We start from the raw sequence: 54973 nt of genomic DNA on the forward strand, positions 1-54973 counted from the left end.
ATCGCTTCCGCGCGGCGTGGCAGGAGGCCGGACACCCCGGCACACCGCGCGTGTCGGTAAGCCGCTCGGTGTTCCCCATCACGACGGCCGAAGACGAGCTGTATTTCGGACACAGTCAGGAGGGCGACGGCATCGGCTACATCGACGGCTTCCGCTCGACGTTCGGAAAGACCTACGCGGCATCCCCCGACGTCCTCGTCGAGCAGCTGCAGCAGGATGCCGCGGTCATGAGCGCCGACACCCTCATGCTCACGATCCCGTCGCAGTTGGGTGTTGCGTTCAACCTCCACATCGTCGAGGAGTTCGCAACGCACGTCGCGCCGGCCCTCGGCTGGAAGCCGAACACCGAGAAGTAGACTCCCGATCGTGCTCGGCGCGCGAGACCCCCTTCCCACACGCCCGCGGCGGATTCTCGTCGCGGGCGTGTCGGGCGCGGGCAAGACGACGTTCTGCTGGCGGCCCGCGCCGATCTGCTGGTGTGGCTCGATCTGCCCTTCGCGCGGGTGACGCTGCCGCAGGTCGTGCGGCGCACGGTGCGCCGCCGGTGGCGACGCGAGGAACTGTGGAACGGCAACGTCGAGGGGCCCCTCGCGACGTTCTTCACCGACCCCGAGCACATCGTCCGGTGGGCGTGGTCGACGCGTCACACGTACCGCGAGCGCGTGCCACAGGTCGAGGCCGACCACGAGAACCTCGTCGTGGTGCGCCTCCGCTCACACCGTGAGGTCGAAACCTGGCTCAGCCTGCAGGAGCCGCCAACCCGAGCACGGGGAAGAGCACGGTGAACCCCTCGGCGAGCCCGTCCTTCAGCGCATCTCCCGTGTGGCCGGCTCCCGGAACGTCGTAGCGCGTGACGGTCATGCCGGCCGCCCGCGCCGCCGCGGCGACCGAATCTGCCGCGGCCACATACGACGGATCGGCTGATCCCGCTGTGAACACCGCGGTCATGCCGCTGTAGGTCCCGGGCGCAGCGGCCGCCAGGATGTTGACGGGCTTGGATGCCTCGAACGCCGCCGCGTCACCGCCGTAGACCACCTTCGTGATGGTCGCGGCCTGCTCCGAACCGGGGAAAGGCTCACCGGACACATCGAGGATGTTCTTCCACAGCTGCGGCTCCTGCGCGCCGAAGGCGATGGCGCAGCCACCCCCGTTCGAGTAGCCGGCGATCGTCCAGTAGGCGGGATCGTCGATGATGTGGAGATTCTTCTTCGCCCAGTTCACGACGTCGACCGTGACGTAGGTACGGGCGTTGCCGTAGGTCGTCGAGTCCGCGCAGGCGGTGTCGTTCACCTCGGCGCCCAGCTGATCGGCGATGACGACGATCGGCGCAAGCCCGCCGTGCTTCGCGGCGAAGGTGTCGAGCACGTCGCTGATGACCGTCCCGTCGGGGCTGCCCGGGTGGCCCATCATCATCACGACGAGGGGCAACGCGGGCGCGTCCTTGACGAGCGCTGCCGGCGGCAGATAGATCCCCGCTGGGCGCGCATCGAAACCGGAGACTGTCGCCGGAATGGTTTGCGCGCCGCGGCTGCCGATCGCCGGCATCCCGGCCGGAGCGGTCCACGACTGGTAGAGCGGGACCGACGGGGCGCCGGTGGGGTCGTTGCCGGAGTCGGGCAGAACGATCGTCGAGGTGATGCCGAAAAGGCTCCCGAGGGTCGGGTTGAGTCCGAAGCGCATATTGATGCCGAGGATGCCCGCGAGGAGGAACACCACGACGGCGAAGACAGAGACCACCTTGCGCCATGCTCGTGCGCCGACGAGGCCGCCGAGGGCGAAGCCGGAGGCCGCGAAGGCCGCGGCGGTCCAGTGCCACACGAACGTCGGAGCCGCGTCGCCGAAGACGTCGGTGAGGTTCACGACCTTGTACACCGCGTAGCCGAGCACAGCGCCGCACAGAGCGGCCGCGCCCGCCCACAGAAGCGCCCGGCGCGTCCAGCGACGCACGGCGAGCACGAGGAACAGGAGAGCGGCGAGCGCGAAGACGGTCACGGGCACAGCGCCGTCCGCGATCGGCAGCCGCGTCAGATCCATGCGCCGACTCTACGGCCCGACCGCCCAGATTCCGCTGAGTCACACAGCGCGATGCATTCCTCGGCCATCACCGCGAAACGTGATCAGACCACTAGCGCGAAATGCCGAAGCCGTGAATAATAGTGGTATGACCACAGGTCGCCCGGCGGGCTACAGCGCCATTTCCAGCTACTCACGCGTCGAGATCCTGCACCTCGTGCAGCATCAGCCGCAGCGGACCGTCTCCGAGCTCGTCTCGGCTACGAAGCTCCACCCCAACACGGTGCGCGAGCACCTTCAGCGCCTCATTGACGACGGGTACGTCGTCTCCGAGACCGAACACCGCACGACGCGCGGACGCCCGCGGGTGCTCTACTCGGCAAGCGACGGCGTCACAGCGTGCAGCCCCGTTCAACGGCGCAAAGCACGGGCCGCCGCCGAGCGGGGCGATCTCATGCGCCGCGTCCTCCCGGGGTCGATCCCCGAGCTCGACACGGCCGCACTCCACCAGATCGATGCGCTCGTCGAGGACCTCGAGGGGGCGGGTTTCGATCCGCTCATCGACGAGAACGAGCTGACCGTCGAGCTCACGCCGTGCGCGCACGCGTCGTCGCAGGCATCCCATCGCGCCACGCTCTGCAGCGTGCATCTGAGCATCATGCAGAGCGTGCTGAGCTCGGCCGACGGCCCGCTTTCGGTCGACGGCATGCGCTCCTCGTGCGATCCGCGCGAGTGCATCGTGCAGCTCCTGCACGCCTCGCAGAAGGCCTGATCGACGGCGTCGAGAGGCGCCCCGGGTTATTCACGGCGCACCCGCTCCTGCGCTGGGAAGGACCTGTGTACCTTCAGTCACAAGGAAGACCCACCTCCGGGGAAGGACCGCGATGGACTTCTTGGACCCGCTCCTGCTCGCACGCTGGCAGTTCGGCCTCACCACCCTGTATCACTTCATCTTCGTGCCGCTCACGCTCGGGATGTCGTTGTTCGTCGCGATCTTCCAGACGATCTGGCACCGCACGGGCGACGTGAAGTGGCTGCACCTGACCCGGTTCTTCGGCAAGATCTTCCTCATCAACTTCGCGATGGGGATCGTCACCGGCATCGTGCAGGAGTTCCAGTTCGGCATGAACTGGTCGAGCTACAGCCGCTTCGTCGGCGACGTGTTCGGCGCTCCACTCGCGTTCGAGGGCCTCATGGCGTTCTTCTTCGAGGCGACGTTCATCGGCCTGTGGATCTTCGGCTGGAACAAGCTGCCGCGCCGCGTCCACCTCGCGACCATCTGGATCACTGTCGTGGGAACGTGGCTGTCGGCCTACTTCATCCTCGCCGCGAACGCGTTCATGCAGAACCCCAAGGGTTACCAGATGTCGACCGAGGGCCACCGCGCCGAGATGGCCGACTTCTGGCAGGTGCTGACGAACCCTGTCGCCCTCACCCAGTTCCCGCACACGATCTCCGCCGCGCTCATGTTCTCCGCGGGCGTCATGATCGCCGCGGCCGCCTGGCACCTCTCCCGAAAGCAGCACGACGAGACGATGCGACCGGCGCTGAAGTTCGGTCTGTGGGGCATGATCATCGGCTTCGTCTGCGTCTTCCTCTCCGGCGACCAGCTCGGCCTCGTCATGGTGCAGACCCAGCCCATGAAGATGGCCGCCGCCGAAGCGATGTTCAACTCCGCTTGCGGGGCGGATGCCTCCTTCTCGATCTTCTCGATCGGCACCCCGGACGGCACGGGTGAGATCTGGTCGCTGCGTGTGCCCTACGTGCTGGCCTTCCTCTCGACTCACGACTTCAACGGCTGCGTCGAGGGCATCAACGACCTCAACGCGCTCTACACCAACGAGATGTTCCCGCAGTTCGCCGACCAGGTCGGCGGCAACTTCGCGCCGATCCTGTGGGTCACTTACTGGTCGTTCCGGTGGATGATGGGCTTCGGCCTGCTCGCCACGGCGGTCGCGGTGGTGGGCCTCTGGGTCACCCGCAAGGGCGCCACGCGTCCCGTCGCCGGATGGATGTGGAAGATCGCGATCTGGCAAGCGCCGCTCGCTCTCCTCGGCATCCTCGTCGGCTGGATCTTCACCGAGATGGGCCGCCAGCCGTGGATCGTCTTCGGGCTGATGCTCACCGAAGACGGCGTCTCCCCCAACGTGCCGGGGTGGACGGTGCTCATCTCGCTCATCGCCTTCACCCTCATCTACCTCGCGCTCGCGATCGTGGAGTTCGGTCTCATCTTCAAGACGGTGCGCGAAGGCCCCGCGCCGCTGCCCGGTCCCGATGACCCCGATCCCTCCGACCTCGCGGTCGAAGAGACGCCCTCGACGGTCTACTAGGAGCTGACATGGATCTCGCAACTCTCTGGTTCTTCATCGTCGGTGTGCTCTTCGTCGGATACTTCGTCCTCGACGGGTTCGACTTCGGCGTCGGGATGTCGCTTCCCTTCCTCGGCAAGGATGAGGTCTCGCGCCGCCAGGTGATCAACACGATCGGCCCGGTGTGGGACCTCAACGAGACCTGGGTCATCGTCGCGGGCGCGTGCCTGTTCGCGGCCTTCCCGGAGTGGTACGCGACTCTCTTCAGCGGTTTCTATCTGCCGCTGCTGCTGATCCTCCTCGCCCTCATCGTCCGCGGCGTCTCCTTCGAGTACCGCCACCAGCGCGACGACATCCGCTGGAAGCGCCGCTTCGACTGGATGATCACGATCGGTTCCGCCGTTCCCGCTCTTCTCTGGGGCGTCGCGGTCGGCAACATCGTGCAGGGCGTCCCCATCGATGCCGACAAGAACTTCACCGGGACGCTGTTCACCCTGCTGAACCCGTACGGGCTGTGGGTGGGCGTCACGACGCTGCTGCTGTTCTTCCTCCACGGCGTGTACTTCGTCGGTCTCAAGACCGACGGGCAGGTGCACCACGACGCGCAGGCGCTCGGCAAGAAGCTTGCGATCCCGACCGTCGTCTTCGCCGCCGGCACCGTCGTGTGGACCATCGCGATCGCCGCCGGCCGCGAGGCGCCGCTGCTGTGGGCCGTCATCGCGTGCGGCGTGATCGCCGCCGTCGCCCTCCTGGCCTCGGTCGTCTTCAACTGGGTCGACCGCGACGGCCGCGCGTTCGCGGCGGGCGCCGTGACGATCGTGTTCGCCGTGCTGACGCTGTGGCTCGCGCTGTACCCGTACGTCATGCCCGCCTCCAACGACCCGGCGAACAGCCTGACGATCGAGAACGCCTCCTCGACGCAGATGACGCTCGAGATCATGAGCTGGGCGGCGCTCGTCTTCCTCCCGCTCGTGCTGGCCTACCAGGCGTGGACCTACTGGATCTTCCGCAAGCGGATCACCCGCGCCGTCATCGAGGAGGCGGAGGTCGCCGAGGTGCACTGACCCTGGCGCGGGCGCGGTGCCGGAGCGCGAGCTCCGCGCGGCGCCCTATCCGCCGATGGCGTTCATGCCGCGGGCGGGCTGCAGGAACGACGGATCGTCGATCGCGTGGCCGGGCAGCTTGCCCGCGACACATGCCCGAAGCACGGCATCCACGGCCGCGTCCGTCCGTGCATCCGCCGCGATCCCGGCGTCAACCTCGGCTCCGGCATCCGCCGCGGCCCCGGCGTCCGTCCCGCGCAGCACGGGCAGCAGGTCGTACTCCCCCGTCGAGAACAGGCAGTTGCGCAGCTGGCCGTCGGCCGTGAGGCGCAGCCGGTCGCACTGCCCGCAGAACGGGGCGGTCACCGACGCGATGACCCCGACCGTCGCGGGGCCGCCGTCGAGCGCCCACCTCTCGGCGGGCGCGCCGCCGCGTCCGGGCACGGGGGTCAGCGTCCAGCGGGCGCCGAGCGCGTCGAGGATCTCGCTGCGGGTGACCATCGAAGCCCGGTCCCAGGTGTGACCGGCATCCAGCGGCATCTGCTCGATGAACCGCAGCTGCGCGTCGTGTGCGAGCGCGAACTCGACGAGCTCGACGAGATGGTCGTCGTTGACGCCGCGCATCGCGACGGCGTTGAGTTTGAGGGGGCGCAGGTCGGATGCCGCGGCGGCGGCGATCCCGTCGAGCACATCGTGCAGGCGGTCACGGCGCGTGAGCGCACGGAACCGGTCGCGGTCGAGCGTGTCGATCGAGATGTTGAGGCGCCGCAGCCCCGCCGCCTGCAGCGGGCCGAGGAGCTCGGCGAGGCGGATGCCGTTGGTCGTCATCGCGAGGTCGATCCGCGCACCGCCGGGCGTGCGGATCGCGGCCAGACGCCGCACGACTTCGACGATGTCGGGGCGCAGCAGGGGCTCGCCGCCGGTCAGGCGGAACGTCGTCACGCCGGAGGCCGCGGCGACGCGTGCGACGCGCTCGATCTCGTCGAGGGTGAGGATGCTGGTGCGCGCAAGCCACTCGTTGCCCTGCTCGGGCATGCAGTACGTGCACCGCAGCGAGCAGCGGTCGGTGAGCGAGATGCGCAGGTCGCGGTGCACGCGGCCGAATCTGTCGACGAGCGGATCGCCCGGCCGCCCCGTCTCGTCCGGCGCACTCGCGCGCGGGCTCGGCCGGCGGGGCCGGGTGAGCACGACGGGAACGGCGACCATGACCCCGAGGCTACCCGCCGGGGTCCGCGCCGCCCACCCGGCAGACCGTGGGTATTCACGGCCCTCGCGGCCCCCGCGACCACCCGCGGGATCTGCGAGGATCGAAGGATGCCGGATGCCGACCCCACGCCCACGCGCACGCGCATGCGCCCGGTCGACCCGAGGTTGCTGCGCTATGCGACGGCGTCGCGAGGGTTCTTCGTCGCGATCGCGGCGATCGGCGTCGCGCAGACCCTCGTCATCGTGGCGTTCGCGTGGCTCGTCACGCGCGCGATCACCGGCGTGATCGACGGCACCCCGGCCGCCGAGCTCACCGGCATCCTCACCGCACTGGCCGGCGTGATCGTGCTCCGCGCGGCGCTGCTGTGGGCGCGCGAGATCGTCTGCGCCCGAGCATCCGCCCGCGTAGAGGCGCAGCTGCGGGCGCAGCTGGTCACGGCGATCGCCGCCCTCGGGCCGGAGTGGCTCGCCCAGCGCAACACGGCACGGCTCGCGGTCATCGCCGGGCGCGGTCTCGAGGTGCTCGACGCGTACTTCGCGCGCTACCTGCCGCAGCTCGTGCTGACGGTCATCGCGACGCCGATTCTCGTCGCCGTGATGTGGTGGCAGGACTGGATCTCGGGCCTCACGGTCATCCTCACGATCCCGCTCATCCCCCTGTTCATGGTGCTCATCGGCCTCGCCACGCGCGCCGTGCAGAACGCGCAGTGGCAGACCCTCGGCCGGCTGGCGGCGCGCTTCGCCGACACCGTGCGGGGGCTGTCGACGCTGAAGCTGTTCAGCCGGCAGTACCGCGCCGTGTCGTCGATCGAGAAGGTCACCGCGTCGTATCGACGCGAGACCATGCGGGTGCTGCGGGTCTCCTTCCTCTCCGGCTTCGCGCTCGAGCTGCTCGCCTCGATCTCCGTCGCGATCGTCGCCGTCTCGATCGGGTTCCGGCTCATCGACGGGTCGCTCACGCTCGCCGTCGGCCTGTTCGTCCTGCTGCTGGCGCCGGAGGCCTACCTGCCGCTGCGCCAGGTCGGCGTGCAGTTCCACGCCGCCGCGGAGGGCGTCGCCGCGACCGACGACGTCTTCGCGGTCCTCGACGCGGCAGCCGAAGCGGTGCCGAAGACGGATGCCGCGGAGGGCACGGCGGGATCGGTGACGGATGCCGCGGAGGGCACGGCGGGATCGGTGACGGATGCCGCGGATACGCCGACCGTCGTCGTGCACGGGCTGCGCGTCCGCCGCGACGAGCGACTGCTGCCGGCGGTGTCGTTCACGGCCGAGCCGGGGACCGTCACCCTCATCGAGGGGCCGAGCGGCAGCGGCAAGACCAGCGTGCTCGCCGCCCTGCGCGGCGCCGCCGGGTTCGAGGGCACCGCGACCGTCGCCGGACGGGACGTCCGCGCGCTCGCGCCGTCCGCGTGGCTCGCGTGGGCGGGACAGCAGCCCGGTCTCATCGCGGGCACCATCGAGGACAACGTGCGCCTCGGCGACCCCGCGACCGGACCGGTCGGCGGCGACGGGGCCGATGCGGACGTCGCGGGCCCCCGAGCGCTCGCGCGCCGCGCCCTGCACCTCTCCCAGGCGGCGGGGCTCGACCCGGCGACCGAACTCGGCGTGCAGGGGGCCGGGCTCTCCGGCGGACAGGCGCAGCGGGTCGCCGTCGCCCGCGCGATCTACCGGCACCTGAGCGGTCACGCGCCCGTCATCGCGCTCGACGAGCCGAGCGCCGCGCTGGATGCCGCGACCGAGCAGGGCCTGTGGCGCGCCGTCCGCACCCTCGCCGACGACGGCGCGACCGTCCTGCTCGTCTCGCACCGCCCCACCGCCCGCGCGATCGCCGACACGATCGTCTCGCTGCAGCCCGCGGAGGTGACCGCGTGAGCGCATCCGCCGACACGTCGGGGTCGCCCACCGCGATCCTCCGCCGGGCGATGCCGCCCTGGCGCCGGTTCTGGCCGGGAGCCGCGAGCGGCTTCCTGTCCGAGGCGTCCGCCGTCGCCCTCCTCGCCTGCAGCGCCTGGCTCATCGTGTTCGCGAGCGAGCAGCCGCCGGTCCTGTTCCTCGGCACCGCCGTCGTCGGCGTCCGCGCGTTCGCCCTCAGCCGCGCGGCCTTCCGCTACGCCGAGCGCCTCGCGAGCCACGACGCGGCCCTGCGGCAACTCGCCACGACGCGCACCGACCTCGTCCGCCGGCTCATTCCGCTCGCCCCCGACGGGCTCACCCGCACGCGCCGCGGCTCGGTGCTCGGCGCCCTCGTCGACGACGTGGACGAGCTGCAGAACCTGCCGCTGCGGGTTGTGCTGCCGCTCGTGTCGTCCGCGAGCGTCGCGCTCGGTGCCGTCGTGCTGATCGCGTTCGTGTGGTGGCCGGCCGCGCTCACGCTGCTCGCGTGCCTCGTCGTCGCGGGCGTCATCGCGACCGGCTGGGGCTGGGCCGCGGGCTCGCGCGCCGAACGGTCGATCGCCCCGCTGCGCGCGCGGCTGGCCGACGCCGTGCTCGACCATCTCGGCAGCCTCGACGTCCTCGTGGCCTACGGCGCCGAGCCGACGGCGCGCGAGCGGATCCGCAGCGCCGACGCGGCGCTCCGCCGCGCTGTGGTCCGACGCGCCGCAGCGCAGGCCGGCACCACCGCACTCGTCTCGCTGCTGGCCGGTGTCGCCTCGGTGCTCGCGGTCCTCGCCGCCGCACCCGCCGTCGGCGACGGGACCCTCACCGCACCCGCGTTCGCGGTCGCGGTGCTCGTGCCGATGGCCGTCTTCGAGGTGTTCACCGCCGTGCCGCTGGCCGCGTCGTCGTGGCGCCAGGTGCGTGCCGCGGCCGAGCGCATCGCGGCATCCGTCCCCGACGAGATCCCCGCCGAGCTTCCGGCGGAGGCGACCGAGCCCTCCGCCGTCGCCGCGCCCCTGACCTCCGCCGACGGCGCCGGTCTGCGGCTGCGCGGCGTCTCCGCGCGCTGGCCCGGTGCCGCGGCACCGGCGCTCCACGGCATCGACCTCGACGTGCGCCCCGGCGAGCGCCTGCTCGTCGTCGGATCCAGCGGCGCGGGAAAGACGACACTCGCCCACGTGCTCGTCCGCTTCCTGGAGCCCGCGACGGGGACATATTCCCTCGGCGGCACGGACGTCCGTGAGCTGTCTGCCGACGCCGTCCGGCGCACCGTCGGCCTCTGCGAGCAGCAGCCGATGCTGTTCGACGAGGACATCCGGCAGAACCTCCTGTTCGCGCGCGACACGGCGACGGATGCCGAGCTCGAAGCCGTCCTGGCGCGGGTGGGCCTGGGCGCCTGGCTGCGCGAGCGCGGGGGCCTCGATGCCCGCGTCGGCGAGCGCGGGGCGCTCGTCTCGGGCGGTCAGGCGCAGCGGATCGCGCTGGCCCGCGGCATCCTGCGCGCCTTCCCGGTGCTCGTTCTCGACGAGCCGACCGCGGGCGTGGATCCTGCGGCCTCCGACGCCCTGCTCACCGACCTGCTCGGCGCCGTCGGACCCGATCAGGCGGTCGTGCTCATTTCGCATGTGACGGTGCCGGCGGGTCTCGTCGACCGGACCGTGCGGCTGGAAGACGGCTCGGCCGCGTCGTGAGCGCTCGCGGGCCGGGCGGCGCGGTTCGCGTGCCGTCTCACTCCGCGACGATCCGCACGGCGGCGAGGTCCACCCGCATCCGGATCTCACCACCCGCCGCGATGCTCCGCTCGGCAACCGTCGCGACCGGCACATCCACGGCGACCTCGGGGCCGGTCGTCACCACCCGGACGCCCGCGACCGTCGGCTCCAGCCGCGCGACGCGCGCGCGCCACGCACCGGCGACGGATGCCGCTTCCCGCGGGTCGGCGAGGCGCACAGCGCCGGGCGGCAGGTAGGCGACGGCGCTCCCCTCGGCCACACCTCCCGCCGGCACGGCGAGCGCACCCGCCTGCCACACGCCGCCCGCGACGGTGCCGGTGACCCGGCCGACGCCCGCGATCATCGCGCCGAACGCCGTGGCGGGGGTCGTCAGCACATCGCGGATCGGCCCGTCCTGCGACACCCGCCCGCCCTCCAGCACGACGAGCCGCGACGCGAGCGCTACGGCGTCGACGGCACTGTGGGTCACCATGACGACGGTCGTCGTGCCCGCGGCCGGCAGCTGTGTCGCGAGCAGGGCGCGGATGCCGGCGCCGGTCTCGACATCGAGGGCCGTGAGCGGCTCGTCGAGCAGCAGCACCTCGGGCCGCGTCGCGAGCGCGCGCGCCAGCGCGACGCGCTGCTGCTGACCGCCGGACAGCTCCCGAGGCGCGTGGCCGGCGTGGTCGGCGAGGCCGGTCCGGGCCAGCCACTCCTCGGCCTCTGCGCGCGCCTGCCCGCGGCGGACCCCGCGGCGCCGCAATCCGAAGGCGACATTGTCGCGCGCGGTGAGGTGCGGGAACAGGTGCGGCTCCTGCCCGAGCAGCACGACACCCCGGCGTTGCGGCGCGACCTGCCGTTCGGGCGTGGACACGTCGCGGCCGCCCACTCGCACGTGTCCCTCGCGGGAGCGCAGCAGCCCCGAGACCACCGCCAGGAGGGTGGACTTGCCGGCGCCGCTCGGACCCATGACGGCGATGACCTCGCCGCCGGCGACGGTGACCGCGGCATCCAGGACGAACCCGCGCCGCCGCACGACGACGTGCGCGTCGAGCGCCGCGCCGGTCACCGTCCGACCGCCGCGCTCGATGGTCCCGGTCGCCAGGCGCGCACGAGCAGCAGCACCGCGACGGCGGTGATCAGCAGGAGGAGCGACAGCGCCACCGCCGTCCCCTGCGAGACGCCCGCGCCGTTGAAGGCGGTGTAGATCGCGAGGGGCATCGTCTGGGTGAGGCCGGGGGCGTTGCCGGCGAACAGGGCCGTCGCGCCGAACTCACCGACCGCGCGCGCGAAGCACAGCACGATGCCGGCCAGCAGTCCCGGCGCCGCGAGCGGCAGCGTCACCCGCCAGAGGATCCGCCACCGTCCCGCGCCGAGCGCCGCGGCGGCCTGTTCGTAGCCGACGCCGGTGGCCCGCAGCGACCCCTCGAGCGCGAGCACGAGGAACGGCAGCGCGACGAAGGCCTGCGCGATGACGACGGCCGCTGTTGTGAACGGCACCTGGATGCCGACCTCGCCGAGCAGCCGGCCGAGCCACCCGTTGCGGCCGAGCAGGAACAGCAGCGCGACGCCGCCGACCATCGGCGGCAGGACGAGCGGCACCGTCACGACGGCACGCAGCAGTGCCGCGACGCGCGCGCCGGACCGGGCGATGAGCAGGGCCAGCGGCACGCCGAGCACGGCGCACACCACGGTGGCGATCGCGGCGGTCACCACCGACAGTCCGAGCGCCGACAGCGCCGCCGGCGAGGTCACGTCGGCCCAGAGTGTCGACCAGTCCACACGGCCGACGAGAGCGGTGAGCGGCACGACGAGCAGGGCGAGACCCAGCACGGCAGGCACCACCAGCACCTGCGGCACGAACCCCCGCCGCTCGCTCATCGGCTCGCCATGCCGCCGACGGTCCGGCCGGCGGTCACGGCGCCCCGAATCCGAGCGCGCTCAGCACCTGCTGGCCCCGGTCCGACAGCACGAACGCGACGAACGCGCTCGCCGCCTCGGGGTTCGCAGCACCGTTCAGCGCGACCAGGGGGTAAGTGTTCACGACCGCGTCGGCGGCGGGAGTGTCGACCCTCTCGACGTCGGTCGTCGTGGCCGCATCGGTCACGTACACGAGCCCCGCGTCGGCCTCGCCGCTCGCCACTTTCGTCAGCACCGCCGTCACATTCTGCTCATAGCTGTCGACGGATGCCGTCACGCCGGCGTTCTGCAGGAGTGTCGCCGACGCCGCGCCGCAGGGCACCTCGGCGGCGCACAGGACGACGTTGAGGTCGGGCTTCGCGAGATCGGCGAGACCCGTCACGCCACCGGGATTCCCCGTCGGGACGACGAGCGTGAGCACGTTCGTGGCGAACGGCTCGGGGTCGCTCGCGAGACCGGCATCCACGACCTTCTGCATGTTCTTCTCGTCGGCCGAGGCGAACACGTCGACGCGGGCGCCCTCGATGATCTGCGTCGCGAGCGTCGACGACCCGTCGTAGCTGATCGGCAGGACATCGACCTCGGGGTGGGCGGCCTCGAACTCGGCCGCGAGCTCGTCGAAGGCGGCGGCGAGGGAGGCCGCGGCCGAGATCGTCAGGCTGCCCGACGGCGTCGCGGCGGCGTCCGTCTCCGATGGCGTCGCCGCCGGAGCGGTGTCTGCGGACGCGCAGCCGGTGAGGGCGAGGACGGCGGCGGCCACAGCGGCCAGGGCGGTGAGCGATGTGCGGCGCATGATCAGTCCCTCGGGGTCTCGACGATGACGGTGGTGGCCTTGACGACGGCGACGGCGAGCGAGCCGGGCTCGAGGTTCAGCTCCCGGACAGCCTCGGCCGACATGAGGGAGACGACGCGGTGCGGCCCGGACTGGATGTCGACCTGCGCCATGACCCCGTCGACCTGGACGCGCGTGACGAGGCCCGTGAAGCGGTTGCGGGCGCTGGAGAGCACGTCGGTGGGGTCGCCGGGCACGCGAGCGAGCTCGACGGCCTTGGCCGCGAGGTCGGCGCCGGGGATCTCGACGGGGGTCCTGCCGGTCGTCGACAGGACGCCCTGGTCGACCCACCGGCGCACGGTGTCGTCGCTGACGCCCAGCAGACGGGCGGCGTCGGAGATGCGGTATGCGTTCATGCAGCCAAACTATCCCGCACACGCGGATCTCTCACCGGTTTTATTCCGCAACCGCGGTTTCCACGGTCGACGCGCGCCCGCCACCGCACACCCGGAGGGTTACCCTGATCCCATGCCGCTGCCCCCGCTCGTCGCGCCCGTCGCCGCGCTCCCCGCGGACGAGCGCGAGCGCACGCAGCGGCACGCCGTGCTGCGCGGTTTCGGCGAGGAATCCCAGCGCCGCCTGGCGGCGGCGCACGTCGCGATCGTGGGCGCCGGGGGCCTCGGGTCACCGGCCGTGCTCGCCCTCGCGGCCGCCGGTGTCGGCATCCTGACCGTCATCGACGATGACGCCGTCGATCTGCCGAACCTGCAGCGGCAGGTGCTGCACCGTCTCGCCGACGTGGGCGCCCCGAAGGTCGACTCCGCCGTTCGCGCCGCAGCCGAGCTCAGCCCGCACACGGTCGTCCGCGCCGTGCGCGAGCGGCTGTATGCCGGCAACGCCGACGCCCTCCTCTCGGGCGCCGACCTCGTCATCGACGGCTCCGACACCTTTGCGACCCGCGCGGTCGTCGCGGCCGCCTGCGAGCGGCTCGGCGTGCCGCTCGTGTGGGGCGTGGTGCAGGAGTTCCACGCCCAGGTGACGGTGTTCTGGTCGCGGCCCCCCGCCGGCCGCGAACCCGTCGTGCTCGCCGATCTGCACCCGCCGGACCAGGCGGGCGAAGCCCCCAGCTGCGCGGCGGTGGGGGTGCTCGGCGCCCTGACGATGCAGGTCGGGTCGCTCCTGGCCGCCGAGGCCGTCAAGCTCATCACCGGTGTCGGCGAACCGCTCCTCGGCCGCGTGCTGCTCATCGACGCCTTGCAGGGGCGGACGACGGACGTGCCGCTGCACTCGGCATCCGCCGCCGCATCCCCCGCCGCGCCGACGCCCGCCGGCCCCGCCCCCGCGCCGGCCGCACCGGAGCCGATCCCGCTCGTCACGGCGGCCGAGATGCTCGCGGCGCAGGCCGACGAGGCGGCGACGCTCCTCGACGTGCGCGAACCGTGGGAGACGGATGCCGGGATCGTCCGCGACTCCGTCCTGATCCCGCTCGGCACGTTCCTCGCCGATCCGTCCGCGCTCGAGGCGGACGGCCCCGTCGTCGTCATCTGCGCGCACGGGATCCGCGCACTGCAGGCCGCCGAGACGCTGCGCGCCCGCGGCGTCGACGCGCGCGTGCTCGCGGGCGGACTGGCGGCGTGGTCGTGAGCGCGATGGCGACGGTCGAGGAGCATCTCGCCGGCATCCTCGCCGTCGTCGTGCCGCTGCCGGCCGTCACGGTGGCGCTGGCGGATGCCGCGGAGCGCACGCTCGCCGCGCCCGCCCGCGCCCGCGTCGATCTGCCGCCGTTCGACAACTCCGCGATGGACGGGTTCGCCGTCCGATACGCCGACGTCGCGGCGGCCGGGGACACGCCGCGGCGGCTGCGGGTCGTGGCCGACCTGCCCGCGGGCTCGCCGGCCGATCCGCCGCTCGCGCCGGGGCAGGCGATCCGGATCATGACGGGGTCCGCCGTCCCCACGGCGACCGACACGATCGTGCCGTTCGAGGACACCGCGGGCGGGCTCGCCGACTCGCTCGGCGAGATCGTCGTCACGGCCGCGCCGAGAGCCGAGGGCGCGCACGTGCGCCGCCGCGGCGAGGACACGCGCGCGGGCGATGTCGTGCTGCCCGCCGGAACGCGACTGGGGCCGCTGCAGCTGGGCGCGCTGGCGGCGGCGGGCATCGACCGGGTCGAGGTCGCCGCGCGTCCGCGCGTCGCGGTCGTCTCCACCGGCAGCGAGCTCGTGCCGGCGGGCGCGCCGCTCGAGCGCGGGCAGATCCCGGAGTCCAACGGCATCCTGCTGGCACACCTCGCCGCCGGCGCGGGGTCCGAGATCATGCGCCGCGCGAGCGTCGACGACACCGGGCCCGAACTGGCGGCGCTCGTCGCCGAGCTCACGGCGGGCGCGGGCGCCGTCGACGCGATCGTCTTCACCGGCGGTGTCAGCGCCGGCGCGTACGAGGTCGTGCGGCAGACCGTCGGCCAGATGACCTTCGGGAAGGTCGCGATGCAACCCGGCAAGCCGCAGGGCTTCGGGGTCGCGGAACGGACGCTGATGTTCGGCCTGCCCGGCAACCCGGTCAGCGCGGCCGTCTCCTTCGAAGCATTCGTGCGCCCGGCCCTGCTCACCCTGCAGGGCCGCACGTCGGTGCACCGGCCGGTGCTGCGGCTGCCCGCCGCCGTCGGCTGGCGCACTCCGCCCGGCAGGCGCCAGTACCTGCCCGTCACGATCGACCGCACCGATCCCGCCGGGTGGCGGGTCACCCCCGCCTCCGCCGGTGGCTCGCACCTCGCGGGGCGCCTCGGCAGTGCGGAGGCGTACGCCGTCGTCCCCGCCGAGGTCGACGCGGTCGCGGCAGGCGACGCCGTCGACGTCATGCTGCTGGACTGAAGACCGAGAGGATGCCATGAGCTTCACCCACCTGGATGCCGCCGGCCACGCCCGCATGGTGGACGTCACCGACAAGCAGCCGACCGTGCGCGCCGCGACCGCCCGCGGGTTCGTCCGCTGCGCGCCGGATGTCGTCGCGTCGCTGCGCGACGGCACGACCCCGAAGGGCGACGTGCTGGCGGTGGCCCGCATCAGCGGCATCCAGGCGGCCAAGCGCACGCCCGAGCTGCTGCCGCTCGCCCACGTCATCGGCGTGCACGGCGCGACCGTCGACCTCGAGGTGACCGACACCGGCGTCGAGATCGAGGCGACCGTCCGCACCGCCGACCGCACGGGCGTCGAGATGGAGGCCCTCACCGCCGTCGCCGTCGCGGGCCTCGCCATCGTCGACATGGTGAAGGGCCTCGACAAGGCGACGGCCATCGAGAACGTGCGCCTCGTCCGCAAGACCGGCGGCAAGAGCGGCGATTGGACGCGCCCGGAATGACCGAGCGCAAAGGCACGGGCGCGATCCTCCTCGCGGGGGGCCGCGCGACGCGCCTGGGCGGCATCGACAAGCCGCTGCTCGAGATCGACGGCCGCTCCCTGCTCCAGCGCGCGCTCGACGCCGTCGCCGGATGCGAACCGGTCGTCGTCGCCGGTCCCGCGCGCAGTGACGTGGCCGGAGCCGTCACGTGGGTCCGCGAGGACCCGCCCTTCACGGGACCCGCCGCCGCGATCGTGGCCGCGCTCGCGGCGCTGCCGGAGCAGCCGGCACGGCCGGACGCGCCCGGACCCGCCTGGACGCTCCTTCTGGCCTGCAACCTCGCCGACCCCGCCGCCGCGGTCGCGGCGCTGACCGGCGCGCGCGCCGCGGCGTCCGCCGACCTCGACGGCTGGTGCCTCGGCGACCGCGACGGCCGCGCACAGTGGCTCACGGCCCTGTACCGCACCGCGGCACTGCGCCGCGCGGCGGCGGCGCTGCCGGATGCCGGGACGCACGCCTCGGTGCGGACACTCGTCGGGCCGCTCCGGCTCGAGCTCATCGCCGCCGGGCCGGCGACGGACGACATCGACACGTGGCACGATGCCGAGCGCGCCGGTGCGCGCCCCCGGCCCGTCCCAACCGCGCTTCTCACCCCCACGAAGGAGACGCCATGAGCGATCGCACTCTTCCCCCCGAGGCCCTGGACGCGTGGGCCGCCGCGCTGCGCGAGCGCTTCGGCCTCGCCGACGACGACCTGCCGATCGCGCTCATCCTCGACCTCGCCCGTGACGTCGCGAACGGGGTGGCGCGACCCGCCGCGCCGTTCAGCGCGTTCGCAGCGGGGCTCGTCGCGGGTCGCGCGGGCGGCTCTCCCGACGACGTCCGGGCGGCGGTCGCGGCGGTGACCGAGCTTGCCGCGGGCTGGGACGACCGCCCATGACGCAGGTGCGCTACTTCGCCGCGGCGGAGGAGTTCGCCGGCCGCGCCACCGAGCAGCGCGACGACGCGACGCTCGGCGCGCTGCGCCGCACACTCGCGGCGGACTACCCCGCGCTCGGCGCGATCCTCCCCCGCTGCGCCGTGCTCGTGGACGGCCGTCGCAGCGACGACGAGACGGCGCTGGGGGCGGCATCCGTCGTCGACGTGCTCCCCCCGTTCGCCGGGGGCTGAGCCCCGCCGGGTCTCACCGCTCGTCCGACGCCCTCAGCCGCCGATGCCCTTCCAGAGGGCCTCGCCGTCGTCGGTCCACTGCTTCTTCCACACCGGCAAGGACCGCTTGATCTCCTCGATGACGTCGCGGCAGATCGTGAACGCGTCGCCTCGGTGCGCCGTGCCGACGGCGATGACGACGGCGGCGTCGCCCACCGCGAGCCGCCCCACGCGGTGACTGACCGCGACGATCGCACGGCGGTCGCCGATCGCGCTCATCGCGATGTCGTGCAGGGTGGCCTCGGCATCCGGATGCGCGGAGTACTCGAGCGCCACGACGGGACCTGCGGCCTCGGGGTCCTGCGCGCGGACGGTGCCGATGAAGCTCGTGACGGCGCCGACCCACGGCTGCTCGACGGCGGCGAGGTGCGCGGCGGCGTCGAGCGGCGCGTCCGAGATGCGGGCGATGGCGATGGTCATGCGTGATCGGCCCCTTCGAGCTGGTGGACGACGTGCGCCGCGACCGCCACGACGACGGACATGCCGGTCGCGACGGCGCGCGGCGAACCGGGCAGGTTGACGATGAGGGCGCGTCCGGCGACGCCGGCGATGCCGCGCGAGAGGAGGGATGCCGGGGTGTCGGCGAGGCCGCGGCGACGCAGCTCCTCCGCGATCCCCGGCACCTCCCGCTCGATCACGCGTGCGGTCCCCTCCGGGGTCTCATCGCGCGGCGACAGTCCTGTGCCGCCCGTCGTGACGACGACGCGGGCGCCGACGGCGATCGCGTCGCGGAGCGCCTGGGCCACGGCATCCGCCCCGTCGGGGACGACGGTCGCCTCCGCGCACGCGAACCCCCCCTCGCGCAGTTGCGCGACGGCGATGGGGCCGCTGGTGTCGGGTCGCACACCGGCGGCCGACCGGTCGGAGACGGTGATGACGGCGGCGGGGATGCTCACCCGCCCAGGCTACGCCGCGGCGGGGCGCCCGCCCCGGCGCGACCACCGGGGGAGCAGCACGAACCCCGCGACGGGCACGGCGACGACCGGGGCGGTCAGCGACAGCAGGCACGCGCCGGCGAGGGCGAGCGCGAGGGCGAAGAGGACGCGTTCGGCACGGATGCCGGGGGCCGCGATTCGCGCGAGCTCGAGCCGCTCCCCCGCGATCGTGAGCACGAGGAATGCGGCGAGCAAGGGGACGAGAGGCGCAGGCGGCACCCCGCCGCACCACGCGACCGCGGCGAGAAGGCCGCCCGCCGCGCCGAGCGCCTGCACCGCTGTCGCCGTCATGGGCTGGCGGCGCCAGATCGCCCGGTACTGCAGCACGTGCACCGCGAGCCCCGCGACCGTCGCGGCCTGGGCGGCGGGGAGCGGCACAGGCGTGACGGCGGCGATCGCACCGATGGCGAGGAGCGCGGGCGCGGCATACGCCCAGCCGGCGCGCAGTGCGACGGCACGCTCGAGGCTGATGAGGGTGCCGACGAACCCGAAGACGAGCAGCGGCGCGTGCAGGTCGGCGAGCCGGTCGGAGAGGATCGGCAGCGGCAGGCCGAGCAGCAGGAGCCCCGCGATGAGTCCGAGCACGAGTGCCGCCGCGGCGGGGAGGACCAGCAGCAGGCGGGCGCGGGACGCCACGCCGGCGCGGGACGATGTGTCCATACCACAACGCTAGCCCGCGGCGCGGAGACCCCCGCCGGTCAGGCCGTGTTTATTCACCCGCGGCCGGGGCCGCGCGCACACCCGCACGCGCTGTTGAAATCAGCACGCGCGGTCGAGACCTTCAGGCGCGCGTGCCGATTTCGATAGCGGAACCGACGGCGGACACCGCGGCATCCGCCTCGGCGGCTGCCGTGATCCGCGCCGCCATGCCGCGGAAGATGAACCCGTGGAACGGCAGCACCGCGAGCCAGTACAGGCGCCCGGCGAGCCCGGACGGAAAGAACACCGCGCGCTGCCGGTACCTCGCGCCGCCGTCGTCCTCCTCCGGCTCGCACTGCAGATCCAGCCACGCGAGCCCCGGCACGCGCATCTCGGCGCGCAGCCGCAGCAGCCGGCCCGGTTCCACCCGCTCCACCCGCCAGAAGTCGATCGCGTCGCCGACGGCGACGCGGCCGCGGCTACGGCGTCCGCGCGTGAGGCCCACCCCACCGACGACGCGGTCCATCCAGCCGCGCAGCCCCCACAGCAGCGGCGCGGAGTACCAGCCGTTCTCGCCGCCGATCCCCGCGATGACGGCCCACAGCCGCTCCGGCGACGCCGTCGTCGCGGCGCTCCGCACATCCGTGTACACGGTGCGGCCAGCCCAGTCCGGGTCGCTCGGGAGGGGATCCGACGGAATGCCGGTGACCTCGGCATCCTGCCAGCTCGTCTCCACGGTGTCCGCCTCGACGCGACCGAGGGCGAGGGCGACCGCCCGCCGGTAAGGAGTGAGGCCGTCCGCCGGGGGCGGGATGAGCGCATCCACGGCGTGGTCGTCCATGACGCACTCGTGCACGAGCGACGCGATGAGCGGCCGCGCGATCGCGCGCGGCACGGGGGTGACGAGATTTACCCAGTGCGACGCGAGTCCGGGTGTCAGCACCGGCAGTGCGGCGATCGCCCGCTGCCGCAGACCCGCCTCGACCGCGTAGCCGTTCATCATCTGCCCGTAGCGCAGCACGTCGGGACCGCCGATGTCGACGGCGCGGTTGACCGAGGGATCCACCCGCGCGGCGCCCAGCAGGTAGTGCAGCACGTCACGGATCGCGATCGGCTGGATGCGGTTGCGCACCCACCGCGGCGCGGGCATGTACGGCAGCACCTCGGTCAAGTGGCGGATCATCTCGAACGACGCCGACCCCGACCCGATGACGACGCCCGCCTGCAGCACGAGCGTCGGCACGCCGCTGTCGAGGAACACCTCGCCCACCGCGACGCGCGAGCGCAGGTGCGGGCTGAGGTCGCCGGTGCGCGGATGCAGACCGCCGAGATACACGATGCGGCGGACGGATGCCGCGGCCGCCGCCCGCGCGACGGCGTGCGCCGCGGCGAGGTCGGCCTCCTCGAATCCCCGCCCCTGCCCCATCGAGTGGATGAGGTAGTACAGCACGTCGACGTCGTCGCACGCGGCGGCGAGCGCCCCGGCATCCGTCGCCGACCCTTCGACGGCCTCGACGTCATCGCCCCACGCGAACGCCGCGAGACGGGCGGGGTCGCGGACGAGCACCCGGACGCGATATCCCGCCGCGATGAGCCGCGGCACGAGCCGTCCGCCGATGTATCCGGTCGCCCCCAGGACGAGCGCGCGCGGGGCGCTGCCGTCGGATCGGGGGACGGCGCGCAGCGCCGCTTCGCGGCCGGTGGGCGTCGACAGCTCAGTCATGTCGGCGAGCGTAAGCGGCTCTCGCGGCGCAGAGCAATGGCTTGCGTCCCCCGTCCCGCCGCGATAGGACATCTCCGACGCAGGAGATCTCGCCGAGGCAGGACGTGGCAGCGATCACACATCCTGGCTCGGTGATATCTCCTGTCTTCGTGAGGCGCGTCCGGCACCAGCCGGCACCGCGCGTCAGCGCCGGCCGGTCCCGAACATGCCGCGGATGACGGAGGTCAGGATCGTCTGCGTCGCCTTCGACCCGAGTACCTGCTCGAGGGGGGACTTCTCGACCTTGCGGGTCGTCCGCGTGCGCGACGTGCCGCCGGACGCCTTCATCAGGCGGTCGTACTCCTTCTGCCGTTCGCGCTCCGCGGCGGCGTCGGCCTTGGCGATCGCGGCCTGCTGCGTGGCGTACTCGGCATCCGCCTTGGCCTTGGCGGCAGCGGCCTCCTCGGCGGCCTCCGCTTCGGCGGCGGCGTTCATCTTCGCCGTGAGGATCTCGCGCGCCGATTCCCGGTCGATCGCGGTCCCGTATTTCGCGAGCAGCGGCGACGCGTGCACGGCCCGCTCGATATCGGGGTCGGGCGTCGGCGACATGAGCCCCTGCGGCGCGCGCAGACGCGTCCAGGCGACGGGCGTGGGCGCCCCCTTCTCGCTCATGACGGTGACGATCGCCTCGCCCGTGCCGAGTTCCTGCAGCACCCGCTCCAGGTCGTAGCCGCTCTTCGGATAGGTGCCGACGGTGGCGCGCAGCGCCTTGGCGTCGTCGGGGGTGAACGCGCGCAGCGCGTGCTGCACGCGCGAGCCCAGCTGCGCGAGCACGTCGGAGGGGACGTCCTTGGGCGTCTGCGTCACGAAGAACACGCCGACGCCCTTCGAGCGGATGAGGCGCACCGTCTGCGTGATCGCCGCGAGGAAGTCCTTCGAGGCGTCCGTGAAGAGCAGGTGCGCCTCGTCGAAGAAGAACACGAGCTTCGGCTTGTCGGCGTCGCCGACCTCCGGGAGGATCTCGAACAGCTCCGCGAGCAGGTACATGAGGAAGGTCGAGAACAGCGCGGGCTTGTCGGCGATGCCGGGCACTTCCAGCAGCGAGATCACGCCCCGTCCGTCCGCCGCGACGCGCAGGAAGTCGCGGACGTCGAACTCCGGCTCGCCGAAGAACACGTCGGCCCCGTCGTCGGCGAACGTGATGAGCTCCCGCAGGATCACCCCGGCCGTCGCGGCGGACAGCCCGCCGAGCGTCTTCAGCTCCGCCTTCCCCTCATCGCTCGTCAGGTAGGTGAGCACGGCGCGGAGGTCAGACAGGTCGACGAGCGCGAGCCCGTTGGCGTCGGCGTAGTGGAACACCAGTCCGAGGCTCGACTCCTGCGTCGCGTTGAGCCCGAGCACCTTGCTCAGCAGCAGCGGCCCGAACCCCGACACGGTCGCGCGCACCGGCACGCCCTTGCCGATGCCGCCGAGAGCGAAGTACTCCGTGACGGATGCCGTGGGCTTCCAGTCCTGGCCGATCGCCTGCGTGCGGGCGAGGAGCTTCTCGTTCGACTCCCCCGGCGTCGCGACGCCCGACAGGTCGCCCTTCATGTCGGCGGCGAACACGGGCACGCCCTTCGCGACGAGCTGCTCGGCGAGGCCCTGCAGCGTACGCGTCTTGCCGGTGCCGGTCGCCCCGGCGACGAGCCCGTGCCGGTTCATCATCGCGAGCGGGATGCGGATCTGCGCCGCTGGCACCGGCTCGGTGTTCATGAGGGCGCCGAGATCGAGCGTCTGCCCCTCGAACGTGTAGCCGGCGACCACCGCCGCGATCTCGTCCGCGTCGAGCGGTCCGGCCGAGCCGGCGGCGGATGCCGGCGCCTCGGCATCCGGCGTCGCATTCCGAGGAGATGGCGGATTCCGAGGAGCGGATGCCGGGATATCGTCCTCGGCATCCGTTTTCTCCTCGGAATCGGCCGCATCGGCATCCGCCGCCGCCGCACCACCGGCATCCGCCGCCGAACCATCCGCCGCCGCCCGCGCGGCCTGGGCCGCGGCGAGCGCCGCCTTGGCCTGTGCGAGCTTCAGTGCGGCTTCCGCCGCCTCGGCTTCGGCCTGCAGTCGGGCCAGTTCCGCGTCATCGGGAGCGCTCATGGCGTCAGCCTAGCGAGCGACCCCGCCGCGGTTCACGCCTGTCGTGCCGCGGGGGCGGCCGGCGCCCCGACGCGCCGGCCCCCGGCATCCGCCCGCGCCCGTTCCTGCTCCAGCACGACGGTGAACGCGCCGGCCACCACGAGCGCCGCACCGATCCCCGCCAACGTCCCCCCGACCGTGTCGCTCAGCCAGTGGGCGTGCACCTGCGTGCGACTGAACGCCATCGCGAAGATCCACGCAGCGCCGATCACGGCCACCCAGATCCGCGGGAACAGCACGACGGCGATCGCCGCGATGGTGGCGGCGTTGGCGGTGTGCCCCGAGGGGAACGAGCCGTGATCGGAGACGACGATCATGTCTTCCGGGCGCGCGCGACCGAACATCCCCTTGATCACCTGCACCACCAGCGCGCTTCCCGCCGAGGCTGCCAGCACGAACACGGCGCCCCACGGACGGCGCAGCGCCAGCATCACCGCTGCGCCGCCCAGCGGCACGACGAAGGTCGCGAACCACCCCCCGCCGAGGAAGTTCAGCGCGAGGGAGAACGGCTGCAGGAACGCGAAGGTCGAGACGAAGCCGTTCCACCAGTCGTCGACGTCGACGTCGGCCTCGAGGGCGATGAGGATGCCGAGGCCGACCGTCGCGGCGATGAGCACCACCCCGATGACGAGGCGCTGCAGGCGTGTCGTGAGGAGGTCGTCGTCGATCGGCGGGCGCATCGCCCCATCATGCCTGACGGCGTCCGCACCGCGCCGACCCCGCGCCGCGGGTGCCCGTCAGGGCGCGAGACGCTCCACGGTCCGCGGGCGCACGACGAACCACAGCGACAGCACCGCGACGACGCCGCAGCCGGCCATGACGATCGCCATCGTCGTAGCGGTGATCCCGGCCCCCTCCGACAGGGCGCCGACGAGCGGGGTGATGATGCCCGCGACCCCGAAGTTCACGGCGCCGATGACGGATGCCGCGGTCCCGGCGGCCTTCCCGTGGCGATCGAGTGCGAGCACCTGCACGCACGGGAACGTGAACCCGCACGCGGTCATGAAGACGAACAGCGGCACCATCGTCCCCCACACCCCGAGCCGCAGCGCGTCGGTCGCCATGATGGCGGATGCCGCGAGCACGAGCACCGCGGTGGAGCAGGCGAGCACCCACTGCGGACCGAAGCGAGCCGCGAGCCGCGACGCCGTCTGCACGCCGAGGACGACGCCGAGGGAGTTGACGGCGAACAGCAGGCCGTACTGCTGCGCGTCGAAGCCGTAGCCCTCCTGGAAGAGGAACGACGAGGAGGACAGGTAGGAGAAGAGGCCGGAGAAGGTCATGCCGCCGATGATGAGCACGCCGATGAACACCCGGTCGCTGAACACGCTCTTGTACCGCTGCAACACCGTGGCGCCGCCGCTGTCCTGCCGCCGCGCCTTCGGGAGGGTCTCGGGGACAAGGGCAATGGCGGAGATGAGCATGACGACGCCGTAGATCGCGAGCACGACGAAGATCCCGCGCCAGGGCATGACGGCGAGGAGGGCCGATCCGATGAGCGGTGCGACGACGGGCGCGACGCCGGAGACGAGGGCGAGCCGGCTCAGCATGACGACGAGGCGCCGGCCGCCGAACAGGTCGCGCACGATCGCCATGGCGACGACGCCGCCGGCCGCGGCGCCGACACCCATGAAGACGCGAGCGACGGTCAGCAGCTCGAGCGTCGGGGCGAGCGCGGCCGCGACGCTGGCCACCACGTGCAGCGCCGTGACGGCGAGCAGCGGCACGCGACGGCCGACCTTGTCGCTGAGGGGACCGACGACGAGCTGGCCGAGCGCGAACCCGATCATCGTGCCGGTGAGGGTCAGCTGGATCGCGGCGGCCGTCGTGTGGAAGTCCTCCTGCAGCACCGGGAAGGCCGGCAGATACAGGTCGATCGTGAAGGGGCCGAGGGCGGTGAGCGCGCCCAGCAGGATGATGTAGACAACGCGCCGCGCGGTGGAGATGGCGTCACCGGGGTGCAGGACGATCGGCGCGGTGGCCGGGTTGGCGCCCAGGGTGCGGATGGCGCCCGTGCGGGCGGCGCCGGCGCGCTGGTCGGGGCTGACGGTGGGGATCGATGCGGTGTCGCGCACGGTGTCCAGACGTTCGTGGGGAGAGGCGGGGGCTGCCGGATCGGGGAGCGCGGGAACGGCTCGAAACGATTCGGGGCGGAGGCTGAGTCTAGCGCTTTCCCAGCCTCTCCTCCCATGCGACCGCATAGACTCGAGGGGTGCCTCCGCACGGCGGAGCGCCTTCCCGTCCCCGAACCGAGATCACGCACATGACCCCGACGTCCTCCGGCAAGCGCTCCAGCGGCAACCCCGCCACGCAGGCCAAGATCGAGCTGTCCGTCAAGCAGCAGCGCGAGCAGCAGAAGCAGGAGAAGCTCGCCGAGTACCAGCGCCAGCTCGCCAAGCGCCGCCGCAACCGGCTGACCTGGTGGGTGGTCGGCGTCACGGCGGGTCTCGCCGTGGTCGCGCTGATCGCGGCATCCGTCATCTTCGCGCCGAAGAAGGTCACGTACGAGGCCGGCGGCACCGGCGCCGACATCGAGGGCGTCGAGACGTTCACGAACGAGACGCAGCACGTCGCGGGCACCGTCGACTACCCGCAGAACCCGCCGGCGGGCGGCCCGCACAACCAGTACTGGCTGAACTGCGGCATCTACGACCAGCCGCAGCAGAACGAGAACGCGGTCCACTCCCTCGAGCACGGCGCCGTCTGGGTGACGTACGACCAGGCGCAGATGTCGGGCGCCGAGCTCGACGAGCTGAAGTCGCACCTGCCGTCGACGTACGTGATCCTCTCCCCCTACGAGGGGCTGCCGTCGCCCATCGTGCTGAGCGCGTGGAACGCGCAGCTGCAGCTCGAGCGCGCCTCCGACACCCGCATTCCGGAGTTCTTCGAGGAGTACTGGCGCAACCAGAACGTGCCCGAGCCGGGGGCCGCGTGCACGGGCGCGATCGACGGGCCCGGCAAGCAGTCGTGACCGACCCCGACGGCGACCGCCGCGCCCTCCCGCCCTGGTGGGCGGTGCTGCTCGTCGTCGTCGCCGTGGCGGGCGTCGCGTTCGCGATCGGCCGGTTCTCGACCTTCGGCGCGCTGGGTGCGGGCACGGTGCCCACGAGCGACTCCCCCGAGGCGGGATTCGCCCGCGACATGCAGGTGCACCACGGTCAGGCGGTCGAGATGGCGATGGACATCTACCGCACCACCGAGAACCCCGACGTGCGCGTTCTCGCCTACGACATCGCCACGACGCAGTCCGCGCAGAAGGGCGAGTTCTACGACTGGCTCGTGAAGTGGAACCTGCCGCAGTCCGGCGGGCCGCTGATGGCGTGGATGGATGCCGCAGATACGGCCCACCAGCACGTCGCGACTCCCGGGGCATCCGAAGCGGAGCTGCTGACGCAGATGGGGATGGCGAGCCCCGCGGAACTCGCCGCGATGCGCGCCGAGACCGGGACGGCGGCGGACTGCACGTTCCTCGCGCTCATGATCCGCCACCACGAGGGCGCGCGCCCGATGGCACAGGCGCTGCTGCAGCTGGGATCCGAGCCGCGCGCGCTGCAGGTCGCGCAGGGCGTCATCGACACCCAGTCCGCCGAGATCGACCTCATGACCTCGCTCCGGCGGGGCATGGCCTGCACCGACTGAGCAGACGCGCCGATCCCGCGCCGGCGGCGCGCCCCACACCCGCTCAGGCCGTCATCGACGAGTCGCGCAGGCGGGAGAAGAACCGCGACGCCGGGGGCAGCCACGGCAGCACGATCGCCACGACGCCGATCACCGCGACCCCGGTCGCCCACAGGTTCGACAGGCGGCTGTCGGCGAGCACCAGCACGGTGAGGCCGACCACGATCACGAGGTACACGCTCACCAGCAGCCGCAACAGACCGCTGCCGCGCCGCATGCCCGCCGCCGCCGCGAGGATCATGAGGCCGAACAGGGCGATGCCGGCACCGAGCAGCGACACCCGCAGGACGTCGTCGTCGGGCACGTCGTAGCGCGCGAGCAGCACGATCAGCCCGAGCCCCGTCGCCGCGAGGGCAGCGACGTACGCGAGCACGGCGGCGACGGTGATCGCCGGCGGCGTCGGGGCGGGTGCGGCGGCGCTGTCGAGGCCCGCGGCGGCCAGTGCCCGGGTGAGGAAGCGCCGGTGGAAGAAGCGCACGACCTCGATGGCCGCGATCATCGGGATCGCGACGAGGGTCAGCAGCACCGCGGCATCCTCCCCCGGGTCGCGCAGATCGAAGAAGGCCGTCGACAGCGGCACGGTGAAGATGATGACGAGCCCGACGAACATCGCCCCGACGATCAGCACCTTGTAGCGGTTGAGCGGGCGCGAGAGCACCGCGAGCACCCAGATGCCCACGATCGCGAGGATGATCGTGGTCCCGGTGCGCAGCTGCGGCTGCGGCACCTCGAGACTGCGCGCGAGCAGCGAGTAGGTCGTGAGTCCCGTCGCGATGATGAGCCCCGCCGGCACGGCGAACGACAGTGACCGCGGCAGGAAGCCGGGCACGTAGCGGCGCGCGTTCGGCATGAGCGCGAGGAAGAACGCCGGGATGCCGATCGTGAGCCCGTCGGTGATGGACAGCTGCCGGGGCAGGAACGGGAACTCCAGCAGCAGCGCGCCGAAGACGACGGCCAGCGTCGTCGCGTAGACGGTCTTGGTGAGGAACAGCATCGAGACGCGCTCGATGTTGGCGATCACCTGGCGTCCCTGCGCGACGACGGCCGGCAGGTGCGAGAACTGGCCGTCCAGCAGCACCAGCCGGGCGACGGCCTTCGTGGCGGCCGCCCCGGAGTTCATTGCGATGCCGATGTCGGCCGTCTTGATCGCGAGCGCGTCGTTGACCCCGTCGCCGGTCATGGCGACGGTGTGGCCGCGGGCCTGCAGCGCGGTGACCATCCCCTTCTTCTGCTCGGGCGTGACCCGCCCGAACACCTCGTGGGCGTCGAGGATCTTGCCGAGCTCCGCTTCGTCGGTGGGGAGCGTGCGCGCGTCGTAGCCCTCCGCGACGTCCAGCCCCACTTCCCGCGCGATGGCGGCGACGGTGCGGGGGTTGTCGCCCGAGATGATCCGGATGCTGACGCCCTGCTGCCGGAAGTACTCCAGCGTCTGGGCGGCATCGGGGCGGATCTGCTCGCGGAAGGTCAGCAGCACGACCGGAACGAGGCCGGCCGGCAGGGTCTCGGCCTCGGCCTCGGCGGGGATGAGGGACGCCGGGGCGTGCGCGAGCACGAGGGTGCGGCGGCCGGTCGCCGCGAGCTCGGTGACCCGGCGGCCGAAGTCGCCGGTGTCGTCGGTGGCGGCGTCGCCGAAGACCATCTCGGGGGCTCCCATGACCCAGGTGCCGCTCGCCTCGGAGACCGCGCTCCATTTGCGGGCGGACGAGAACGGGATGGTGGCGGTCGCTTGCAGCCGGTCCGCGTCGGGGAAGGCGTCCGCGAGCACGCGGGCGGTGGCGTTGGCGTCGGGTGCAGCGCCGTACCAGGCGAGGGCGTCCCGCCAGCCGGACGCGGCGTCGACGGCTCCGCCCGCCGCGGGCAGTTCGTGCGCGGCGTCGAACGCGATGTCGCCGACCGTGAGCGTCCCGGTCTTGTCCAGGCAGATGAGGTCGACGCGCGCGAGGCCCTCCACGGCCGGCAGCTCGTTGACGAGCACCTGCTGGCTCGCGAGCTTCGCCGCCCCCACCGCGAACGCGATCGATGTCATGAGCACGAGACCGAGCGGGATCATCGCCGTGATCGAGGCGATCGCGGCGGTGACGGCATCCGTCCACCGGCCGCTCGAGAACGCTGCGCCCCATCCGCCCATCACCTGCATCTGCGCGTTGAGCACGAGGATGCCCACCGGGGCGATCGCGAAGCTCACCCACCGCAGCACGCGATCGATCGACGACCGCAGCTCCGACCGCATCAGCGAGAACTTCTTCGCCTCGTCGGCGAACCGGTTCGCGTACGAGTCCGCGCCCACCTTCGTCACGCGCGCCGCACCCTCGCCGGCCACCACGATGGAGCCCGACAGCACCTCGCTGCCGGGGAGCTTGTCGACGGCATCCGACTCGCCGGTGAGCATCGACTCGTCCACCTGCAGCCCGCGCGCGGTGACCACCTCGGCGTCGGCGGGGATCTGATCGCCCGCGCGCAGCACCAGGATGTCGTCCTCGACGACCTCGCCGGGCGGGATCTCCACCTCCGCGCCGTCACGCCGCACCCGCGCCTGCGCGGCGTTCAGGAGCGCGAGACGATCCAGGGCCCGCTTGGCGCGGAACTCCTGGAACGAGCCGATGACGGCGTTGCCGATCGCCGCGAAGCCGAACAGCGCGTCCTGCCAGCGGCCGATGACGAACAGGATGCCGAAGCACGCGAACACGATGGCGTTGAACAGCGTGAACACGTTCGCGCGCACGATGCTCCAGGCGCTCCGGCTCGCATCGGCCCGATAGGCGTTGACGCGGCCGTCGGCGACCCGCGCCGCAACAGCGGCGGCGTCCAAGCCGATCGCGGGACCGACCTGGACGCCGGAGCTGGTCATGCTCTCACTCTACGGGGCGAGACTCATCCCTTGGTGGCGCCCGCGAGCAGGCCTCGGACGAAGAAGCGCTGCAGTGCGAAGAACACGATGAGCGGCACGATGATCGAGATGAACGTTCCGGCGGCCTGCAGGAACCACTGGTCGCCCCAGGTGCCGGACAGCGAGTTCAGCGACTGGGTGATCGGCAACGAGGACGATGGCGCGAAGATCGTCGCCACCAGCAGGTCGTTCCACACCCAGATGAACTCCAGCACCGCGAACGACGCCAGCGCGGGGGCCGCCAGCGGCAGGATCATCCGGAAGAAGATCTGCCCGTGTCCGGCACCGTCCACACGCGCCGCCTCGATGACCTCGCTCGGGATCTCGGCGATGAAGTTGTGCAGCAGGAACACCGCGAGCGGCAGGGCGAAGATCGTGTGGGCGATCCACACCGTCGCGAAGCTGTGCTCGAGTCCGCGCAGCTCCAGCGGTGGGAAGATCGTCACCTCTCCCACCGTCATACCGCGGGAGAACAGGCTCAGCAGCGGCACGAGCGCCATCTGCAGCGGCACGATCTGCAGCGCGAACACCGCGATGAAGGCGAGGTTGCGACCCTTGAAGTCGATCCACGCGAACGCGTAGGCCAGCAGCGACGCGATCGCCAGCGCGAAGAACACCACCGGAATGGTGATGGCCAGCGAGTTGAGGAACGACTCCCCGAGCGTCAGCGCCGTCCCGCCCGACGTGAGCGCGGCGCGGTAGTTGTCGAGTGTGAACGACGGGTCGACGAAGACCGTCCACCAGCCGGTGCTCTGCACGTCCGATCCGGGCCGGAACGAGGTGACGAACAGGCCGAACGTGGGGATCGTCCAGAAGATGGCGATGACGAGGGCGGCGATCGTCGCCCCCTTCGAGGTCAGGCGCTTACGCGCCATCGCCTCATGCTTGCGCGTGTCACGCGCGACCTGGCGAGCCGAGCGGGTGTCCAGCCGCGGCTCGATGATGTCGACGCCGGTGCTCATCGGATCTCCCTCTGCTTCCGGATCTGGATGATATTGAAGACGATCAGCGGCGTCACGAAGATGAACAGCACGACCGCGAGCGCAGCCGCGTGGCCGTAGCTCTGGAACCGCTGCTGCTGGTTGACCATCTCGAAGGCGAGCACAGAGGTGTTGGCGCGACCGCCGGTCATGACGGCGACGATGTCGTAGATCTTCAGTGCCGCGATGGCGATCGTCGTGACCACCACGACGATCGACGAGCGGATGCCGGGGACGGTCACGTTGCGGAACCGCTGCCAGGCGTTGGCGCCGTCGAGCTCGGCCGCCTCGTTCTGCTCCGGTGGAACGGCCTTGATCGCCGCGGAGAGGATGACCATCGCCAGGCCCGTCTGGCTCCAGATGAACACCACCATCAGCAGCAGGCTGTTCACGAGGGGCGTAACGCTCAGCCAGGCGACGGGGTCGCCGCCGAAGGCGGTGACAATGGCGTTGAGGATGCCGAGCTGGTCGCCCTGCCGGTAGTCGTAGACGAACTTCCAGATGATGCCGGCGCCGACGAACGAGATCGCGAACGGCATGAAGATGAGCACCTTCAGGTACTTCTCCCCCGCCGCCCGGTCGATGAAGACGGCGTAGGCGAGGCCGACGATCGTGGCGATCGTCGGGCAGATCAGCACCCAGATGACGGTGTTGATGACCGACCACGTGCCCTCGGGCTGAGTGAACACCCACACGTAGTTGTCGAACCCGATGAACTCCTTGCCCGTCTTGTCGTAGAACGACTGCACGAACGTGGCGATGAACGGGTAGATGAGGCCGATCAGCAGCAGTACCGCGGCGGGAGCGGCGAACAGCACCAGCTGGAAGAGGTAACCGGCGCCCTCGCGGGCACGGTAGTCCACCCAGAAGAGCACGCCGCCGGCGACGATCGCGATGCCGAGCACGTAGACGAACGCGTTCTGGTACGGCCGCAGCATCATGAGGGCGAGCACCGGAATGGCGAAGCTCGCCACGAGCCGGATCCAGAAGTAGCGCTTGCCGGGCCGCGGCGCGTACTCGATCAGCAGGAGCAGGATGCCGACGACGGCGCCGAACACGACGAGGATGATCGGGATCTGCACGATCGGCCCCATGTTGCCGAGCCACTGGAAGAAGGCCGTCAGCGAGACGCCCGGGATGACGATCTTCGCGGGGTCCTCGACCGGGGAGCTCAGCAGCAGGAGGACGAGGAGCGCGAGGATGACCACGAGCCCGCCCACCCCGATGAGGACCGAGGTCCGTGAGGAGAACCGGTGGCGAGGGCCGGGTGGCTCCCCACCGGCCTGGTCGGTGCGCGGCGGCGCGGTGGTGGTGTCGGACATCGGTGGCCTCCGTGTTCTTCGGCGGACGCGGAAAAGAAGAAGATGTGCCGGGGCGGGATGCCGTCGGCATCCCGCCCCGGCGGATCTGACTAGTTGTTGTAGCCGGCCTGGATGTCTTCGAGGACCGTGGCCTGGTCCTTGCCGTCGATCCAGTCGACCATGCCCTTCCAGAACGAGCCGGAGCCGACCGTGGCGGGCATGAGGTCGGAGGCGTCGAAGCGGACCGTGGTGTTCGGGTCCTGCAGGAGCTTCATCGCCTCGGTGAGGAACTCGCTGGACGCCTTGCTCGGGTCTGCCTTCAGGTTGGCCGAGATCGCGCCACCCTCGCTGACGCGAGCGTCGGCGAACTCCGGCGAGGACATGAAGTCGAGCACCTTCTCGGTGGCCTCGCTGTCGCTGAAGCCCGCGACGAACTCGCCGCCGACCTCGATCGTCGCCGAGCCCTCCTCGTAGCCGGGCAGGACGAAGGCGTACACGTCGCCGTCAGGGCCGATCTCGGGCGTCTTGCCGTCGGCGGTCTGCACCGTCAGGAAGTTCGCCGTAAGGAACGACGCCTGGTGGGTCAGCGGGCACGATCCGTCGGCGACCTTGGCCGCGACATCGCCGAACGCGGTGTCGTTGATGCTCTTGACATCACCGAAGCCGGCGTTGACGTACGACGGGTTGAGCAGAATGTCGCCGACCGCCGTGAACGCGTCGGCGATCTGCGGGTCGGTGAACTTCACGTCGCCCGCGACCCACTGGTCGTAGACGTCGGCGCCCGACTGGCGCAGGACGAGGTCCTCGATCCAGTCCGTCCCCGGCCAGCCCGAGGCGTCGCCGGATTCGAAGCCCGCGCACCACGGCGCTGCTCCGGTCTTCTCCTGGATCGTCTTGGTGAGCGCGATCAGGTCGTCCCAGGTCTTCGGGACCTCGACGCCCCATTCCTTGAACTTCGCCGGCTGGTACCAGACGTAGCCCTTGATGTTGGCGAGCATCGGGGCGGCGTAGAACGTGTCGTCGAAGGTGCCGTACTTCTTCCAGTCCGGAGACCAGTTGGCGTCGACGTTGTCCTCGACCGACTGCGGGGCCGCCTTGACCTCACCCGTCTCGACGAGCGTCTTCAGCAGGCCCGGCTGCGGCACGATCGCGATGTCGGGCGCGTCGCCACCGGTCACCTTCGTGACGATGTTCCCCTCGAAGCCCTTGTCGCCGGTGTACTGCACCGTGACGCCGCTGTCCTTGCTCCAGTCGTCGAAGACCTTCTGCAGCGCGTCGGCCTCGGAGCCGGTGATACCGCCGGAGATACGGACGGTTCCGCCCGCCGCCCCGCTCTCGGTGCCGCCGCCGGTGTTGCCACCGCCCTCAGCGCAGCCGGTCAGGGCGAATGCCGCCACTCCGATGACGGCCAGAGGCGCAATCCAGCGCCGGCGTGACATCCCCATGTGATTCCTCCTCGTTGAGTGCTCGGATGATTCCTGATGCACACGGCTCCATAGGGAACCGTTTCCAGGCAAAGCTATTGGACGCGCTCCCACGACACAAGTCGCCGATTGTCACAACCCGATAACGACCGGAATCACGTGCCGGAGAATGGGTCCATGATGTCTGCAACCGGTTCCATACTGGGAGAAACTTCTTACGTTCGATCGGCTCGAGGGGGAGCGTCGATGGCAGGCATCGCGGAGGTCGCCGCCCACGCGGGCGTGTCGAAGGCGACCGCCAGCCGCGCCCTCAGCGGCGGGGGGTACGTCTCCCCCGCCACGAAGTCCCGGGTGCGCGCCGCCGCGGCGGAACTCGGCTATGTCCCGTCCGCCGGCGCGGTGGGCCTCGCCACGGGGCGCACCCAGAACGTCGGTGTCGTCATGCCCTACGTCAATCGGTGGTTCTTCGCCGAGGTGCTGGAGGGCATCCAGCAGGCGCTGCTGGAGCAGGGCCTGGACCTGACGCTGTATGAAGCCAAGCCCGGCTCCGATGGGCGGGCGCGCATCTTCGACGACTTCCTCGCCCGCAAGCGATTCGACGGGCTCATCGCCGTGGGCCTGGAACCCGTGGACCACGAGCTGGAGCGCCTCACCCGCATCGACCGTCCCATCGTCAGCGTGGTCGGCTCGAGCGACCTCACGAGCGTCGTCGCCGTCGACGACGACTACGCCGCCCGCCGCGCCACGGAGCATCTCATCGGGTTGGGGCACCGCGAGATCGCCTTCGTGGGGGGCGCGCCGGAGAGTCACTGGGCGCACGTCGATCAAGAGCGCCTCGCCGGCTATCGGCACGCGATGCGAGAGGCCGGCCTATCGCAGTTCGTCCGGCACGCCCACTCCGAGGTGACACTCCCCGGCGGCTATGCCGCCGCCGCCGACCTGCTCGGCGACGCGCGACGCCGCCCCACGGCGATCGTCGGGGTATGTGATGAAGTCGCGATCGGCGCCATCATCGCGGCCCAGCGTCTCGGCATCCAAGTCCCCTCCGCCCTCAGCGTCGTCGGCATCGACGATCACGAGTTCGCCGAGATGTTCGCCCTCACGACGCTGCAGCAGGTGCCGCGCGAGCAGGGCAGGGCCGCCGTGGACATGCTCCTCGCCGAGATCACCGACCCCGAGCGGCCGCGCACCGAACTGCGGATGCCGGCGCGGATGGTGATCCGCAACTCCACCGCCGCGGTCACGTCACACGATCACGACGACGCCTGACGCCGCATCCACCGACGCAGAAGGCCCCGGGAAAACCCGGGGCCTTGCGCAGTTCTTCGTGAAGAGCTGATTACTTCAGGGTCACCGAAGCGCCGGCCTCCTCGAGGGCAGCCTTCGCCTTGTCGGCGGTCTCCTTGTTGGCGCCCTCCAGGACAGCCTTGGGAGCACCGTCGACGACGGCCTTGGCCTCGCCAAGGCCGAGCGAGGTGAGCTCGCGGACGACCTTGATGACCTGGATCTTCTTGTCGCCGGCGGCCTCGAGGATGACGTCGAACGAGTCCTTCTCCTCGGCCTCGTCGGCGGGGGCACCACCGGCGGGGGCGCCGGCAGCGGCGACCGCGACGGGGGCGGCGGCGGTGACGTCGAAGGTCTCCTCGAACGCCTTGACGAACTCGGACAGCTCGATGAGCGTGAGCTCCTTGAACGCGTCGAGCAGCTCCTCAGTGCTGAGCTTTGCCATGATGTATCTCCTTGATTGGGGTTGTTCTACGCCGAGGCCCTGAGTCAGGCCGCGGACTCCTGCTTCTCACGCAGCGCGTCGACCGTGCGAACGGCCTTCGACGGCAGCGCGTTGAAGACGTAGGCCGCCTTGGTCAGCGAGGCCTTCATCGCACCGGCGAGCTTCGCCAGCAGGACTTCACGGCTCTCGAGATCGGCGAGCTTGTTCACCTCGGCAGGCGAGAGCGCGGCACCGTCGAAGTAGCCGCCCTTGATCACCAGCAGAGGGTGTGCCTTGGCGAAGGCACGCAGACCCTTCGCGACGGCGACCGGGTCACCGTGCACGAAGGCGATGGCCGACGGACCCTTGAGGTCGTCGTCCAGCCCCTCGACCCCGGCGTTGCGCGCCGCGATCTTGGTCAGCGTGTTCTTCACCACGGCGTACTCCGCGTCCTGACGGATGCTGTTGCGAAGCTCCTTGAGCTCCGCAACCGTCAGACCGCGGTACTCGGTCAGCAGAACGGCGGTCGAGTCCTCGAAATTCTTCGTGAGCTCGGCGACCGATGCTTCCTTCTGCGCCATGGCCACTCCTTGTGTGTACGAGACGCTCCGCGGTGGCGGGGCGTCGGCCGCCGTCGCTGCTCTCGTGAACTCCACCCGCAACACGAAAAAGCTCCGGCGCAAGCGCACGGAGCTCGAATCCGGTTTCCCGGGAGTCAGTCTGTGACACCTGCGCGGGCCTCTGCGTGGTGCAGAGCTTCGTCGGCATCCGCTTGCGCGCACACCGAGACCAGCGGTCTTTGGCTTCCACCACTCTACGCGCCCCCGCCGCCCCCGCCAAATCCGCGCCCGCCCCCGCGTCCCTCCTCTCGCCCCCCATCGTCGCCGAGCGCGCCCGTTGCCGCCGAGCGCGCCCACTATTGCCCGTACAGAAGGGGCCGCCTCGGCAGAAACAGGCCCGATCGGCGCTGCGGAAGCTCGATTCCGAAACTCCGAAGTCGGGCCGCGAGCACCTCGGGGCTGGTGGCATGGGCGTTGCCGCCGCGGACGAAACCCTTCCGGGTCGTGCCGCGTACCCAGTCCTCGCGCTGCTTCTCGGCGAGCAGCACCTCCTCCAGCGTCCGCCCGGAGCGCAGCGCCTCGTCGGTGTACTTGGCCTCACCGTCGCACTCGTAGAACGTCGCCACCTCCTGGATCTCGAGGTCGAGCCAGTACGACCCCCGGCTCGGCGCCGCGACCTGCACCTGGATCGCCGGCTGCCCGAACCCGAGTCGGCGCAGCTGCAGCTTGGTCACGACCTCGAGCGGCTTCTGCGAGCGCCCGTCCGCGACCTCGAGCAGAGAACGGGCGTGACGGATGCCGCGGGCTCCCGGCATCCGGTCGACGCGCTCGGTCAGGTCCGCGAGCCACGCGGATGCCGCAGCGACGTCGTACTGGCGCGGGTCGCCGCCGATGCGGCTCAGGATCTCGTCGATGAAGACGAGCGCGACCTCTGCGCTGGCGAGCCGCGCCAGATCGTATGCCGTGCGCAGCGGCGACGTGCACAGGATGCCGTCGACCTCGACGATGTCGGCCTCATCGAGCTGCCCGCGATGGCGGATGACACTGCCGACGGTACGGCGCTCGGCATCCGGATACAGCGCGTGCACGCGCATGACGCGCACGCGGTACACGCCGACGCCCAGCACCGCTGCGGCGGAGGTGAACGCGAAGACGGGCCGGACCTCGGCGGCGTCGTTCACCGCGACGACCCGGGCGAGATGCTGCGATTCCGGCCACAGCCCGGCCCAGTGCTCCGCGAGCATGTACCACCCGCGGTGCACCCGCACCAGAATGCCCGCTGCGACGTCCTCGCGCAGCTGCCGCTCCGACCGGCCAGCGCCGATCACGTCGTCACGCGAGAGCAGGAGGGCCCGGACGGTGGGGATGTCCACGTTTCGCATCGTCCGAGCGTCCTCGCGTGGCGCCCGCCGCGGGTCGCGGCAGCCCCCATCTGTGGACACTTCGCCGAAATCCTCGACTGGGGAGGAGGCGACGGGGGCGCGCCGACTGCGCCCGTTCTCGCCGAGTGCGCCCACTATGTGCGGGCAATACCGGGCGCGCTCGGCGAAGGAGGAGGAGGAGGAGAAGGAGGAGGAGCGAAGCGGGCGAGGGAGGGGCAGAGGGAGTGGCAGAGGAGGGGGGGAGGCGGCGTGCCGGGGCGAGCGCGTCGCCGGAGAGGGTTAGCCTCGAAGGCATGACTCCGGAGGCCTTCGCACGCGTCGCCCCGGACCTCGCCGGGCGCATCGTCGCGGACTCCCGGGACCGTGTCGCGTGGATGCGCGCCCGTTCGCGAGGGATCACCGCGACCGACGTCGCGCAGCTGACCAGCCACACCGCGATCGCGCGCGCGGCCGATGCGAAGCTGGGCGGCGGCCGCGGCTTCTCCGGCAACGCCTATACCGACCACGGTCGTCGCCGCGAGCCCGAGATCGCGGCGTGGGTCGCCGCGACCCACGGCATCCACCCCTCGTCCGCCCTCTTCCACGCGGTGGTCGAGAAGCGGCACCTCGCGACCCCCGACGGCATCGCCGTCGACGCCGACGGCCGCATCACCCTCGCCGAGATCAAGACCACCAACAAGACCTGGCGGTCGATCCCCCGCACCTACCTGCGGCAGGTCTGGTGGCAGCAGCACGTGCTGGGCGCGGAGCGCACGCTCGTCGTGTGGGAGGAGCACGACGGCTTCGTCCCCGTCGGCGACGAACCGCGCTGCGCGTGGGTCGACCGGGACGAGCGCGAGATCACGCAGCTCGTGCGCCTCGCGACCGAGCTGATCGATGAGCTCTACCGCCGCACCACCCTGCGTCGCACCCAGGGACCGGGCGCATCCCCCGCGCCCGGCGCGGTGTCGGTGCGGGATGCCGCAGCATCCGCCCCTCGCGAACCCTTCCGCGCGCTGGCACTCGCCGACTGACCCGCCGGCTGTCCCCCTGGGGGAGTGTTCGCATGCGGGAATAGTTGACGCCGGTCAACGATTGATCTATAGTTGACCGGTCTCAACGGTTGATGTGTGTCAACCTTTTCGCCGTTCGGCACCGCAGCCCGCACTAACCCCTTTAGGAACCTCTATGTCTGACTCCCTCGCCGGGCCCTCCAAGCCCCGCATGACCCATCGACAGGTGCTCGAAGCGCTGTCGGGTCTGCTCCTCGGCATGTTCGTGTCGATGCTCGCCTCGACCGTCGTCTCCACGTCGCTCCCGGTCATCATCCACGACCTCGACGGCAACCAGGCCGCCTTCACCTGGGTCGTCACCGCGACGCTGCTGACGACCGCGATCTCCACACCCATCTGGGGAAAGCTCGCCGACCTCACCAACCGCAAGGTGCTCTACCAGCTCGCGATCGTGATCTTCGTGCTCGCGACCGCGGCGGCGGGCTTCTCGACGAACCCCGAGATGCTCATCGCGTTCCGCGCGGTGCAGGGCATCGGCGCGGGTGGCCTCGCAGCCCTCAGCCAGGTGCTCATGGCCGACATCATCAGCCCGCGCGAGCGGGGCCGCTACATGGGCCTGTTCGGCGCCATCATGGCCGTCGCGACGATCGGCGGTCCGCTGCTGGGCGGTGTCATCACCGACGCGTGGGGCTGGCGCTGGAACTTCTTCGTCGCCCTCCCCGTCGCGATCGTGGCGCTCATCCTCGTGCAGGCGACCCTGCACGTGCCCGCACGGCCGAAGAAGAAGACGAGCATCGACTACGTCGGCATCGTGCTGCTGTCGGCCGCCGTCTCGCTGCTGCTCATCTGGGTCACGAACGCCGGCACGGCGACGACGGGCGACTGGTCCGACCTCGCCAACAACGACTGGTGGAGCCTGACCACCGTCCTCATGGTCGGCGGCGCGCTCATTGCCGCGATTCTGTTCGTCATCGTCGAGCTGCGCTCCAAGGAGCCGCTCATCCCGCTGACGCTCTTCCGCAACAGCACGTTCACGCTGTCGGTCATCGCCTCGATCGCGACCGGGATCGCGATGTTCGGCGCGTCGGTCTTCCTCAGCCAGTACATGCAGCTCGCGCGCGGCGCGACCCCCACCGAGGCCGGCCTCATGACCATCCCGATGATCGGCGGTCTGCTGCTGAGCTCGATCGGCGTCGGCGCGCTCGTGACGAAATACGGCAAATGGAAGCCGTACCTCATCGTGGGTTCGATCCTGCTCGTCGCGGGCTCGTACCTGCTGTCGACGATCCACTACGACACCGACTTCTTCCTCGTGTCGGTCTACATGTTCCTGCTCGGCGCCGGCGTCGGCATGACGATGCAGAACCTCGTGCTGGTCGTGCAGAACACGACCCGCCCGGAGGAGATCGGCGTCGCGAGCTCGGGCGTCACGTTCTTCCGCAGCCTCGGCGGCACCATCGGCGTCTCCGTCATGGGCGCCGCCCTCTCGGCGAAGGTGATCGACCTCGTCGCCGAACGGAAGGACGACATCACCGCGGCCCTCATGAGCCTCGGCGACAAGGCCCAGTACTGGGGCGAGCAGCTGCAGTCCGGGTCGCTGCCCAAGGTGTCCGCGATGCCCGAGGCGCTGCGCGTCGTGTTCGAGGACATCTACGGCAGCGGCATCTCGCACTCGTTCCTCATCGCCGTGCCGTTCGCGGTGATCTCGCTCATCGCGATCGTGTTCCTGCCGAACAAGTCGCTGACGACGATGACCACGACCGAGCGGATGCAGGCGAGCGAAGCCGATCTCGCGACGGTCTCGGTCCCCGAGGCCATGGGAACCTTGACGGCGACCGGCTCGGTGCGCACGATGAGCGGGGCGGATGCCGGTGCGCGCGCCGACGACGCCGACGCCCGCTGAGGCCGGGACGATGACCGAGGACACTCGAGAGGCGCGCACCCAGGCGGTGCGCGCCCTCGAGGGCGAGTTCAGTGCGCTGATCAGTCAGATGCGGCGCATCCTCTCGGAGAACGCCGAGCGCGTGAGCCCTGGGATGATGCCCGGCGCCTACAAGGTGTTCACGACGATCGTGCGCCGCGAGCGCATCTCGCAGTCCGCGCTGGCCGACGCGCTCGTCGTGGACAAGGGCCAGCTGAGTCGCACCGTGCGCGAGCTCGAGCAGCTCGGTCTCATCCGTCGCGAGCCCGACCCCTCCGACGGCCGCGCGAGCATCCTCTTCCCCACCGCGCACGGTATCGAGCGCCTCGCCGCGGCGCGTGCGCCGCAGGAGCGCACCCTCGTCGATGCGCTCGAGGACTGGCCGGTCGAGGAGATCCACAGCCTCACCCGGCTGCTCCACGCCCTGACCTCGGGCGTCGTCCCGGACTGACCGCCGCGCAGTCCGCGCCGCGGCATCCGCTCCGCCCTCACGACTCCTGGTGGCTGAACGCGGCGTCGAAGGACGCCTGCGGCGCCGGCCACAGCAGCGAGCGCACGAACCGCTGTGCCGGTGAGCACCTGCTGGCGGGGGTGCGCGAGATCGTCTATCGCCGCTCCATCCCGCTGGCGACCCAGCATCTTGCAATCGTGCAGTCCCGGGCGGGTGCCACGGCCAGCGTCCTGGGCGCGGCGATCATGGTGACGCAGCAGATCCTCGCGCCGGCCGCCGTCGACGCGCGCGCCGGACGGGGCGCCGCCCGCGGGGTTTCCGACTCAGTGACCGCGTCGTAACACGACCGAGACATTCCCGCGGTTGACTGGTGGCACAGCGATCACCGCTGCCGACGCCGACAGCCACGCGGAAGGGGCGACCATGGCCGCTCATCGATTCCCCCGATTCGGGGCGCTGCACGCCAGCACCCGCGAGGATGCCGCGCGACGCGCCGTCGCCGCACCGCCCGCCGAGATGCGCGCCGTCGTGTTCGACGACGCCGGCGCCCCCGACGTGCTGCGCGAGGCGACGGTTCCGGTCCCCGCGCCCGTGCTCAGCGAGTTGCTCGTGCGCGTCGTGGCGGCAGGCATCAACCCCATCGATGCGAAGACGCGCGGCGGGCGCGGCGTCTCGAGTGCGATCGACCGCTTCCCCAGCACTCTCGGGTTCGATTTCAGCGGCGTCGTCGTGACGGCTCCCTATGAGTCGCACCCGCTGGCGCCGGGCACAGAGGTCTTCGGCATGGTGCCCTTCCCGCGCTCCGGCGGGACGTACGCGGAGTATGCCGTCGTCCCGAGCCTGTCGGTGGCGCGCAAACCGGCATCGCTGTCGCACGTCGAAGCCGCCGGGGTGCCGCTCGCGGCGCTCACGGCGTGGGGCCTCGTCGTCGAGACCGCGCACGCGCACGAAGGACAGCGGATGCTGATCCACGCCGGGTCCGGCGGCGTCGGCCACTTCGCCGTGCAGCTGGCCGCCTACTTCGGCGCGCACGTGACGGCGACGGGGTCCGCGGGCAACCTGCCGTGGCTGCGCGAGCTCGGCGCCTCCGTCGTCATCGACTACGCCACGACCCGGTTCGAAGATGTCGTGGGCGAGGTCGACGTCGTGATCGACCTCGTCGGCAACGTGCACGACGACACCGGGACGCGCTCCCTCGAGGTCCTCCGCCCCGGCGGTCTCTACATCCTCGTGCCGACGGGCGGCTGGCCGGACTACGCCGAGGAGGCGGCCGCCGCCGGTGTGCGGGCGACCTCGTACAAGGTCGTGCCCGACGGCAGCGTGCTCGCCACCCTCGCGCGACTTCTCGACTCCGGCGCCATCCGGGTGTTCGTCGACCGGGTCTTCGATCTCAGCGAAGCCGCCGCCGCGCACCGCGAACTGGAGAAGGGCCACACCCGCGGCAAGATCGTGCTCGCGGTCGGCGAGAGCTGACCGACCGCGCGTCTCGCCAGCCGACGCGGGCCGCGATCAGTGCTCCAGCACCCGACGCCCCTCGGCGACGATCTCGTCGGCGACGGCGTCGAGCAGGTCGGATCTGAGCTTCCACTGCTGCCAGTACAGCGGCACCGCCACCGGCGGTCCGCCGAGCCGGATGAGCTCCCCCGCCTCGAGGGCCGCCTGCGACTGCAGCCGCGGCAGCAGCGCCCAGCCGAGTCCGTGCCGGGTGGCCTCGGCGAAATCGTGGGATGCCGGGACGCGATGTCGCGGCGGCGCCTCGGGCTGAACGCCCCGGGCGATGAGCCAGCGCGACTGCAGGTCGTCGCGCCGGTCGAAGTCGATGAGGGGCGCGGCGGCGAGGGCCGCGGCATCCGGCTCCACGAGGGCGGTCCGCACTGCGCCGAACCACGCGGCGGCGAACGCCGGGGTGGCGACGGCCTCGTAGACGAGCGTCCCGAGCGCGTTGACGCTGCACCCGGCGACGGGCTGCGCGCGCGACGTGACCGCGCCCATCACGGTGCCCGACTCGAGCAGCCCCGCGGTGAAGTCCTGGTCATCGCGGTGCAGATCGAACACGACCGGATGCCGCGTCGCGAGCCGCGCGAGCGGTGCGAGGAACCAGGTGGCGAGCGAGTCGGCGTTGACGGCCAACGGCATGCTCACCCGTTCCCGCTCGATCCCCAGCGCCGCCGTCGCATCGTGTTCCAGCAGGGCCACCTCGCGGGCGAACCGGATGACGGGATGCGCGGCCTCGGTCGGACGCACCGGCTTCGAGCGGATCAGCAGCACGCGGCCGAGCTGCTCCTCCAGCGCACGGATCCGCTGGCTGACCGCGGAGGGCGTGATGTGCAGCCGTGCGGCGGCGGCATCCAATGTTCCCTCGTCGACGACGGCGGCCAGGGTGAGGGCGAGTTCGGGAGCGATCCGCGTCATAAGCCGAGCTTAATCGCGTGAAGAATCCTGAACTGGACTGTCGGTCAGGTGCGCCCGTAGCGTCGCAGGATGACCTCCGCCCTCCTCGCCGGCTTCGGCCTCGGTCTGTCGCTCATCGTCGCGATCGGAGCGCAGAATCTGTTCGTCCTACGCCAGGGCATCCGCCGCGAGCACGCTCTCGCGGTCGCCGCGGTCTGCGCCGTCTCCGACGCGGCGCTGATCGCACTCGGGGTCTCGGGCCTCGGGTTCGTGCTGCACAGCGCCCCCTGGCTCGTGACGGCGGTGCGGTGGGCAGGTTTCGCGTTCCTCCTCTGCTACGGCGTGCTCGCCGCGCGTCGCGCGCTGCGCCGGTCGGGCGAGGCGCTTGTCGTCGACGGCGCCGACGCCCCGGCGGCGCCCGCCCGCGAGACGGCACATCCGCGACGAGACGGACAGCGTGACGCGCCGTCTCGTCACGGATGTCCCGTCTCGCCGGATGCCGGGGGTTCGGTCGCGCCGGATGCCGGGGCCGCCGTCGCCGTCGCGGCGCCCGCCCGGCTGCTGCCGGTGCTCGCGACGTGCCTCGCCCTGACGTGGCTGAACCCGCACGTCTACCTCGACACGGTGTTCCTGCTGGGTTCGGTCGCGAGCACGCACGGCGCCGACCGGTGGTGGTTCGCGGCCGGGGCCGCCACGGCATCCGTCGTCTGGTTCTTCGCCCTCGCGCTCGGCGCACGCTACCTCGGGCGCTGGCTGGCGACGCCGCGGGCGTGGCGGATCCTCGACGGCGTCATCGCCGTCGTCATGATCGCCATCGCGGTGAGCCTCGTCTGGCCGGCATGACCACCCCTCACGCGTCGATCTGCGCCTTGCGGGCGGCGACCAGCGCGCGCACGGTGTCGTCGGGCAGCGGCTCGTTGAAGCGGATCGTGCCCTTCGCGTGGTCGACGTCCTCGAGGAGCTCTCGGATGTCGTTGATCGCGGCGGGACTGAACGGATACACGCCGAAGTGCTTCTTCGCGCGCATCACCGACAGCAGGGACTTGCCGCGGTAGACGAGAGCGGGCATGCCATAGCCGAGACCCTGCTCTGCATCGGGCACGACCTCACGGGCGATGTCGTACGTGTGGGCGATGATCGCCGCGTCGGCCGGGTCGAGGCCCGCGAGGTAGTCGTCGATCGTGCCCATGACGGCATCCTGTCATCTTCGGCGCGACAGCGACAGGATGGAGGGATGAAGCGTGTGCACCTCGCAGTCACGGGAGAGGTGCAGGGCGTCGGCTTCCGCTACGCCATGCAGGCGATCGCGCAGCGCGCGGGCGCCTCCGGGTGGGTCCGCAACCGCCCCGACGGCAGCGTCGAAGCGGAAGTGGAGGGGACGGATGCCGCCGTGCAGGCGGTCGTGGACTGGGCCGGGCGCGGCCCGCGCGGCGGCTGGGTCCAGACGTGCCGGGTGACTGAGATCGCCCCCACCGGCTCGACGGCCTTCGAAATCCGCCGCGACGGCTGACGCCGCGCCGCGCCGCCCGAGACGCCGCGCCGCGTGATGACGGCGCGCTACCTGACGATTTACGCTCAGCGCGGCAGACCCGCCGCCAGCTCCGCGAACACGTCGGCAGCGTCGTCGTGACGCGCCAGCGCCGCGGCCTGCCCGGCCCACTGGCTGACGAGATCGCTGCGCCCCTGGGCGGCCGCCGGAGTCCGGAACCGACCGGTCAGCCAGTTCTGCGCCGGAAACGGCAGGATGGGCGCAGCCTCCAGCAGGTCCATCGCCCGGTTCGGGATGCCGCGGGCCAGCCGTCCGCTCATCGCCCGCGTCAGCACCGTCGTGTCGTCCGCCGCGGCGGCGATCGCGGACCGGTGACCGGCGGTGGCCGCCGACTGACGGGTCCGCAGGAACGCCGTCCCGACCTGGACTCCCGCCGCGCCGAGCGCGAACGCGGCGGCGACGCCCCGGCGGTCGGCGATGCCGCCCGCCGCGATCACCGGCACGTCGACGGCGTCGACGACCTGGGGCACGAGGGCGAAGGTGCCGACGAGCGACCGCTCGGCCGGCTGGAGGAAACTGACGCGGTGCCCCGCCGCCTCCGCACCCGTGGCGACGACGGCGTCCACGCCGGCATCCGCCAGCGCACGCGCTTCCGCGACGGTCGTGGCCGTGCCGATGACGGCGATCCCCCGCCGTCGTGCCGCATCGACGAGGTCCGGCGAGGGCACCCCGTAGACGAGACTGAGCGCGGCGGGCCGCCCGTCCAGTACGGCGTCCAGCTGCTCGGCGATCTCGGGGAGGAAACGCTCCGGGGGCTCGGGCACCTCGGCGCCGAGCTCGGCGAACACCGGCGCGAGGGCCGCACGCGCCGGCCGCAGATCCACCGCGTCGGGGGTGACCTCGTCTCCCGTCGGCAGCCACAGGTTGACGGCGAAGGGGCGGTTGGTCGCCGCGCGCAGGCTCGCGATCGTCTCGCGGATGCGGGCGCCGTCGTAGCCGTACAGCCCGTACGAGCCGAGTCCGCCGGCGCTGCTGACGGCGGCGGTCAACGCCACCGAGGACAGGCCGCCGAACGGGCCGAGCACGATCGGCCGGTCGATGCCGAGGAGGTCGGTGAGCGCGCGAGTCGTCATGCTTCGACGCTAGCGCCGCACCACCCGGCCGCGCCCGGTATGACGACGGGGCCCCACCCGAAGGTGGAGCCCCGTCGTTGTCGCCGTGATCAGGCGATGGAGTTGACGTCCAGCGGGATGCCGGGGCCGAACGTGGTCGACACGGCACCCTTCTGGATGTAGCGACCCTTCGAGCTCGACGGCTTCAGGCGCACGATCTCCTCGAGCGCGGCCTTGAAGTTCTCGTCCAGCTGCTCGGCCGTGAACGAGGCCTTGCCGACGACGAAGTGCACGTTGGCGTGCTTGTCGACGCGGAACTCGATCTTGCCGCCCTTGATCTCCTCGACGGCCTTGGCCGGGTTGGGGGTCACGGTGCCGGTCTTGGGGTTGGGCATGAGGCCGCGGGGACCGAGCACCTTACCCAGACGACCGACCTGGCCCATGAGCTCGGGCGTGGAGACGGCCGCGTCGAACGCGGTCCAGCCGCCGGCGACCTTCTCGATGAGCTCGGCGCCGCCGACCTCGTCCGCACCGGCCGCGATGGCGGCTTCGGCGGCGGGACCGGTCGCGAACACGATGACGCGGGCGGTCTTTCCGGTGCCGTGCGGCAGGATGACCGTGCCGCGGACCATCTGGTCCGCCTTGCGCGGGTCGACCGCGAGCTTGAGGGCGACCTCGACGGTGGAGTCGAACTTCTTCGAGCCGGTCTCCTTCGCGAGGTTCACCGCCTCGGTGGACGTGTAGAACTTGTCGCGGTCGATCTTCGCCGCGGCTGCTTCGTAAACCTTGGACTTAGCCATTGTGCGTTCCCCCCTCAGTCCTCAACCGTGATGCCCATGGAGCGGGCGGTGCCGGCGATGATCTTCGAGGCAGCCTCGAGGTCGTTCGCGTTGAGGTCGGGCTGCTTGGTCTCGGCGATCTGGCGCACCTGCTCCTTGGTGAGCTTGGCGACCTTCACCGTGTGCGGGGTCTTGGACCCCTTCTGCACTCCGGCGGCCTTCTTGATGAGCTCCGCCGCGGGCGGGGTCTTCAGGATGAACGTGAAGCTGCGGTCTTCGTAGACCGTGATCTCCACAGGGATGACGTTGCCGCGCTGCGACTCGGTCGCGGCGTTGTACGCCTTGCAGAACTCCATGATGTTGACGCCGTGCTGACCGAGCGCGGGGCCGATGGGCGGCGCAGGGTTGGCGGCACCGGCGTTGATCTGGAGCTTGATCAGGCCGGTCACCTTCTTCTTGGGTGCCATTGCTTTTCCTTTCCTCGAGTGGATGCCGTGCCCGTCGACAGGCTCAGGGTCCGGCTCCCTCTCCCGCAGATCCGGCGTTTCCGGACAGCGGTACGTCCGCGCGAGCGCGGACAACCTCTCGATCTTAGCCGAGAGAAGCTGATTACTGCTTGGTGACCTGGTCGAACGACAGCTCGACGGGGGTCTCGCGCTCGAAGAGTGAGACGAGGACCGTGAGCTTGCCGCTCTCGGGCTTGATCTCGCTGATCGAGCCGGGCAGGCCCGCGAACGAGCCTTCCTTGATCGTGATGGTCTCGCCGACCTCGAAGTCCACCTCGGTGATGACCGAGCGCGCCTGCGTGGCCGATCCCTTCGCCGCGCCGCCCTTGACCGGGGCGGTCTCGGTGATCTGCACGAGGGACTTCAGCATGTTGAAGGCCTCTTCGAACCGCAGCGGCGTGGGGTTGTGGGCGTTGCCGACGAAGCCGGTCACGCCGGGCGTGTGACGCACGACCGACCAGGTGTCCTCGTTCAGCTCCATGCGCACGAGCACGTAACCGGGGATCCGGACGCGCGTGACCATCTTGCGCTGACCGTTCTTGATCTCGACGACGTCCTCCATGGGGACCTCGACCTGGTAGATGTCCTCTTCGACCTCGAGCGTGGACTTGCGCTGCTCGATGTTGGCCTTCACCTTGCGCTCGAAGCCGGCGTAGGAGTGGATGACGTACCACTTGCCGGGAAGCTCGCGCAGCTCGGTGCGGAACGCCTCGTAGGGGTCCTCAGGCGTCTCGTCGTCCTCGGGCGTCTCGTCGGGCTCGCCGTTGACGTCCGGGCCGTCGTAGGGAGTGACCTCGTCGGCGGCGTCGGCGGCGCGCTCGGCCTCCTCCTCGGCGAGCGAGTCGGTCAGCACCTCCGCGGCGGCCTCGGCCTCGGCGGCCTCGTCGATCTCCAGTGCGTCGTTCACGATGGCGTCTGCCTCCGGGTCCTCGATCTCGATGTCGTCCAGGTCCGCGTCATCGGCATCCGCCTCGTCATCGACGACGTGGATGGCCAGGTGCTCGGCGGGAGCCGAGGAGCGCTCCTCCTCGGCGAGGATGTTGCCCTCCTGGGCCTCGTCGTCCTCGCTGGACTGCTCTGCGGCGGTCGCCCAATCGGCGTCGTCGGCATACTTCTCAGACACGTGCGTTCTCTTCCATCGGGGGTCGTGCGGTCACAGCGGCGCGCGTGCGGCCGCTCAGCTCGGAACGCCGAAGACGACCTGCACCACCCAGGTGAAGAGCAGGTCCAGGCCGTACACGATCGCCATCATCACGACGACGAAGCCCAGCACGACCGCCGTGAACTTCACGAGCTCCTGGCGCGTCGGCGTGACGACCTTGCGGAGCTCGGCGAAGACCTGACGGATGAAGAGGGCGATCCGCTGGAAGAAGTTCAGCTTCTTCTCACGGGGCGCGCCGCCTGCTGCGACGACCTCGCCGTGCGCCTCTTCCTGAACCATGTACCCACCAATGTGAACTGCTCGGACTTACTTCCGCGCCAGCGTGTGCTGGTGCGCGCAGGGCGGACAGGAATCGAACCTGCAACCTGCGGTTTTGGAGACCGCTGCTCTGCCAATTGAGCTACCGCCCTAGAGATCCGGGGATCTCGCGGGTCTGAAGTCCCATTCCCGTGCACCGCGGCCACGCGGGCACGGCAAAAGAATGCAGACTTCAACTGCACCATCCAGTGTACGTCATGGCCTCAGGCCACGCGAACCGGTCAGTACTCCTGCACGCCGTACCGGTCGGGTTCCTCGCCCCGGCGGATGTCGCGACCCGACACGGATGCCGCGATGATCCGCACGTAGTTGTACTTCAGCGTCGGCGTCCACGGCCGCAGCGGCAGCCGGTCGGCGGCGCGCACCTCTTCGGCGCTGTCGAGCCGGTGCGCGGTGCCCCGGACGATGACGCTCCACGCGTCGGTGTCGGTGTACTCGTCGACTTCGAACAGCACCTGGTCGTTGATCGTCAGCTCAGTGAGCTTGCTGCCCTCGGCGGTGCGGAAGACGATGCTGTCGCGGTCGACGGTGTAGTTGACCGGGAAGACGTCGAGCACGTCCCCGACATGGGTCACGAGCCTCCCGAGCTGCTGTTCGGCCAGCCGGTCCCAGCACTGCCGGTCGGTGAGCACGGTGACCGCATCCGAGTTCTCCATGCCTTCATCCTCCCGCGGGAGGCGACGATGCGCCAGATGCGGATGCCGGGACAATCCCCGACGGCACTCCACCCCCGCGCGGGCTCAGGGCGCGATGCGGACGAGCTTCTTGTTGACGAACTCGTCGGCGGCGAGCAGCCCCATCTCGCGCCCCGTGCCGCTGCGCTTGATGCCGCCGAAGGGCAGCTCGGGCGAGTCGGCCAGCACGATGTTGACGTAGACCATGCCGGCGTCGATGCGATCGGCGACGCGCTGCGCCTGCTCGGGATCGGTTGTGAACACGTAGGAGCCGAGGCCGAACTCGGTGCCGTTGGCGATCTCGATCGCCTCGTCCTCGTCCGCCACCCGGTAGACGACACCCACCGGGCCGAAGAACTCCTCCCGGTAGGCGTCCATCTCCGGCGTCACGCCGGTGAGCACGGTGCCGGGGAAGAACGCGCCGTCGCGCGTGCCGCCGGTGACGAGGGTGGCACCCTGCTGGACGGCGCGGTCGACCTGCTCCTGCAGCCGCTCCGCGGCGGCGAGCGAGGACAGCGGACCGAGCACGGTGTCCTCCGCGAACGGGTCGCCGACCTTCGCCTCGGCCAGGGCTGCGGCGAAGGCCGCCACGAAGGCGTCGTACAGCTCGTCGACGACGATGAAGCGCTTCGCGCCGTTGCACGACTGCCCGTTGTTGTCCAGGCGCGCGTCGACGGCCATCTGCACGGTGGCGTCCAGGTCGGCGGTCGAGAGCACGATGAACGGGTCCGACCCGCCGAGCTCGAGGACGACCTTCTTGAGGTTCCGGCCCGCGACTTCCGCGACGGCGGATCCGGCGCGCTCCGACCCGGTGACCGAGACGCCGTGCACACGGCGGTCGGCGATGACGGCCGCGGCCTGATCGTTGGTCAGACGCACGTCGGCGTAGGCGCCCGCGGGGAACCCGGCGTCGGCGTACATCTGCGCGATCGCGGCGGCGGACTGCGGGCACTGCGGCGCGTGCTTGAGGAGGATCGTGTTGCCGAGCGCCAGGTTGGGGGCGGCGAAACGCGCCACCTGGTAGTAGGGGAAGTTCCACGGCATGATGCCCAGGAGGGCACCGAGCGGCGCGCGGCGGATCACGGCGCTCCCCTCGCCGAGGATCTCCAGGGGCGTGTCGCCGGTGACCTTGTCGATGTTGTCGGCGTAGTACTCCGTGATGTCCGCCGCGAAGTCGACTTCGCCCTCGGCAGCGGCGAGCGGTTTGCCCATCTCCCGCACGATGATCGCCGCGAGCTCGTCGCGGCGCTCCCGGTGCAGCTCGGCGACCCGCCGCAGCAGGTCGGCGCGCTCGGCGGGGGTGGAGGTGCGCCCCCAGCTGCGGGCCGCGGAGTCGGCGGCCGCGACAGCCGCCTCGACCTCGGCATCCGTCGCCGTCGGGTAGGTGGCCAGGGTCTCGCCGGTGGCGGGGTTCACAACCGCGTAGGTCATCGTTCTGCTCCCGTTCTCTCGCATCGATGGTCGCTGCCCGCGTCAGCCCGCGGGGATCAGCGTGTACTTCGTCGACAGGTACTCGTGGATGCCCTCGAGCCCGCCCTCGCGGCCCATGCCGGACTGCTTGACGCCGCCGAACGGCGCCGCCGCGTTGGACACGACACCGGCGTTCAGCCCCATCATGCCCGTCTCCAGCCGGTCGATCATCCGGTGCCCACGCGCGAGGTCGCGGGTGAAGACGTACGAGACGAGCCCGTAGTCGGTGTCGTTGGCGAGGCGCACCGCCTCGTCCTCGTCGGCGAAGGTCGCGATCGCCAGCACCGGGCCGAAGATCTCCTCGCGGAGGATGTCGCTGCCGGCCGCGACGTCGGTGATGACGGTCGGCTCGAAGAAGGTGCCCGGCCCGTCGATCGCCGAGCCGCCGGCCAGCAGGCGGGCGCCTTTGCCGAGGGCGTCCTGGACGAGCGCGCCGGTGCCCTCGACGGCCGTGCGGTCGATGAGGGGGCCGATCTGGACGCCCTCCTCGGTGCCGCGGCCGATCTTCATGGCCGTCACGCGCGCGCTCACCCGGTCAGCGAACTCCTCCGCCACCGACTCGTGCACGATGAACCGGTTGGCCGCCGTGCACGCCTGGCCGATGTTGCGGAACTTCGCGAGCATCGCGCCGTCGACGGCCTTGTCGAGGTCGGCGTCGTCGAACACGACGAACGGCGCGTTGCCGCCGAGTTCCATCGACACCCGCAGCACGCCCTCGGCGGCCTGGGCGATGAGCTTCTTGCCGACCGGAGTCGACCCGGTGAACGAGAGCTTCCGCAGCCGAGGGTCGGCGATGATCGGCGCCGACACCGCGCCGGAGCGGGTGGTCGTCACGACGTTCACCACCCCGGCGGGCAGCCCCGCCTCCTGGAGCAGCTGGGCGAAGGCGAGCGTCGTCAGCGGCGTCAGCTCGGCGGGCTTGACGACGACGGTGCAGCCGGCGGCGAGCGCCGGCGCGATCTTGCGGGTCGCCATCGCGAGCGGGAAGTTCCACGGCGTGATGAAGAAGCACGGACCCACCGGACGCTGGCTGACGATCATCCGCCCGGTCCCCTCGGGGTTCGTCCCGTAGCGGCCGGCGATGCGCACCGCCTCCTCGCTGAACCACCGGAGGAACTCGCCGCCGTACGTCACCTCGCCGCGCGCCTCCGCGAGGGGCTTGCCCATCTCGAGGGTCATGAGCAGCGCGAACTCATCGGCCCGCTCGGTGAGCAGGTCGAACGCGCGGCGCAGGATGTCGCTGCGGGTGCGCGGCGGCGTGGCCGCCCACGCGTCCTGGGCCGCGACCGCGGCATCCAGCGCCCGGATGCCGTCCTCGGGCGTCGCGTCGGCGATCTCCACGAGGGTGTTCCCGGTGGCGGGGTCGATGACGGGGAACGTGCCGGCGCCACCGTCCTGCCACACGCCGCCGATGTACAGTCCTCGCGGCACCGTCGCCAGCAGCTCTGCCTCGCCGATCACCGGCCGGCCTCCGTCCGCGCCGCCTGACGCCGGCGCCGGGCGCTCGGCGGGGCGTCGACCGACAGCGTCTCGCCGCGGAAGAACGCCGGGCGCTTGATCGACTGCCAGATCATGATCACCACGCCGACGACGATGATGAGCATGCCCAGGATGAACACGATGCCGATGCCGCCGATCTGCGAGCCCGAGCCGTATGCCGGGTCCATCGAATCGATGAGGGTCGTCACGAACAGCACCGCGAGGATCACGCCGCCCATGAGCGGGAACAGGAACGTGAAGAAGACGTTCCGCACCGAGTCGAACCACTGCTTGCGGAAGTACCAGACGCATGCGAACGCGGTCAGCCCGTAGTAGAAGCAGATCATCATGCCGAGGGTGAGGATCGTGTCCCACAGGGTGTCCTCGCTGACGACGCGCATGACGGCGTAGAACGCGCTCGCCACGACGGCCGAGACGATGGTCGCGTAGCCGGGCGTGAAGAAGCGCGGGCTGACCTTCGCGAAGGCGGGCGGCAGCGCGCCGTAGTGGCCCATCGACAGCAGGGTGCGGGCGGGTCCGACGAACGTGGACTGCAGCGAGGAGGCCGAGGAGGTCAGCACCGCCAGCGACACCAGGAAGGCCAGCGGCCCCAGCACCGGGTCGGAGAGGAAGAAGAAGACGTTGGCCTGGATGTCCTCGTTGCCGAGGCCCAGCTCCCCGGTTCCGACGCCGGCGTACATGATCATCGCGACCGCCAGCAGCAGGTAGAGCGAGACGATCGTGATGACGGTGACGGTCGCCGCGCGGCCCGGCGTGCGCTCGGGGTCCTTCGTCTCCTCGTTCATGGTGAGGGTGACGTCCCACCCCCAGAAGATGAAGATCGACAGCGACAGGCCCGCCGCGAACGCGCTGAACGATCCGACGGCGAACGGGTTGAACCATTCGAGCGAGAACGGCGTGTAGTCGAACCCGCCACCGCCGACCGCCTGCGAGATCGCGATGACGGCGAACAGCACGAGCACGGCGACCTGGAAGGTGACGAGGACGTACTGCAGCTTCTGCGTCGTCTGCATGTCGCGGTAGGAGATGTATGTCGCTCCCAGCATGAACAGCAGGCACACGCCGATGTTGATCCACAGCTCGAACGCCAGATTCGCGATGTCGGGGTTCCCGGTGATCTGCGAGATCAGCAGGAAGAGGAACTCCACGGCCACGCCGGCGAGGTTGGACAGCACAAGGATCGTGGCGACGACGAGCCCCCAGCCCGCCATCCACCCGATCCACGGCCCGAACGCGCGCGCCGCCCACGTGAAGGAGGTCCCGGCATCCGGCATGCGGTTGTTGAGCTCGCGGTAGCCGAAGGCGACGAGCAGCATCGGGATGAATCCGACGAGGATGATCGCCGGGATCTGCGCGCCGACGACGGATGCCGTGGGTCCCACGGCGGCCGTGAACGTGTAGGCCGGGGCGATGCAGGAGATGCCGATGACGACGGCGCCGATGAGGCCCACCGTCCCGGCGCTCAGGCCCTTGCTGGACAGGCCGCCGGCTTCGCTGCCGGTGGCGGGTGCCAGCGGAGTGGCTTCGGGTGCACTCATCGCTGCTCCTTCGCAGAGGTGTCGGTGGTACGGGTGCGGGGGACGACGATCACCGGGACGGTGATCTCGTGGAGCATCTTCGCGGCGGTGGAGCCGAGGAACAGCCGTCGCGGCTGGGCGAGCCGGCTGGAGCCGACCAGCACCACCTCGCCGGGCAGCCAATCGAGGTACGAGACGGCCTCCTCGATGCTGTCGCCGACAGCGACGACGACGTCGGTGACAAGACCCGGGGGCAGCTCCGCCCGCGCCGCGGCGAGCACGTCGTCGGCGCGGGTGGTGTTCGCAGTGCGGATGGCACCGGTGTCCGCCGTCGGCGGCAGATCCACCGGCAGCAGCGACAGCAGCCGCACCCCGACGCCGGCCGCCTGCGCGAGCTCGGCGGTCTCGGCGATGAGCGCGTCGGCGCCGGGACGGGTGCCGACCGCCACCGTGAGGCGCGTGATCCCGGTCTCCGGCGCGATCTTGCGCGCGCCGCGCGGCACGAGGACGACGGGCACGTCGGAGGAGTGCAGCAGCTCCGTCGTCGTCGATCCGAGACGGTGCCGGCCGCGGGAGGCGCCGTCGGCGGCACCCACGACGATGTACGACGCGGCCAGCTCGTCGGCGACGGTGACCAGCCCCTCGGCGAACGACTCCGCGGCGCGCACGTGCGCGTGGGCGACGACCTCGGCGGGGATGCGGTCGATCGCCTGGGCGATCCACTGCTGCGCCTGCGCGTGCAGGTACCGGTCGTACGAGGCGTCGGGCGGCGTGATGACGCTGCGCTCGGAGTTCGGCAGGATGATCGCGATGTCAAGCACGGCGCCCGTCGCCGCGGCCAGCCGGGACGCGAACGCCACGGCATCCCTGCCCTGCTTGGTCGCCGTGTAGCCGACGACGATGTGACCCGTCATGCGTGGATCTCCTCGATGATCTGCTCCGCCACGAGGCGCCCCATGCGGATGGCGCCGTCCACGTGCTGGTAGCCGGCACCGGCGAGGTCGCTGCAGGCGAAGAAGATGGGGCCGACGGGCGTGCGCAGGTCGGCGCCGTAGCGGTGCAGTCCGCCGAGGTCGAAGGATGCCGCGTACGCGCCGCGCGTCCACTCCTCGCTCCCCCAGTCGCTCTCGTAGTACACGACCGGGTTCATCGCCTCGGGGCCGTAGTAGTGGCTGAGCGACGTGAGGATCCGCTCCTTGCGCTCGGCGGCGCTCACACGGAACAGGTCGTCGGCGAGCCGGTCGGAGACGAACCCGACGAGCGTGCCGCGCTCGTCGCCGTGGTTGGTGTTGTCATACGCCTCGTGCGAGATCTCGTACGGGCTGAACGCCGTGCCCGACAGGCCCTGCTCGCGCCAGAACGGCGTCTCGTAGACGGCGTGGACCTTGATGACGAAGCCCATCGAGAGGTGCTGGTGCATCTGGTGCTGCAGACGCGGCATCGGCGGCACGAACGAGATGCGGTGGTACAGCACGGGCGCGAGCGCGAGGACGGCGCGGCGGGCGCGGACCGTCATGCGGTCGGCGATCGCCGTGACCCCGGCATCCGTGTACTCGAGGGTGCGCACCGCCTGCCCGAGGTACACGTCGTCGCCGAGGCGCTCGGCGAGGAGGATCGGCACCTGCTGCAGACCGCCCACGACGCGCTTGTCGAGGATGAAGTCCGCGTCGACGAGGTTCGAATAGCTGCCGGCGGATGCCGCCATCAGCAGCGACTGCAGCAGCGAGAACGCATGGGTGGGCTTGGTGAGCATGGCCGACCCGGTCGGGAACGCCAGGTTTCGGATCGCCTCGTCGTCGTCGGTCTGCTGGTGCAGCCACGCGTCCCACGAGATCGTGTCCCACTCCGCGGCGCGAGGGTGGGCCCAGGGGCGGTCGGGGTCGATCTCGGCGACCATCGCGTCGAGCCGCTCGGTGACCTCG

Annotated in this window: 56 protein-coding genes, 1 tRNA gene and 1 pseudogene (1 of these 58 cut by a window edge); 24 read left to right on the top strand and 34 right to left on the bottom strand. The window is 71.3% G+C overall.

The window, feature by feature from the left end:
- Positions 1-356 (top strand): annotated as a pseudogene (locus tag ACPYN4_RS07815) (LLM class flavin-dependent oxidoreductase); the annotation flags it as partial.
- Positions 357-476: 120 nt separating this feature from the next.
- Positions 477-785, top strand: coding sequence for a hypothetical protein (locus tag ACPYN4_RS07820; RefSeq protein ID WP_239279929.1), 309 nt, complete (start codon positions 477-479; stop codon positions 783-785).
- Here ACPYN4_RS07820 and ACPYN4_RS07825 read toward each other — a convergent pair.
- Positions 739-2034, bottom strand: coding sequence for an alpha/beta hydrolase (locus ACPYN4_RS07825; RefSeq protein WP_239279931.1), 1296 nt, complete (start codon positions 2032-2034; stop codon positions 739-741). The two genes, ACPYN4_RS07820 and ACPYN4_RS07825, sit on opposite strands and share 47 nt — an antisense overlap.
- Before the next feature lie 127 nt (positions 2035-2161).
- On the opposite strand from ACPYN4_RS07825, the gene ACPYN4_RS07830 reads away from it, so the two are divergent.
- The 3 genes from ACPYN4_RS07830 to cydB all read left to right on the top strand — a co-directional run bounded on the left by ACPYN4_RS07830 (position 2162) and on the right by cydB (position 5386).
- Entirely contained in the window at positions 2162-2785 is a 624-nt protein-coding gene (locus tag ACPYN4_RS07830; protein ID WP_239279934.1) for an ArsR family transcriptional regulator, read from the top strand.
- A gap of 112 nt (positions 2786-2897) precedes the next feature.
- Positions 2898-4343: a cytochrome ubiquinol oxidase subunit I gene (locus tag ACPYN4_RS07835; protein WP_239279936.1), complete on the top strand. Its 1446-nt coding sequence runs from the start codon at positions 2898-2900 to the stop codon at positions 4341-4343.
- An 8-nt stretch (positions 4344-4351) separates the two neighbouring features.
- Complete coding sequence (gene cydB / locus ACPYN4_RS07840) at positions 4352-5386, top strand: cytochrome d ubiquinol oxidase subunit II (RefSeq protein ID WP_424446056.1); 1035 nt, start codon at positions 4352-4354, stop codon at positions 5384-5386.
- 45 nt (positions 5387-5431) lie between these two features.
- On the opposite strand, the gene moaA is transcribed toward cydB, so the two are convergent.
- Positions 5432-6571, bottom strand: a complete 1140-nt coding sequence (gene moaA / locus ACPYN4_RS07845; RefSeq protein WP_287272005.1) for a GTP 3',8-cyclase MoaA — start codon at positions 6569-6571, stop codon at positions 5432-5434.
- A 108-nt stretch (positions 6572-6679) separates the two neighbouring features.
- Between moaA and cydD the strand changes: the two genes are divergently transcribed.
- Both cydD and cydC read left to right on the top strand, forming a co-directional pair.
- Entirely contained in the window at positions 6680-8443 is a 1764-nt protein-coding gene (gene cydD / locus ACPYN4_RS07850) for a thiol reductant ABC exporter subunit CydD (protein WP_281652916.1), read from the top strand.
- Entirely contained in the window at positions 8440-10140 is a 1701-nt protein-coding gene (gene cydC, locus ACPYN4_RS07855; RefSeq protein ID WP_287272003.1) for a thiol reductant ABC exporter subunit CydC, read from the top strand. The genes cydD and cydC overlap by 4 nt, the downstream gene beginning before the upstream one ends.
- Positions 10141-10177: 37 nt before the next feature.
- Here the strand turns inward: cydC and ACPYN4_RS07860 are convergent, their stop codons facing one another.
- From ACPYN4_RS07860 to ACPYN4_RS07875, 4 genes are read right to left on the bottom strand one after another with little or no spacing between them, the layout of a single operon-like run.
- A complete protein-coding gene (locus ACPYN4_RS07860) occupies positions 10178-11230 on the bottom strand; it encodes a sulfate/molybdate ABC transporter ATP-binding protein (protein WP_287272002.1) in 1053 nt (350 codons plus the stop codon).
- Positions 11227-12042, bottom strand: a complete 816-nt coding sequence (locus ACPYN4_RS07865; protein ID WP_287272001.1) for an ABC transporter permease — start codon at positions 12040-12042, stop codon at positions 11227-11229. The genes ACPYN4_RS07860 and ACPYN4_RS07865 overlap by 4 nt, the downstream gene beginning before the upstream one ends.
- Positions 12043-12076: 34 nt before the next feature.
- The gene (modA, locus tag ACPYN4_RS07870; protein WP_287272000.1) at positions 12077-12874 is read right to left on the bottom strand and encodes a molybdate ABC transporter substrate-binding protein; all 798 of its coding nucleotides are present in this window, start codon (positions 12872-12874) and stop codon (positions 12077-12079) included.
- A 2-nt stretch (positions 12875-12876) separates the two neighbouring features.
- Positions 12877-13269: a TOBE domain-containing protein gene (locus ACPYN4_RS07875; protein ID WP_287271999.1), complete on the bottom strand. Its 393-nt coding sequence runs from the start codon at positions 13267-13269 to the stop codon at positions 12877-12879.
- A gap of 112 nt (positions 13270-13381) precedes the next feature.
- Between ACPYN4_RS07875 and ACPYN4_RS07880 the strand changes: the two genes are divergently transcribed.
- Genes ACPYN4_RS07880 through ACPYN4_RS07905 form a run of 6 tightly spaced genes read left to right on the top strand, consistent with a single transcriptional unit; the run spans position 13382 to position 17359 of the window.
- Positions 13382-14497, top strand: a complete 1116-nt coding sequence (locus ACPYN4_RS07880; protein WP_315551521.1) for a ThiF family adenylyltransferase — start codon at positions 13382-13384, stop codon at positions 14495-14497.
- Complete coding sequence (gene glp / locus ACPYN4_RS07885) at positions 14494-15723, top strand: gephyrin-like molybdotransferase Glp (protein WP_424446183.1); 1230 nt, start codon at positions 14494-14496, stop codon at positions 15721-15723. The genes ACPYN4_RS07880 and glp overlap by 4 nt, the downstream gene beginning before the upstream one ends.
- A gap of 16 nt (positions 15724-15739) precedes the next feature.
- Positions 15740-16210: a cyclic pyranopterin monophosphate synthase MoaC gene (gene moaC / locus ACPYN4_RS07890; RefSeq protein WP_281651909.1), complete on the top strand. Its 471-nt coding sequence runs from the start codon at positions 15740-15742 to the stop codon at positions 16208-16210.
- Positions 16207-16863 carry a nucleotidyltransferase family protein gene (locus tag ACPYN4_RS07895; protein ID WP_315551522.1) on the top strand — a complete coding sequence of 219 codons (657 nt, stop codon included), beginning with the start codon at positions 16207-16209 and terminating at the stop codon, positions 16861-16863. The genes moaC and ACPYN4_RS07895 overlap by 4 nt, the downstream gene beginning before the upstream one ends.
- Entirely contained in the window at positions 16860-17129 is a 270-nt protein-coding gene (locus ACPYN4_RS07900) for a DUF6457 domain-containing protein (protein WP_312676162.1), read from the top strand. The genes ACPYN4_RS07895 and ACPYN4_RS07900 overlap by 4 nt, the downstream gene beginning before the upstream one ends.
- Complete coding sequence (locus ACPYN4_RS07905) at positions 17126-17359, top strand: MoaD/ThiS family protein (protein ID WP_239279956.1); 234 nt, start codon at positions 17126-17128, stop codon at positions 17357-17359. The genes ACPYN4_RS07900 and ACPYN4_RS07905 overlap by 4 nt, the downstream gene beginning before the upstream one ends.
- Before the next feature lie 33 nt (positions 17360-17392).
- On the opposite strand, the gene ACPYN4_RS07910 is transcribed toward ACPYN4_RS07905, so the two are convergent.
- The 7 genes from ACPYN4_RS07910 to ACPYN4_RS07940 all read right to left on the bottom strand — a co-directional run bounded on the left by ACPYN4_RS07910 (position 17393) and on the right by ACPYN4_RS07940 (position 24924).
- A complete protein-coding gene (locus ACPYN4_RS07910) occupies positions 17393-17818 on the bottom strand; it encodes a molybdenum cofactor biosynthesis protein MoaE (RefSeq protein WP_287271813.1) in 426 nt (141 codons plus the stop codon).
- A complete protein-coding gene (locus tag ACPYN4_RS07915) occupies positions 17815-18294 on the bottom strand; it encodes a MogA/MoaB family molybdenum cofactor biosynthesis protein (protein ID WP_315551523.1) in 480 nt (159 codons plus the stop codon). Before ACPYN4_RS07915 ends, ACPYN4_RS07910 begins: the two co-directional genes overlap by 4 nt.
- A 9-nt stretch (positions 18295-18303) precedes the next feature.
- On the bottom strand, positions 18304-18993 hold the full coding sequence (locus ACPYN4_RS07920; RefSeq protein ID WP_424446057.1) for a hypothetical protein: 690 nt from the start codon (positions 18991-18993) through the stop codon (positions 18304-18306).
- 121 nt (positions 18994-19114) lie between these two features.
- Positions 19115-20695: an SDR family oxidoreductase gene (locus ACPYN4_RS07925; RefSeq protein ID WP_424446059.1), complete on the bottom strand. Its 1581-nt coding sequence runs from the start codon at positions 20693-20695 to the stop codon at positions 19115-19117.
- A 183-nt stretch (positions 20696-20878) separates the two neighbouring features.
- Positions 20879-22810, bottom strand: a complete 1932-nt coding sequence (locus ACPYN4_RS07930) for a helicase HerA-like domain-containing protein (protein ID WP_424446060.1) — start codon at positions 22808-22810, stop codon at positions 20879-20881.
- A 32-nt stretch (positions 22811-22842) separates the two neighbouring features.
- Entirely contained in the window at positions 22843-23529 is a 687-nt protein-coding gene (locus ACPYN4_RS07935; RefSeq protein ID WP_424446062.1) for a phosphatase PAP2 family protein, read from the bottom strand.
- Between the two features lie 57 nt (positions 23530-23586).
- A complete protein-coding gene (locus ACPYN4_RS07940) occupies positions 23587-24924 on the bottom strand; it encodes a multidrug effflux MFS transporter (RefSeq protein WP_424446063.1) in 1338 nt (445 codons plus the stop codon).
- A gap of 188 nt (positions 24925-25112) precedes the next feature.
- On the opposite strand from ACPYN4_RS07940, the gene ACPYN4_RS07945 reads away from it, so the two are divergent.
- Entirely contained in the window at positions 25113-25820 is a 708-nt protein-coding gene (locus tag ACPYN4_RS07945; protein ID WP_424446065.1) for a DUF3105 domain-containing protein, read from the top strand.
- The gene (locus ACPYN4_RS07950) at positions 25817-26488 is read left to right on the top strand and encodes a DUF305 domain-containing protein (protein WP_424446066.1); all 672 of its coding nucleotides are present in this window, start codon (positions 25817-25819) and stop codon (positions 26486-26488) included. The genes ACPYN4_RS07945 and ACPYN4_RS07950 overlap by 4 nt, the downstream gene beginning before the upstream one ends.
- Before the next feature lie 43 nt (positions 26489-26531).
- On the opposite strand, the gene ACPYN4_RS07955 is transcribed toward ACPYN4_RS07950, so the two are convergent.
- The 4 genes from ACPYN4_RS07955 to ACPYN4_RS07970 form a co-directional block, all read right to left on the bottom strand.
- Complete coding sequence (locus ACPYN4_RS07955) at positions 26532-29375, bottom strand: HAD-IC family P-type ATPase (RefSeq protein WP_424446067.1); 2844 nt, start codon at positions 29373-29375, stop codon at positions 26532-26534.
- Between the two features lie 23 nt (positions 29376-29398).
- Positions 29399-30376, bottom strand: a complete 978-nt coding sequence (locus ACPYN4_RS07960; RefSeq protein ID WP_239279969.1) for a carbohydrate ABC transporter permease — start codon at positions 30374-30376, stop codon at positions 29399-29401.
- Entirely contained in the window at positions 30373-31716 is a 1344-nt protein-coding gene (locus tag ACPYN4_RS07965) for a carbohydrate ABC transporter permease (RefSeq protein WP_239279970.1), read from the bottom strand. Before ACPYN4_RS07965 ends, ACPYN4_RS07960 begins: the two co-directional genes overlap by 4 nt.
- An 89-nt stretch (positions 31717-31805) precedes the next feature.
- The gene (locus ACPYN4_RS07970) at positions 31806-33140 is read right to left on the bottom strand and encodes an ABC transporter substrate-binding protein (RefSeq protein WP_424446069.1); all 1335 of its coding nucleotides are present in this window, start codon (positions 33138-33140) and stop codon (positions 31806-31808) included.
- A gap of 225 nt (positions 33141-33365) precedes the next feature.
- Between ACPYN4_RS07970 and ACPYN4_RS07975 the strand changes: the two genes are divergently transcribed.
- On the top strand, positions 33366-34388 hold the full coding sequence (locus ACPYN4_RS07975) for a LacI family DNA-binding transcriptional regulator (RefSeq protein ID WP_424446071.1): 1023 nt from the start codon (positions 33366-33368) through the stop codon (positions 34386-34388).
- Positions 34389-34458: 70 nt separating this feature from the next.
- On the opposite strand, the gene rplL is transcribed toward ACPYN4_RS07975, so the two are convergent.
- Both rplL and rplJ read right to left on the bottom strand, forming a co-directional pair.
- Positions 34459-34848, bottom strand: coding sequence for a 50S ribosomal protein L7/L12 (gene rplL, locus ACPYN4_RS07980; protein ID WP_239279975.1), 390 nt, complete (start codon positions 34846-34848; stop codon positions 34459-34461).
- Between the two features lie 44 nt (positions 34849-34892).
- Complete coding sequence (gene rplJ, locus ACPYN4_RS07985; RefSeq protein WP_239279976.1) at positions 34893-35408, bottom strand: 50S ribosomal protein L10; 516 nt, start codon at positions 35406-35408, stop codon at positions 34893-34895.
- On the opposite strand from rplJ, the gene ACPYN4_RS07990 reads away from it, so the two are divergent.
- Entirely contained in the window at positions 35407-35553 is a 147-nt protein-coding gene (locus ACPYN4_RS07990) for a hypothetical protein (protein WP_424446072.1), read from the top strand. The genes rplJ and ACPYN4_RS07990 overlap by 2 nt on opposite strands.
- A gap of 190 nt (positions 35554-35743) precedes the next feature.
- Here ACPYN4_RS07990 and ACPYN4_RS07995 read toward each other — a convergent pair whose 3' ends face one another.
- Entirely contained in the window at positions 35744-36769 is a 1026-nt protein-coding gene (locus ACPYN4_RS07995) for a hypothetical protein (RefSeq protein WP_424446073.1), read from the bottom strand.
- Between the two features lie 293 nt (positions 36770-37062).
- Here ACPYN4_RS07995 and ACPYN4_RS08000 point away from each other — a divergent pair, with 293 nt between their 5' ends.
- The 5 genes from ACPYN4_RS08000 (at position 37063) to ACPYN4_RS08020 (ending at position 41606) form a co-directional block, all read left to right on the top strand.
- Entirely contained in the window at positions 37063-37782 is a 720-nt protein-coding gene (locus ACPYN4_RS08000) for a YqaJ viral recombinase family protein (protein ID WP_076689717.1), read from the top strand.
- Positions 37783-37936: 154 nt separating this feature from the next.
- On the top strand, positions 37937-39664 hold the full coding sequence (locus ACPYN4_RS08005) for an MDR family MFS transporter (protein ID WP_424446074.1): 1728 nt from the start codon (positions 37937-37939) through the stop codon (positions 39662-39664).
- 10 nt (positions 39665-39674) lie between these two features.
- A complete protein-coding gene (locus ACPYN4_RS08010; RefSeq protein ID WP_076692090.1) occupies positions 39675-40133 on the top strand; it encodes a MarR family winged helix-turn-helix transcriptional regulator in 459 nt (152 codons plus the stop codon).
- 140 nt (positions 40134-40273) lie between these two features.
- Positions 40274-40474 carry a hypothetical protein gene (locus tag ACPYN4_RS08015; RefSeq protein WP_424446075.1) on the top strand — a complete coding sequence of 67 codons (201 nt, stop codon included), beginning with the start codon at positions 40274-40276 and terminating at the stop codon, positions 40472-40474.
- An 82-nt stretch (positions 40475-40556) separates the two neighbouring features.
- Positions 40557-41606 carry an NADP-dependent oxidoreductase gene (locus ACPYN4_RS08020; RefSeq protein WP_076689713.1) on the top strand — a complete coding sequence of 350 codons (1050 nt, stop codon included), beginning with the start codon at positions 40557-40559 and terminating at the stop codon, positions 41604-41606.
- 36 nt (positions 41607-41642) lie between these two features.
- Here the strand turns inward: ACPYN4_RS08020 and ACPYN4_RS08025 are convergent, their stop codons facing one another.
- The gene (locus ACPYN4_RS08025; RefSeq protein ID WP_287271129.1) at positions 41643-42545 is read right to left on the bottom strand and encodes a LysR family transcriptional regulator ArgP; all 903 of its coding nucleotides are present in this window, start codon (positions 42543-42545) and stop codon (positions 41643-41645) included.
- A gap of 69 nt (positions 42546-42614) precedes the next feature.
- Between ACPYN4_RS08025 and ACPYN4_RS08030 the strand changes: the two genes are divergently transcribed.
- A complete protein-coding gene (locus ACPYN4_RS08030) occupies positions 42615-43367 on the top strand; it encodes a LysE/ArgO family amino acid transporter (protein ID WP_424446076.1) in 753 nt (250 codons plus the stop codon).
- A 7-nt stretch (positions 43368-43374) separates the two neighbouring features.
- Here ACPYN4_RS08030 and ACPYN4_RS08035 read toward each other — a convergent pair whose 3' ends face one another.
- Positions 43375-43713, bottom strand: coding sequence for an iron chaperone (locus ACPYN4_RS08035; protein WP_424446077.1), 339 nt, complete (start codon positions 43711-43713; stop codon positions 43375-43377).
- Between the two features lie 45 nt (positions 43714-43758).
- Between ACPYN4_RS08035 and ACPYN4_RS08040 the strand changes: the two genes are divergently transcribed.
- Positions 43759-44034 carry an acylphosphatase gene (locus tag ACPYN4_RS08040; RefSeq protein ID WP_424446078.1) on the top strand — a complete coding sequence of 92 codons (276 nt, stop codon included), beginning with the start codon at positions 43759-43761 and terminating at the stop codon, positions 44032-44034.
- A gap of 65 nt (positions 44035-44099) precedes the next feature.
- On the opposite strand, the gene ACPYN4_RS08045 is transcribed toward ACPYN4_RS08040, so the two are convergent.
- The 12 genes from ACPYN4_RS08045 to ACPYN4_RS08100 form a co-directional block, all read right to left on the bottom strand.
- Positions 44100-45146 (bottom strand): NAD(P)H-dependent flavin oxidoreductase, encoded by a 1047-nt coding sequence (locus tag ACPYN4_RS08045; RefSeq protein WP_424446080.1) that lies wholly within the window; start codon positions 45144-45146, stop codon positions 44100-44102.
- Positions 45147-45235: 89 nt separating this feature from the next.
- Positions 45236-45925 carry a 50S ribosomal protein L1 gene (rplA, locus tag ACPYN4_RS08050; RefSeq protein WP_076689701.1) on the bottom strand — a complete coding sequence of 230 codons (690 nt, stop codon included), beginning with the start codon at positions 45923-45925 and terminating at the stop codon, positions 45236-45238.
- 14 nt (positions 45926-45939) lie between these two features.
- On the bottom strand, positions 45940-46371 hold the full coding sequence (rplK, locus tag ACPYN4_RS08055) for a 50S ribosomal protein L11 (RefSeq protein ID WP_076679785.1): 432 nt from the start codon (positions 46369-46371) through the stop codon (positions 45940-45942).
- A 142-nt stretch (positions 46372-46513) separates the two neighbouring features.
- Entirely contained in the window at positions 46514-47533 is a 1020-nt protein-coding gene (gene nusG, locus ACPYN4_RS08060) for a transcription termination/antitermination protein NusG (RefSeq protein ID WP_424446081.1), read from the bottom strand.
- A gap of 54 nt (positions 47534-47587) precedes the next feature.
- The gene (secE, locus tag ACPYN4_RS08065) at positions 47588-47851 is read right to left on the bottom strand and encodes a preprotein translocase subunit SecE (RefSeq protein ID WP_076689697.1); all 264 of its coding nucleotides are present in this window, start codon (positions 47849-47851) and stop codon (positions 47588-47590) included.
- A 58-nt stretch (positions 47852-47909) separates the two neighbouring features.
- Positions 47910-47982: transfer RNA gene (locus ACPYN4_RS08070), tRNA-Trp, on the bottom strand.
- Positions 47983-48111: 129 nt separating this feature from the next.
- A complete protein-coding gene (locus ACPYN4_RS08075) occupies positions 48112-48546 on the bottom strand; it encodes a pyridoxamine 5'-phosphate oxidase family protein (protein ID WP_239279998.1) in 435 nt (144 codons plus the stop codon).
- Positions 48547-48630: 84 nt separating this feature from the next.
- Positions 48631-49995 carry an NAD-dependent succinate-semialdehyde dehydrogenase gene (locus ACPYN4_RS08080; protein WP_424446082.1) on the bottom strand — a complete coding sequence of 455 codons (1365 nt, stop codon included), beginning with the start codon at positions 49993-49995 and terminating at the stop codon, positions 48631-48633.
- A 42-nt stretch (positions 49996-50037) separates the two neighbouring features.
- Positions 50038-51492 (bottom strand): NAD-dependent succinate-semialdehyde dehydrogenase, encoded by a 1455-nt coding sequence (locus ACPYN4_RS08085; RefSeq protein ID WP_424446184.1) that lies wholly within the window; start codon positions 51490-51492, stop codon positions 50038-50040.
- Complete coding sequence (locus tag ACPYN4_RS08090) at positions 51492-53072, bottom strand: APC family permease (protein WP_424446083.1); 1581 nt, start codon at positions 53070-53072, stop codon at positions 51492-51494. The genes ACPYN4_RS08085 and ACPYN4_RS08090 overlap by 1 nt, the downstream gene beginning before the upstream one ends.
- Positions 53069-53965, bottom strand: a complete 897-nt coding sequence (locus tag ACPYN4_RS08095; protein ID WP_424446084.1) for a universal stress protein — start codon at positions 53963-53965, stop codon at positions 53069-53071. Before ACPYN4_RS08095 ends, ACPYN4_RS08090 begins: the two co-directional genes overlap by 4 nt.
- Positions 53962-54973, bottom strand: partial view of a flavin monoamine oxidase family protein gene (locus ACPYN4_RS08100; RefSeq protein WP_281652288.1) — the 3' portion only. The gene runs 347 nt beyond the window's last position; 1012 of the gene's 1359 nt are visible here — the last part of the coding sequence; its start codon lies beyond the right edge, outside the window — the gene reads right to left on this strand; its stop codon occupies positions 53962-53964. Before ACPYN4_RS08100 ends, ACPYN4_RS08095 begins: the two co-directional genes overlap by 4 nt.

The sequence above is a fragment of the Microbacterium sp. CH-015 genome, from assembly GCF_049707015.1.
Lineage (GTDB): Bacteria > Actinomycetota > Actinomycetes > Actinomycetales > Microbacteriaceae > Microbacterium > Microbacterium aurum.

Bases quoted from the DNA above. Each gene is read 5' to 3' on its own strand.
- ACPYN4_RS07825 (WP_239279931.1), bottom strand. From the start codon at position 2,034: ATGGATCTGACGCGGCTGCCGATCGCGGACGGCGCTGTGCCCGTGACC.
- ACPYN4_RS07830 (WP_239279934.1), top strand. From the start codon at position 2,162: ATGACCACAGGTCGCCCGGCGGGCTACAGCGCCATTTCCAGCTACTCA.
- ACPYN4_RS07835 (WP_239279936.1), top strand. From the start codon at position 2,898: ATGGACTTCTTGGACCCGCTCCTGCTCGCACGCTGGCAGTTCGGCCTC.
- cydB (WP_424446056.1), top strand. From the start codon at position 4,352: ATGGATCTCGCAACTCTCTGGTTCTTCATCGTCGGTGTGCTCTTCGTC.
- moaA (WP_287272005.1), bottom strand. From the start codon at position 6,571: ATGGTCGCCGTTCCCGTCGTGCTCACCCGGCCCCGCCGGCCGAGCCCG.
- cydD (WP_281652916.1), top strand. From the start codon at position 6,680: ATGCCGGATGCCGACCCCACGCCCACGCGCACGCGCATGCGCCCGGTC.
- ACPYN4_RS07865 (WP_287272001.1), bottom strand. From the start codon at position 12,042: ATGAGCGAGCGGCGGGGGTTCGTGCCGCAGGTGCTGGTGGTGCCTGCC.
- modA (WP_287272000.1), bottom strand. From the start codon at position 12,874: ATGCGCCGCACATCGCTCACCGCCCTGGCCGCTGTGGCCGCCGCCGTC.
- ACPYN4_RS07875 (WP_287271999.1), bottom strand. From the start codon at position 13,269: ATGAACGCATACCGCATCTCCGACGCCGCCCGTCTGCTGGGCGTCAGC.
- ACPYN4_RS07880 (WP_315551521.1), top strand. From the start codon at position 13,382: ATGCCGCTGCCCCCGCTCGTCGCGCCCGTCGCCGCGCTCCCCGCGGAC.
- moaC (WP_281651909.1), top strand. From the start codon at position 15,740: ATGAGCTTCACCCACCTGGATGCCGCCGGCCACGCCCGCATGGTGGAC.
- ACPYN4_RS07895 (WP_315551522.1), top strand. From the start codon at position 16,207: ATGACCGAGCGCAAAGGCACGGGCGCGATCCTCCTCGCGGGGGGCCGC.
- ACPYN4_RS07900 (WP_312676162.1), top strand. From the start codon at position 16,860: ATGAGCGATCGCACTCTTCCCCCCGAGGCCCTGGACGCGTGGGCCGCC.
- ACPYN4_RS07905 (WP_239279956.1), top strand. From the start codon at position 17,126: ATGACGCAGGTGCGCTACTTCGCCGCGGCGGAGGAGTTCGCCGGCCGC.
- ACPYN4_RS07910 (WP_287271813.1), bottom strand. From the start codon at position 17,818: ATGACCATCGCCATCGCCCGCATCTCGGACGCGCCGCTCGACGCCGCC.
- ACPYN4_RS07920 (WP_424446057.1), bottom strand. From the start codon at position 18,993: ATGGACACATCGTCCCGCGCCGGCGTGGCGTCCCGCGCCCGCCTGCTG.
- ACPYN4_RS07925 (WP_424446059.1), bottom strand. From the start codon at position 20,695: ATGACTGAGCTGTCGACGCCCACCGGCCGCGAAGCGGCGCTGCGCGCC.
- ACPYN4_RS07930 (WP_424446060.1), bottom strand. From the start codon at position 22,810: ATGAGCGCTCCCGATGACGCGGAACTGGCCCGACTGCAGGCCGAAGCC.
- ACPYN4_RS07935 (WP_424446062.1), bottom strand. From the start codon at position 23,529: ATGCGCCCGCCGATCGACGACGACCTCCTCACGACACGCCTGCAGCGC.
- ACPYN4_RS07945 (WP_424446065.1), top strand. From the start codon at position 25,113: ATGACCCCGACGTCCTCCGGCAAGCGCTCCAGCGGCAACCCCGCCACG.
- ACPYN4_RS07955 (WP_424446067.1), bottom strand. From the start codon at position 29,375: ATGACCAGCTCCGGCGTCCAGGTCGGTCCCGCGATCGGCTTGGACGCC.
- ACPYN4_RS07960 (WP_239279969.1), bottom strand. From the start codon at position 30,376: ATGAGCACCGGCGTCGACATCATCGAGCCGCGGCTGGACACCCGCTCG.
- ACPYN4_RS07965 (WP_239279970.1), bottom strand. From the start codon at position 31,716: ATGTCCGACACCACCACCGCGCCGCCGCGCACCGACCAGGCCGGTGGG.
- ACPYN4_RS07970 (WP_424446069.1), bottom strand. From the start codon at position 33,140: ATGGGGATGTCACGCCGGCGCTGGATTGCGCCTCTGGCCGTCATCGGA.
- ACPYN4_RS07975 (WP_424446071.1), top strand. From the start codon at position 33,366: ATGGCAGGCATCGCGGAGGTCGCCGCCCACGCGGGCGTGTCGAAGGCG.
- rplL (WP_239279975.1), bottom strand. From the start codon at position 34,848: ATGGCAAAGCTCAGCACTGAGGAGCTGCTCGACGCGTTCAAGGAGCTC.
- ACPYN4_RS07990 (WP_424446072.1), top strand. From the start codon at position 35,407: ATGGCCACTCCTTGTGTGTACGAGACGCTCCGCGGTGGCGGGGCGTCG.
- rplJ (WP_239279976.1), bottom strand. From the start codon at position 35,408: ATGGCGCAGAAGGAAGCATCGGTCGCCGAGCTCACGAAGAATTTCGAG.
- ACPYN4_RS07995 (WP_424446073.1), bottom strand. From the start codon at position 36,769: ATGCGAAACGTGGACATCCCCACCGTCCGGGCCCTCCTGCTCTCGCGT.
- ACPYN4_RS08000 (WP_076689717.1), top strand. From the start codon at position 37,063: ATGACTCCGGAGGCCTTCGCACGCGTCGCCCCGGACCTCGCCGGGCGC.
- ACPYN4_RS08005 (WP_424446074.1), top strand. From the start codon at position 37,937: ATGTCTGACTCCCTCGCCGGGCCCTCCAAGCCCCGCATGACCCATCGA.
- ACPYN4_RS08010 (WP_076692090.1), top strand. From the start codon at position 39,675: ATGACCGAGGACACTCGAGAGGCGCGCACCCAGGCGGTGCGCGCCCTC.
- ACPYN4_RS08020 (WP_076689713.1), top strand. From the start codon at position 40,557: ATGGCCGCTCATCGATTCCCCCGATTCGGGGCGCTGCACGCCAGCACC.
- ACPYN4_RS08025 (WP_287271129.1), bottom strand. From the start codon at position 42,545: ATGACGCGGATCGCTCCCGAACTCGCCCTCACCCTGGCCGCCGTCGTC.
- ACPYN4_RS08030 (WP_424446076.1), top strand. From the start codon at position 42,615: ATGACCTCCGCCCTCCTCGCCGGCTTCGGCCTCGGTCTGTCGCTCATC.
- ACPYN4_RS08035 (WP_424446077.1), bottom strand. From the start codon at position 43,713: ATGGGCACGATCGACGACTACCTCGCGGGCCTCGACCCGGCCGACGCG.
- ACPYN4_RS08040 (WP_424446078.1), top strand. From the start codon at position 43,759: ATGAAGCGTGTGCACCTCGCAGTCACGGGAGAGGTGCAGGGCGTCGGC.
- ACPYN4_RS08045 (WP_424446080.1), bottom strand. From the start codon at position 45,146: ATGACGACTCGCGCGCTCACCGACCTCCTCGGCATCGACCGGCCGATC.
- rplA (WP_076689701.1), bottom strand. From the start codon at position 45,925: ATGGCTAAGTCCAAGGTTTACGAAGCAGCCGCGGCGAAGATCGACCGC.
- rplK (WP_076679785.1), bottom strand. From the start codon at position 46,371: ATGGCACCCAAGAAGAAGGTGACCGGCCTGATCAAGCTCCAGATCAAC.
- secE (WP_076689697.1), bottom strand. From the start codon at position 47,851: ATGGTTCAGGAAGAGGCGCACGGCGAGGTCGTCGCAGCAGGCGGCGCG.
- ACPYN4_RS08075 (WP_239279998.1), bottom strand. From the start codon at position 48,546: ATGGAGAACTCGGATGCGGTCACCGTGCTCACCGACCGGCAGTGCTGG.
- ACPYN4_RS08080 (WP_424446082.1), bottom strand. From the start codon at position 49,995: ATGACCTACGCGGTTGTGAACCCCGCCACCGGCGAGACCCTGGCCACC.
- ACPYN4_RS08090 (WP_424446083.1), bottom strand. From the start codon at position 53,072: ATGAGTGCACCCGAAGCCACTCCGCTGGCACCCGCCACCGGCAGCGAA.
- ACPYN4_RS08095 (WP_424446084.1), bottom strand. From the start codon at position 53,965: ATGACGGGTCACATCGTCGTCGGCTACACGGCGACCAAGCAGGGCAGG.